The following is a 55,524-nucleotide window of genomic DNA, read 5'->3' on the forward strand; positions in this document are numbered from 1 at the left end:
CCCACTGTGGATCCCCCTCGTCCTCGCCACGCTGCACTTCCAATGGTTCTACTTTTACCTGCAGTACCGCACCGTTTACGCTCTGCAGCCGGGCTTCTTCCTGGTTCCCGCCCTCGTGGACGGCATCGCCATCGGCTGGGGAGTGTGGGCTTTCTGGCGTTCCTTCAAGCATCGCCCCGCCGCCCTGCCCGCCTCCACTCCCGCGCCTTCCCCGTTGGCAGCCGTCTGAACAATCCCTAGAGTGTGCGGGATGCCACGTGTCGCCGTCATCGCCGGCGCAGGTCCCGCGGGATTGACCGCGGCCTACGAGCTCCTCGCGCGCACGGACATCGTGCCCGTCGTGTGCGAGCAGACCGGACAAATCGGGGGCATTGCGCAGACCTTCAACTACAAGGGCAACCGCATCGACATCGGGGGGCACCGCTTCTTCAGCAAGAACGACCGGGTGATGCGGTGGTGGTTCACGATCCTGCCTTTGCAGGGAAAGCCCGCGGCGGACACGGCGGAGAAAGGCCATCAGATCGATTACGCCCCGGGGGGGCCCGACCCCGAAACCGAGGACAAGGTCATGCTCCAGCGTCCGCGCCTCTCCCGCATTTTCTTCCGGCGGAACTTCTTCCCCTATCCCATCTCCATCACGCTCTCGGTGGCATGGAGGCTCGGTCTCCTCAATACCGTCCTCATCACGCTCAGTTACCTATGGGTGCAGCTCTTCCCCCGCAAGGATGAGCGCTTCCTCGACGCCTTCTACACCAACCGCTTCGGCAAACGTCTCTACGAAACGTTCTTCGAGGCGTACACGGAGAAGGTGTGGGGTGTTCCGTGCAGCCAGATACGGTCGGACTGGGGGGCGCAGCGCGTCAAAGGCCTCTCCCTGCGGCGCGCCGTGTTCCATGCCATCAAGGACCTCTTCTCCAGTGACTTCGCCAAGGCGCAGAAGGAGCGCGAGACCAGCCTCATCACGCGCTTCTACTACCCCAAGTTCGGCCCCGGCCAAATGTGGGAGACGGTGGCGGATTCGGTGAAGGAACGGGGGGGCGAGGTCCGCATGAAGACGCGGGTGACGGGTGTGCGGCTGGAGGGCGGCAGGGTGGCGGGCGTTACGCTCGAGCACGTGGAAACGGGCGCGACGGAGGATGTAGCCTGCGACTTCCTCTTCTCCACCATGCCCATCAAGCAACTCATCGGCATGATCCATCCCCAGGCGCCGGCTACCGTCACGGAGGTGGCGGAAGGGCTGCAGTACCGCGACTTCCTCACGGTCGGCCTCCTCCTCAACAAGCTCGCCGTGCGCGAGGGGAGGAAGACGGTGCGGGAGAGGGTCCCCGACAACTGGATCTACATCCAGGAGGGCGATGTGCGCGTTGGACGCGTGCAGGTGTTCAACAACTGGAGCCCGTACTTGGTCGCGGACCGCAAGAACCACGTGTGGATCGGGCTGGAGTACTTCGTCAACGAGGGGGGCGACCTGTGGGTGAAGCCGGACCGGGACATGATCGATTTGGGGATCGCGGAACTGGAGAAGATCGGTTTCGTGAAGAAGGAAGACGTTGTGGATGCGTGCGTGCTGCGCGTCCCCAAGGCGTACCCGGCGTACTTCGGCAGCTATGACCAGCTCGGCACCGTGCGCGCGTTCACGGACGCCATCCCCAACCTGTTCCTTGTCGGCCGCAACGGCATGCACCGCTACAACAATCAGGACCATTCCATGCTCACGGCGATGATCGCCGTGGACAACATCGTCGCCGGCCGGTCAGACAAGGCGAACGTGTGGGATGTGAATGCGGAGGAGGAGTACCACGAAGAGAAGAAGTGATTTCGAAGTGGTTCGTATACCGTAGTACGTATTTCGTATTACGTATACCAAAGAATAGACTCAGTCATACGTCATACGTGATACGAAATACTTTGTATAGACAATGTCTATACACCGTCTATACACCGTGCTCCTCGTACCACCGCACCGTCTTCACGATTCCTTCCTCGAACGGCACTTTGGGGTCGTATCCCAAGGCGGCCTTCGCGCGGGAGACATCCGCCACGTAGCGGACCACTTCCCCGGTGCGGGACGCCCCCACTTCCAACGCCGATGAGCTCCCGAGGAGCTCCTTGATCCGTTCCGCGAGATGCACGAGCGTGGTCCCTTCGCCGTGGGCGATGTTGTAGGTGCCGTTCTTCGCCGTGTCGAAGCGGTCGAGGGCCCGCACGATGCCGTCGATGGTGTCGTCGATGTACGTGAAGTCCAGGCACTTGTCCTTCCCGAACACCGTGAGGGGCTCGTTGGCGCGGGCACGACGGATGAAGAGGGGGACGACGCGCACGGAATCGTCGTACATGCCGTAGACGTTGGAGAAGCGGAAGATCACATGGTCGATCCCATAGCAGCGCGTGTATGCCTGGACGAGCGCCTCCCCTCCCACCTTGCTCGCGGTGTAGGGGCTCTCGCAGTGCTCCACGCGCACCAGGTCCTCCGTGTAGCGTTCCGCGCGGATGTTCCCGTACCCCTCGCGGGAGGAAGCGAAGAGGAACCTCTTGATGCCCCTTTTGCGGGCGAGCTCCAGCGCGTTGAAGAGCGTCACGAAATTATCCCGCGCGCGGTCCGGGTGCTCCACCAGCTCGTATACGCGGGCGTTGGCGGCCAGGTGGACCACGGCGTCAATATCCTCCGGCAAACGGATCTCTTCCACGGCGGCCTCATCCCTCAAATCCACGTGCTGGGTCACGGCCTCCACGTCCTCCTGCCACTTGTTCGCCACCCAGTCCACGCCGATCACGTTGTCCCCCCGCTTGAGCAGTACTTCGCACAACCGCGTGCCGATGGTGCCGGATGAGCCTGTTACGAGTATGTTCATGTAGGGAGATTGTGCCCGCAATCGTAGACCGGAGTAAATGGAAAATGGGAAATGCAAAATGCAAAATGTGCGGCATATTACCGTGCATTGTGCATTTTCAATTTTGCATTTCCTACCCTCACTAACAATTACCTCCATTTCCCGTTACACTATCACCTCGATGCTCTCCCTCATTCTTCCCACCTACAACGAGGCGGAGAATATTCCGCGCGTCGTGCCGGAATTGCAGGGGATCCTGAAAGATATCCCGCATGAGATCATCATCGTGGATGACGATTCGCCGGACGGCACCTGGCGGGTGGCGGAGGAATTGGCCGCGGGGAACGACCGCGTGCGCGTGATCCGCCGCGTGGGGAGGCGGGGGCTTTCCTCGGCCGTCATCGAGGGTTTTTTGGCGGCGAAGGGAGAGGTGTTGGGAGTGACCGATGCGGATGGTCAGCACGATTACACGCTGCTTCCCTCGCTCTGCCGGGCGGTGGAAGGGAAGGGAGGGCTGGCCATCGGCTCGCGGTACGTGGAGGGGGGGAGCGTGGGCAAGTGGGATGAGCGGCGGCAGTGGATGAGCAGGCTGGCGACGGACATGGCCAAGAGGCTCTGCCGCGTCCGCGTGACGGACCCCATGAGCGGCTTCTTCGCGGTGTCGCGGGAGATCGCGCTGCGCGTGGCGCCGCGGCTCCATCCGCACGGCTTCAAGATCCTCTTCGACATCCTCGTCCGCATTCCGCGCTCCACACCCGTCACGGAGCTGCCATACACGTTCCGCACGCGCACACACGGGGAGAGTAAGATGTCGTTGCGCGTGCAACTGCAGTTCCTCCTCACCGTCCTTGAGGCCGTCCCCGCGCGGCTCTTCCCATGAAACGCAGGAACCACCTTCTTCCGGCACTCCTCTTCCTCACCCTCCTCCTCGGCCTGGCCATGCCGTTTGCGCGGCGCGCATGGGCGATCGCGCCGCTCTACCTGGATGCCACGCTCCGCCACCGCACGGAGCTGGCGCTCACGCAGCTCACCTCGCGGCAGGGCTGGCTCCTCTCCGACTTGCAGATCAAAGAGGTGGCGCCTTCCCACGTGCGGCTCGTGTACCGCGAACACCGGCGCAATCCCCGGTCGTCCGCGTGCCTCATCCTCTCCCTCTCCACCTTCGAAACGCGGCCATGCGAAAAGTGATGTTCGCCATCGTGCTCCAGGGGTACGCCTTCCTCCTCGCGGGAATGCAGGCGCTGGGCGGCGTACGCACGGACGAGGCGAAGTACCTGCTCAACATCCCCTATCCCCATCCCCCGCTCGCCCGGTACCTCCTCTCCCTCACGTCCTCCTTCCCGTTCCAGGAGGCGCTGTGGCGCATCGTCTTCGCCACGCTTCTCGTGCAGGCGGCGTGGCTCGTGTTGCGCATGGCGCGCGGGATGTCCAACGAGCAGCGCGTGGCGGCGATGGGTGCGTGGCTCCTCTCCGCCGCCGTGCTCCTGCAGGCGGGCACCATCATGATGGCGCCGCTCACGGCGCTCCAGGGGTTCCTCCTCCTCGTCCTCCTCTCGGACGCGCGCCGCGCTCCCCAACGCTGGACCGCCTGGCACGCGTTCGGCGCGGCGCTCCTGTGGCTCGCTTCCCTCTTCACCTCGTACCTGGCGCTGCTCTACATTCCCATAGCAGCCCTCCTGTTCCGTATGGGGAAGCTGCCGCTCTGGGCGCGCGTTCTCTTCCTGCTTGGCCCCGTGGTCCTCGTGGTGCTCTACACCGCTTCCGACCCCCTCCTTGCGGCGAGTTGGCTGCGCGCGGGGAGCAAGAACGCCGGTCTCCCGTTGCTCACGTGGGCGACGAGCCTCTTCCAAACATGGAGCGTGGGGGGCAGCATCATCCTGGGGCTCACGGGCATGGGAGGCCTGCTCCTCAAGAAGGATTGGGGTGTGCTCCTGAGCATGGCGCTCGTGGCGGCCTTCATCTTCATCTCATTCCGCCTGTACTACGCCATCCTCTTCACCCCGCTCTTCCTCTACGGCACCCTCACCTTCTTCCGCAAGGCATGGAAGAGGCCGCTCGCCATCCTTGTCCCCGTCACGCTCATCACGCTCTTGTGCGCCTTGCTCTTCCCCCCGCAGCTCACCCCTTCTCCCGCCCGCTCCGTGCTCACGGCCATCGCCGCGCGCGGGAAAGACGGCATGGTCCTCGTTGCGGGGCCCTTTGGCCACGAGTGGCAGTACGAAGCCGCCTTCACGCTTCGCCGTTACCACCAGTCGCTCCTGGAAGGGGCGCAGGCGGCGGTGTGTCTGGAGGCGTGCGAGGATATCGAGCGGGTGCCCGGATGGTCCCGCGCGGCGGACGCTCCGGTGGAAGTGTGGCTGAAGGAGTAGGAGGCGGTGCCTCTCCCGCGGAGAGGACTTGCCGGAGCATGTCCATGGTCGTGGTGATGGTGGAAGGTGTGGAGGCGGGGAGTTTTCCGTTCACCGATTCCTGGCACGCCCTTACATTCCGGCGGAGCATCTTCGTGTGCCGGCTCTTGGGGAAGTAGTGGAAGACGGCATCGAGGGCGAACAGCACCTTGGCGACGAGCGCACGGTGTTGTTCCCGCAACATATCGTGGATTTTCCTCTCGCTCCTCTCTTCGTGGAGATCGGCGACGTGGGCCATGTTGTGCAACAGCGCCTTCTTCTGCGTATCGTCGAACAGCTCCGGAGCGATGGCGTGCCGCATGCATTTGCGGAGCAAGCGGCGGTACAGCGTCTGATCCCGATGGATGCCATCGAAAAGATCCGCGGCTTGCGATGCAAGTTCTTCCCTCTCCGCCGCCGCCAAAAGAGCCGCGCGCTTGTTCTGCACGCGGACTGTATAGCACGTCACGAACGTCCCGCGCGAATGTTTTATCCCTTCCTGGGGGCTTCTCGTGACACGGTTGATGCTACTTGACACAAATACTCAGTAATTGTACAGTCTATAAAGTGGTTCGTTGATCCTTCCATTACTGCGGAGAGAATGCCATGGCTACACTATTACACAGGCATTGGATTGTGCGGTCGTACAATGGAGAGGGCATGCAAGAGCAGAGCCTCTCAAACCCTGCTAGTGAACACCTCGCAATATCGGAAGGTGTCATAGCGGTAGAGATCTGGGAGCTTGTTTCCCTGCTGACCGGCACCAGCCAGTGTGCTGAGCCGGAAGCACGTCGGCTCCTCGTCCGGTATGTGTTTGGTGGGGAAGTGAAGTCTTACAGGGAACTGCATGCTCTGGGACTCAACGACTTTCCCTTCAATCGATTCATGTATTCTTCCGAGGAGCCTCATCTCGGAACGCCGAAGGGGTGGCTGCCCCTCTCTCCAGGGGACGTGGTGGTACCGTGCTATCAAGGAGATGTGCCACCAGTCAGACTGAAGGCATGCGGAAGCTTGTAGCGATACCACTTGGCGCGACATGGTGAAAACCGTGTCGCGCCGCCTTCGTATTATCGGCATGGGTGAACTTCCGATGAATGTGTGAGGATCAGATCTTGTTATATTCGCGGTACCAGCTCACGAACCGCGGCACGCCATCCTTGATCTGCGTCTTGGGGTCAAAGCCCAGCATCCTCTTCGCTTTCGCGATGTCCGCCTCCGTGCGTACCACGTCGCCCGGCTGCATGGGGAGGAATTCCTTCTTCCCTTCCTTGCCGCAGGCCTTCTCGATCGCGGCCACGTAGTCCATCAGCTCCTCCGTGCGGCCGCAACCCAGGTTGAACACCTCCTCCGGATAGTTCTTGTCTATGGAGGCCACGATCCCCGCCACGATGTCGTCCACGTAGGTGAAGTCGCGCTGCATCTTCCCCCGTCCGTAGATGGGGAGGGTGCGGTCGTGGAGGATGGCGTCCGTAAAGAGGAAGAGCGCCATGTCCGGCCTGCCCCACGGTCCGTAGACGGTGAAGAACCGCAGCCCCGTGACGGCGGTGCCGTAGAGGGAGTGGTAGACGTGCGCCATGAGCTCGTTGTCCTTCTTGTTCATCCCGTAGAGGGAGAGCTGATTGTCCGTACGATCCTCTTCCGCGAGCGGCATCTTGGTGTTGCCCCCGTACACGGAGCTGGAGGAGGCGTAGATGAGGCCGGGGATCTTCTGCAGCCGCACCTCCTCGATCACATTGAAGAAACCGCGGATGTTGGTGTCGACGTACTCATCCGGATGGTCGAAGGCGTAGCGTACGCCGGCGAGCGCGGCCAGATGGCACACGCGGTCGCATCCTTTCATTGCCTCTCTCAATTTCTCGCGTTCCAAAATGTCCGCTCGCACCATGGTGAATCCCTTCTTTCCCGCGAGTTGCGCGGCGCGCGCTTCCTTCAGCTTGGGGTCGTAGTAGGGATTGAAGTTGTCGTAGCCCACCACTTCGTCGCCGCGCGCGAGGAGCACTTGTGCGGCGTGGAAGCCGATGAAGCCGGCGGCTCCGGTGAGGAGAATCTTCATACAACAGAGATTGTGCCTGTGAGAGGAGTATTTTGGAATGCAAAATTGGAAATGTAAAATGCAAAATTCAAGGAGTACTGTCAGCCGCATGGCTCATTTTGCATTTCAAATTTTTCATTTCTCATTTCCAATCCCAATCCCCCAGTACTTCAACCCCGCCTCCGCCACTTCCTTCGGCTCGTACACGTTCCGTCCGTCGAAGACGTCCGCTCCCCGCATGGCTTTCTTCACCTCCTTCAGGTCCTGCCCGCGGAACAGGTCCCATTCGGTGAGAATGACCAGGGCGTCCGCGCCCGCCACGGCTTCCATGGGTGAAGAGGCGTAGCGGATCTCCGTGGGGAAGGACTTCTTGGTGTTTTCCGCGGCTGCCGGGTCGTACGCCGTGACGGTATGGCCGGCTTTGAGGAGGAGAGGGATGAAATCCAGGCTCGGCGCCTCCCGCATGTCGTCCGTCCGCGGTTTGAAACTCAATCCCCACAGCGCCACGGCTGCCTGCGGGGGAAGCGCCGCCAGCACCTTGTCGAAGAAGCGGAAGCGCTGGGCGGTGTTCACGCGGTCCGTCGCTTCCACGATGTCGAAGGAGACGCCGTATTCTTTGGCGGTCTGGAGCAGCGCCTTCACATCCTTGGGGAAGCAGCTCCCCCCGTAGCCGATGCCCGCGTGCAGGAACTTGGGGCCGATGCGGTTATCCAGCCCCATCCCCGCTGCGATGTCCCGGATGTTCGCGCCGGTCTTCTCCGTGAAGGCGGTGAGCATGTTGATGAAGCTGATCTTGGTGGCGAGGAAGGAATTGCTCGCGTACTTCACGATCTCCGCGCTCTCGCGGTTCATGAAGAGGAGAGGGCGCCCCACGCGCGTGAGCGGCCGGTAGAGCTCCTCCATCATTTCGCGCGCCCTCTGACAATCCACCTGCCCTGCCTGCCCTGAGCTTGTCGAATGGGAGCTTGTCGAAGGGTTGATCCCCACCACGATGCGGTCGGGCATGAGGGTGTCCGGTACGGCCAGCCCCTCGCGGAGGAATTCCGGATTGGAGACGACGGGGATGGAGAACGTCTTGCCGCGCTCCCGGAGGATGGCGGCGATCCTCTCCTCGCACTTCTCCCCCGTCCCCACGGGCACGGTGGACTTGTTCACGAAGATGAGGTCCTTCTCCGCGTTCCTCGCCACCGTTTCCGCCACCGTGAACACCGCGCGGAGGTCCGCCTTGTATCCTTCCCCCGGCGGCGTGGCCACGGCGGAGAAGACGATTTCCACCTGCGGGAGGACGCTCATGAGGTCCGTGGTAAAGCTCAAGAGGCCGCTTGCCAGCCCCCGCTGGATGAGCTCTTCCAACTCCGGTTCATAGATGGTGCTCTTGCCGCCTTGGAGGATGGCGATTTTCTTCTCATCGATGTCCACGCCCACCACGCTGTGCCCCAGCTCCGCGAAGCATGCGGCGGAGACGAGGCCCACGTAGCCGGTGCCAACTACAGCTATTTTCACGGGACGGAGTGTAGAGGTTATGCGGGAATCGGAGAAGAGGACTTAGGACTTAGGGATTAGGACTTAGGAATGGAATTCCCTTTCCATTTTCGTTTTTACTTCGTCTTCCTCTGTCCTAAGTCCTCTGTCCTAAGTCCTTTGCATGACGCTTCCTGAACAGGCACAATCCCCATTGCATGAAGATCCTCGTCTCCGGCTCCATCGCCTACGACCTTCTCCTCCAGTACGACGGGTCCTTCCCCGAGGCCATCGATCCCGCCCATCTGGACGAGCTCTCCATGGCGTTCGTCACCACGCGCTTCGCGCGCCACCACGGCGGCACGGGGGCGAACATCGCGTGGAACCTCAAGCTCATCAACCAGGAGCCCCTCCTCGTGGGGACGGTGGGGCATGACGCGGGCTCCTACACGGCGCTGCTCGAGGAGCGGGGCATCTCCACCAAGCGCGTGGAAGTGCAGCGCGGCTACGCCACGTCCACGGCCATCGTGGCCACGGATTCCCAGGAGCACCAGATCACGTTCTTCCATCCCGGCGCGGACGCCGCGGGCTCCTTTCCGGACCTCTCCGAGGAGCGCGACGACCTCCACTACGCCGTCATCAGCCCCCGCGATGCGCGAGTGATGATGCAGACCATGGCCTGGTGCCAGCAGTACGCCGTCCCCTACCTGTTCGACCCCGGCCAGCAGGTGCTGGCGTTCGCCGAGGAGGAACTGGTGCGCGCCATCGAAAAGTCCGCGGGTGTCATCGCCAACGCGTACGAGTGGAGCCTCATCAGCAAGAAGACCTCCTTCGCCATCGAGCAGCTCCTGGAGCACGCGCCGTTCCTGGTGATCACGCAGGCGGAGGAAGGCTGCACGGTGTACACGCCCAAGGGGGAGATCGTGCTGCCCGCCTGCAAGCCCGACAAGACCGTCAATCCCACCGGCGCAGGCGACGCCTTCCGCGCGGGCTTCCTCACCGGCCTCGCCGCCAAGTGGGGCCTCAAGCAGTGCGCCATGCTGGGCGGCTCCCTCGCCTCCTTCGTCGTGGAGCAGGAAGGGACGCTCATCGACGCCATAGACCTGAATGACGTGATGGGAAGGGCGGAGACGACGTATGGCGAATCGTTGCCCGCGTTGCCGTGATCACGTATATCGGTACACGGAGAAATTGAAAATGAAAAATGCAAAATGTTGGAAGTATTTCTCGTCAGAGAGCTGCTTCTTGCATTTTCAATTTCCAATTTTGCATTTTCAATTAGACTAACACTATGTCCTCCATCAAAGACCCCTCTCTCGCGGCACAAGGCCGCCTGAACCTGGAGATCGCCGAAAAACGTATGGGCGCCCTCCTCAAGCTGCGCGATCGCTTCGCCGGGGAGAAGCCTTTCCAGGGCCTCACCATCGGCATGGCGCTCCACGTGACCAAGGAGACCGGCATTCTGGTCCGTACGCTCGTGGCGGGCGGCGCCAAGGTGGCCATCACCGGGTGCAACCCCCTCAGTACGCAGGACGACGTAGCCGCCGCGCTTGCGGAGGAGAAGGACGTGTCGGTTTGGGCGTACAAGGGCGAGACGAAGGAGGATTACTACAAGTACTTGGAAGAGGTGCTGGCCACCAAGCCGCACATCACCATCGATGACGGCTGCGATTTGGTCACGCTGCTCCACACCAAGCATCCGGAACTCCTCCCCAACCTCATCGGCGGGTGCGAGGAAACCACCACGGGGATCATCCGGTTGCACGCCATGGAACGGGACGGTGCGCTCAAAGTCCCCATGATCGCGGTGAACGACAACAAGACCAAGCACCTCTACGACAACTACTACGGCACCGGCCAATCCACCTTCGACGGCATCCTCCGCTCCACCAACATCCTCGTGGCGGGCAGGACGGTGGTGGTCGCCGGGTACGGGAGTTGCGGCAAAGGCGTCGCGATGCGGGCGGAAGGGCTGGGCGCGCGTGTCATCGTCACGGAGGTGGATCCCTTCAAGGCGCTCCAGGCGGCCATGGACGGCCACACGGTGATGAAAATGGAGGATGCGGCTCGGCTCGGCGATCTCTTCATCACGGTGACGGGAGACATCCACGTCATCACCGTCGCCCATATGGAGAAGATGAAGGACGCCGCGGTGCTGGCCAACTCCGGCCACTTCGACTGCGAGATCGACTTGGCGGAGCTGGAGAAGAAAGCCAAGGGCAAGCGGCGCGTCCGCCACTACCTGGATGAGTACCTCATGCCGTCGGGGAAGGTCATCTATGTCGCGGGCGAGGGGCGGTTGGTCAATCTCGCTTCCGCGGAAGGCCACCCCAGCGAGGTCATGAGCCTTTCCTTCTGCGGCCAAGCCCTGGCGTGCGAGTACCTGGTGAAGAACAAGGGAAAGATGAAAGCCACGGTCATCACGCTCCCCCCGGACATCGACGATTTCATTTCCCGCACGCAGCTGGAGGTGATGGGAATCGCGATCGATGAACTGACGGAGGAACAGAAGAAGTACCTGGGCAGCTGGCAGGAGGGGACATAGGATTTTCCGCTGCCCGCAGTCACAAACGATGGGTGGTGCACCCCCTTCCTTGACAAGTTGACAAAAACTAACATAACATTGCGGTTAATCTATAACCGCACGAATGCGGGTATCTCTCAAGTTCCTTGGAATCACCGTTTTCTAGTGATGAGAAACCTGCTTCTCAGACAGATATGGACAAAAAGGAGCTACGAGGACGTGGCTCGCTGTATTGGGAAGAGGATCGGAGGTTACGTAATGATCATTTTGACCCAGCGTGGGCAAATTGCCCACAAGCAATGTGAAGATTGTCCGGATCGGCACCGGTGCGGCAATCTCGAGGGCTGTCCGCTTCTCGAGCGGGCACATCATCCCCGTCATTTTCGAAGCTTGGGTGAGGAGAGAGAGGCCTCCGACGATAACGAGTCTTGATGTTTCAAGACTCCCCCGCCCAGACGTTCGCCTCGTGCGAGCGCCTGGGCGGAATCTTTGGAACGAAAACAGAAGCAGGTTTCTCGTCATTGATCTTTCACATATTGTGGCAAGTGATCTGTCTCTCGGCTTCATTGTTTGAAGTCATAAATGGTTCGAGACAGATCTGTTGGCAGTTTCAATAAGGATGGTTCGATGAGTGTTGAAATGCTCAGTCGCGAGAGGAAGTTGTCCAGTCAGAAGATGTACGCCAACACCGAAGTTACCTGCCCGCGCTGTCAGAGGAAAATGAAAAGGAAGCGTGTGACGCAGCATTTCTGTGTGCAACAAGGACGGGTCATCTTTGACGGGAAAGACTTGCTCGACAAAGAGTGACACTCAATTCTGCCAATTGCCGGCCCTCGCTCCACTTGGAGTCTGAGGGCCGGCCTCTTCTATGGTGTAGGGGGATAGATCATTTGCCGCACGGATTATCAACACACTTCGCTCACCAAGCGTGGGCGGGTATGCTTGTGGTGTGCGGCAGAATAGGATCATTGCAGGCCTGCTGCGTCAGATCGGCATCCTCCTTCAGGAGCAGGGCGTGCAGTTCAAGCCGGCTGCGTACTTCAAGGCGGCGAAGGTCATTGAAGACCTTCCCCAGGACATCGGCACGGTGAAGAGCGAGAAGGAATTGATGGAACTGCCCGGCATCGGCGAGGCGATTGCGGGGAAGATTTTGGAGTACCGCGAGACGGGGAGGATCAAGGCGTTGGATGACCTCATCGCCCAACAGGGAGGGATTTCCCCCGCTCTCCTCATAGTGGAGGACCTTGGCCCCAAGCGAGCGCGCCTTCTCCAGAAGGAATTGGGCATCCGGACCGTCGCGGACCTCATCAAAGCGGCGGAGGCCGGGAAGATCCGCTCACTCCCCCGCTTTTCGGACGTGATGGAGAAGAAGATCCTGGAGAATGCGCGCAACGTGGAGGAGCGGTCGAAGAGGTTCCCGCGCGCGGACGTGGAGGATGATGTGGAGGAATTACTGAAGACACTCCGCGCCGTTCCGGGCGTGGACCGCGCGGAGGCGGCGGGGTCGTTTAGGCGACGCAAGGAAACCGTGGGCGACGTGGACATCGTGGCGGTGGGCAAAGACCCCGGGAAAGCCGCGGACGCCGTGGCGGCGCTGCCCATCGTCTCACACATCGTGGCGCACGGCGGCACCAAAGTGTCGTTCGACTTGAAATCCGGCTTGCGCGTGGACATCCGCTTCGTCCAACCGGACCAGTGGGGAGCGGCGCTCCTCTACTTTACGGGCGACAAGGAACACAACATCGCGCTCCGCAAGCGCGCCATCCAGCGCGGTTGGAAGCTCAACGAGTACGGGCTGTTCGAAGGCGAGAAGGTGGTGGCGAGCAAGGAAGAAGAGGATATTTACCGGGCGTTAGGCGTGCGGATGCCGGAGCCGGGGGAGAGGAGGGGAATGTAAATGAAAAATGAAGAATGTAGAATGAAGAATGTAAATGCAAAATGCGAAATGCAAAATGAAAATTGATTGTATAGACAATGTCTATACGTTAGGTCTCTCCTATTCCGAGGCGGCGGATGATTCCCCGGAGAGGGCGGAGCACTGCACGCCGGCTTCCTCCCCGAACCCGTCCTCCTTCCCCAGCAATGTCGTGGAACAGGATTTCCCCTCCTCTTCCCAGGAAACCGTTAGCCGCAGGGAGGGAGAGAGGGAAAGACGCACGCCGCCTTCTGCCGGGAGCGCCCTTCCGATGGGTCCTTGAGCGTTGCGCAGGATGCGCTTGCCTTCTTCCTCCGTGCAGCGGAGGAGGGCACTCCCTTCCCCGTCCAGCACCACGAAGCGCCGAACCGTGGCATGGACCAGGACGTTGGGGGAACGGGGCTGCGCAAAAGGAGGCTGGCCGCGTGTATCCAGGAACAGGTACTCGCCGTCACCGTCACCCGTAAGGTCCCCCCGGAAGGCAAGGAGCGGCGCTTCCGTGGAGAGTTCGCGCGCGGCCGCGTCCCGCAGCCGCCCCTCCTCTTCCCCTTCCGGTGCGAGCTGTTCCGTCCGCTCCAGCGCGCGCCATTGCGCGTCGTTCTGCGCGTCCCAGTATGCCCGGATTTCCGCATCCGACATGCCGATGAAGAAGGGGAAGCTGGCGGAGGAGAGCGGATGAAGGCTGTTCCCCTCCGTCACTTGGACGGTGAGGAGGTAGGGGGAAGCTTCCCAGTCTTGGGGGTTGGCGAAGGAGAGGCGTGTCTGCGAGCCGCCCGCCGGCAGCTCCACCGAGGTCTCGCCCAGCATGGGCGCGGACGCATCCGGCATGTACCACTGCGCGTGGACGGTGCGGGGCTCGCCGCCGGCCTGCACTTCCACCACGGCCACCAACTCGCGCTCGCCCACCTCGAAGCGGTCGCGCAGCAACAACCGGTCCTGCGGTTGGAGCATGGTTCCCGCGCTGATTCCTATCTTCCTGATGATCCATTGCTCTTCCTGCGTCGCCGCTTCCTCCCGCGCGCATGCGGCAAAGAAGAGGGGGAGGCAGCAGAAGAGGGCAAGGGTGCTCTTGCGCATCGGAAGACAGTCTACACGCGGGGGTTGTACGCGGATACTCTGTCGTGTCTCCTCCCTTCGTATGTTGTAGACTATCCCGTGGTGGGATGGCCGAGTGGTCGAAGGCGCGCGACTCGAAATCGCGTAACCCTCACAAGGGGTTCGAGGGTTCGAATCCCTCTCCCACCGCCACGTCGCTCGCGAGCGACGTGGCACCGCCACTTCCTCACTCCAGAGCGACGTGGCACCGCCACTTCCTCACTCCAGAGCGACGTGGCACCGCCATTCATTTTATGTGGTACTTCTATGTTCTCCAAAGCCTGAAAGATCCTCAGTATTTCTACAAGGGATCGACAAATAATTTGCCCAAAAGAATTGAACAGCATAATAAGGGTACGGTGACTTCAACAAAGCCTTATGGTCCGTTTCGTTTGGTCTATTATGAGGCATATCTCCGTGAACACGGAGCTCGAATGCGCGAGTCTTCCGTGAAAAAGAGCGGTTCCGTATCCGTTCCACTGATGCGAAGGATACGTGAAAGTCTCTGATAATTTGGTGAGGATTCGAGAACTTGTTTACCAAGGAAGATAGGCAGATCTGTCCGCCAAGACATTGACTTTTATCCGCATATCTTCCCTGATGATGTTCAAAAACACTTACTTTATGGCTTCATATAGCTCAAAAGTCATAGTATGCGAATTCTTCACCCATTCACCTAACCGATCAAGAGTTGAGCAAATTTCACTTGCAGAAGGCCTTATGCACCCTACAATCCTCTCGATTTATCTCTTTTCCCCATCTTTATGAGCTACGTCGTCGCATCTGCGATCAAGGATTTACTCAAGAAGCAAGGAATGATGACAGCCGGTGACTTCCCGGAGGCCGCATCCGCCTACCTGGAGAAGGCTCTGGCCATGGCCGGCAAGCGCGCCAAGGACAACGGCCGCGTCACGGTCCGCCCGTACGATCTCTAATCGTCCGGTTCATTCAGATAACGAGAATGGTGCCTCCATGAGGCGCCATTTTTGTTACCTCACCCCCGTTTCAACTCCGCATCAATGAAGCGTTGGATATCGCCGTCGAGCACGCCCTCGGTATCGCTCGTTTCGGTGTCCGTGCGCAGGTCCTTCACCATCTGGTACGGGTGGAGCACGTAGGAGCGGATCTGCTGCCCGAAGTCCGCGCTCTTCGTGGCGCCCTTGAGTTCCGATTTCTGCTCTTGCTCCTCGCGGCGCTGCTTCTCCAGGAGTTTCGCGCGCAGCATGTTCATGGCCTGCTGCCGGTTCTGGAGCTGGCTGCGTTCCGTTTGGCAGGCCACCACGATCCCCGTGGGGATGTGGGTGACGCGCACGGCCGTCTCCACCTTGTTCACGTTCTGTCCGCCCGCCCCCCCGCTGCGGTAGGTATCCACGCGCAAGTCGTTGGGGCCGATCTCCACTTCCCCCGTCTCCTCGATCTCCGGCAGCACTTCCACCAGCGCGAAGCTGGTCTGCCGCAGGTTCTTGGCGTTGAAGGGGGAGAGGCGGACCAGGCGGTGCGTGCCGCGCTCGCACTTCAAGTTCCCGTACGCCATCTCGCCGGACACGTGGAACGTGGCGGTCTTGATGCCCGCCTCCTGTCCGTCGGTCTTCTCCAGCAGCTTGGTTTCCCATCCCTGACGCTCACAGTACCGCAGGTACATGCGCACCAGCATCTGCGCCCAGTCCTGCGCCTCCGTGCCGCCCGCGCCGCTGCTCACCGTCAGGTAGCAGTTGCCCAGGTCGAACTCGCCGCCCAGGTAGAGCTGTACTTCCGTTTTCTTCCACTGCCCTTCCAGCGCGGCATACTCCGCTTCCAGGGCGGGGGCGTCGCCCGGCTCCGCTTGCTGCGTGAGTTCCCGGAGATCATGGAGGCCCTGCGCGATGGAGGACACCGGTTCCCACAGCTTCTTCAATCCCTTCAGTTTCGCGAACACCCCCTGCGCATTCTTCTGGTCATTCCAGAAAGAAGGCTCCAGCGTCTGGCGCTCCAGTTCGGCGATCTGTGCTGGGACGTTCCTTCCCTCAAAGAGAGTCCTTCCCCGTGTTCACGGCGGACTGCAGGTCGTTGATTTTCTGCAGGAGCTCTTCCACGGTTCAGGGAGTAGAGATGTTTCCATGGTACAGAGCGGGTGGGGGAAAAGATAGGAGGGAAGAGAGGATACAGAGGAAGCAGAAGATGCAGAGGAAACAGAAGATTGCTGCTCCACGTTTCTCGATTGATAGCTCCTCTGTATCCTCTGCATCTTCTGCTTCTTCTGCATCTTCTCTCTGTCAAGTATTCCCTCCTTCTCCAAATCCTCCTTTTCCGCTATACTATCAAGAAAACCAATGCCAAACACCTCACCCGCCATCCCTTCCGACGAACCCGCGTTCGCCAACCTCCTCCCGGGGCTGGCGATGCCCATCTTCGTCTTCGCAGCCGTGCTCGTTTCGCTCCTCTCCCTCTCGCTTTCCATCGTGCTGCCCGCGCTCGCGCAGGTGGAGGTGAACGGCGAACTTCGCGACGTGCACAGCCTGCGCCTGACGCAAGAGCGGATGAATGCGGAGCTGCTCCACCGCGAACAGGAGAGGGACAGGGGTCTCCTCTCCGTCACCGACCCTGCATACGACGCGCTCAAGCTCTGCCGCGGGGACCTCCTTCCGCTGGCCGCCCTGCGGGAACAACTGCGGAACCTGGCGGCATCCCTCGTTTCCGAACAGGATACAATTGCCATCGGGCAGTACATTTTCACTCCGGGCGTTGAAGACACGCTCACCCTTACGGGCGACGTGCGCAACGTGGGGCCGCGCAGCATGACCGTGCTCGCGCAGTTCACGGAGGAGCTGCGGCGCCTCCCCTCCGTCACCGCGGTCAAACCTCCCCTCTTTCAGCGCGTGGAGGAGAGTGACGGGAGCATGCACTCCCCCTTCCGTATCGTCCTCACCCTCCGATGATCTCTGAGTTTCCCCCAACGGCCGCGGACCCGATCCCCCCTTCCGCCCCCGGCCCACAACCGGCGCGAACGCGAACGGCCCTTCTGTGGACGGCGACCGTAGGACTGTTGGTCCTTGCCGGCCTTCTCGTGCAGGAGCATGTGGAGACGCTGCGCACGGTGCAACAGCAGGGGCTGCCCCTGGCGGCGGAAGTGGCGACGCTGGAGCGCCGCCTCGCCATCCTCACGAAGCAAACCCAAGCGCTGCGCCTCACCGGTGATATCGCCGGCGGCACCATGGAAGAGGATTTGCGCCTGTTCGTGCTCCCCGATGGGGGGGACGGCGCGCGCGCCATCGCCCTCCTCAATGCCGTCCTCGACGCGTGGAGGGCGGACGGCAGGGTGAAGGACGTGACGCCCATTGTTCTGGGGGAGCCGGAACCGGCGGCAGTGGAAGGCGTTTCCGATCCGCTCGTCCGGCGCACGCTCCGCTTCACCATGCAGTTGCGCGACGAAGACTTGGGGGACTTCACCACCCTGCTGCGTCTTGCCGGCCTGCTCACGGTGGAAGACGCCCTCACATCCGAGAACCGTGCGGAGTTGCTCGCGCTCTCGGAAGCGGGCAATCCGGAACAGATCACCTCCCTCTCGCGCTTCCTCTCCACCAACCTGCTGGCGTATCTCCGCGACCCGCTCGTCGCGGAAGAGCGCCTGCTCGCCGCCTTCCCCACCGACGCACTCACGGCATTCCTCCGCACATTCGAGCGCACGTCCCTCATCCGGGACGGCATGGCCCTTGCCCGCGGCCCCGTAGGTACGGTCCTCCTCAAAGAGAAACTGTGGCCGCTGCCGTTCCTCTCCGTTTCCTCGCTGGAGGTGGAGGAGAAGGGGGGAGGCTGGGTGCGCGTCGAGGTACAAGCACTGGCCTACGGCAGAGGAAAGTGATACAGTATTGCCGTCTTTCCCTTCCCTCTCTCTGCGCCAGCGCCAGCGCTTCACCCCGCCCCCACGCCATCAGGAACGCCGTCCGCGCGTGAATGAACAGATCCGCGTGCCGGAGGTGATGCTGGTCACGGACGATGGCGGGACGGAAGTGGTCGCCACGCCCGTGGCTCTTGCCCGTGCCCGTGAGCAGGAATTGGACCTCATCGAAGTGTCCCCCAAGGCCGTCCCCCCCGTGGTGAAGATCGGGGAGTTCGGGCACTACCTGTACCAGCTCCAGAAGAAAGAGAAGAAGCAGCGGTCCCACAGCAAGCAGGTGGAGGTGAAGATGCTCCGCTTCGGATTCCGCACCGACAAGCACGACCTCGAGCGCCTCGCGGATCGCGCACGCGAATTCTTCGTGGAGCGGCACCTGGTCAAGTTCTCCGTGCGGTTGCGCGGGCGGGAACTGGCGAACAAGGATTACGCCGTGCAGAAGCTCAAGGGACTTCTCCAGACACTGTTGGATGTTGCCGAAATCGAGCAGGACGTGAAGCGCCAAGGGGACCAGTTCATGGCGATCCTGAGGCCGAAGCGGTAGGTGTTTGTTTCCTCCACCCCTACCCCTCCTCCGAAGGAGGAGGGGTATTTTCCCTGTTGTGGAGTACTTCTTGTCTTCGCTTCAGGAGCCGCTCAAGCACAGGAAGTACGCCCCTTTCTCCGGAGGAGAAAGGGGTTGGGGGGATAGAGGAGTGAACCGGAGAAGAGGGAAAAAAGAGTTTGCATGCAACCACAAAATGGCTATACTTCGCCGTCCATGCCCAAGCTCAAGTCCCACAGCGGCGCAAAGAAGCGTGTTTGGAAAACAGGCAGCGGCAAGCTTGCCTTCAAGCGCAACAGCCGCAACCACCTGCTTTTACAGAAGAATAAGCGCCAGAAGCGCCTCTCACGCACCGTAATGGTGCATCCGACCAATGAAAAGACGCTGCGGTCGCTCCTCCCCTCCCTCTGAACCTTCCCTGGGAGCGGTAGCTCCTCTGTTCTCGTCTCTCTCCCCACCATTTCACACGCGTTCGAAAACGCGTACACCCCCCGCCCATGAGAGTAAAACGTGGCATTGTCCGGCACAGGAGACACAAGAAGATCCGCAAGCTCGCCAAGGGTTACCGCGGCATGCGCAGCAAGACGTTCGTGAAGGCGAATGAGGCCGTGATCCGCGCCGGTGTGAACTCCTACCGCGACCGCAGGCTCAAGAAGCGCAATTTTCGCGGCCTGTGGATCATCCGCCTCAATGCCGCGTTGCGGGCGCAGGGCGTCACCTACTCCGTATTCATCAAGGGGCTTAAGGCCAAGAACATTCTCCTCAACCGCAAGACGTTGAGCGAACTCGCCATCCACGATCCCCAGGCGTTCGACAAGGTGTTGGCGGCAGTGAAGTAAGGAAGAAGCCGAGGAATCCGAAGAAACCGAGGAAACCGAATGGCTGCTTGCTTACCCCCTCGGATTCCTTTCGCTATTTGATGGAGCTGTCTCAACGATCTGCGTATTCTACGGAGACTTTCCCCCATCCCCATGAGCGACAGCGAGCTGGAGATCCAGAAGAAGTGTGAGGCGTTCCTGCGCGAACTGGGCACGCCGGGATTCATCGTATTCGGGTGGCCGAAGAGCGAAGAGGAATTCGGCGTCACGTACTCCGCCCACGACATGCCGCCGCAGATCGTCATCAAAGGTTTAACGTCGGTGCTGAATGATTATACGTCGAAGACTTTGTGATCATGCTTCCACATGCTTCAGCTTCGGTGCGAGCTCCTTCAGCTTCCCATACAGTCCGATCATGGAGAGGAGGAAGACCAGGATGGCGGTGGAGGAGAGCGAGGCGTCCACGATGTCCCCGATGTAGTACATCTGCACCGAGCCCTCGGGGATGAGCGTCCACAGGAGCAGGGAGAGGAGGGAGGCGGGCAGGACCGTGGCAGCCAGGAGGGCAAGGAGCGAGCCGATGATGTGCGGCAAGCGTTTGCGCGTCAGGTCCCGGCTCCGCTTGAGGGCGGCACGGAAGGCCTTCCCCTCACATACGAGGACGATCGGCGCGAAGGATGTGCGGAGGAGGAAGAGGATCGCGGGGATGAGCAGGGGGGTGAGGATGAGCAGCGTGAAGTCCGTCATGCCCTTCACCGGCGCATCCACCGCGGGGTTCCCGCGGATGAGCAACATGGCCAAGAAAGCGGGGACCATGAAGAGGAGGGCGCGGTAGAACGTGAGGCATTGCTGGAGCAGCGATGTGAGGAAGAGGGGGAACACCAGGGGGAGGGCGTCCGAGCGCACGCGGCGGAAGGAGGAGCGGGTCCTGCCCGCGCGGTTGATGACCATGCGCTTCCCCACGAACAGCACGCAGCTCAAGCCCCACAGGTACACGAACGCCACCGCGAGCACGGCGAACGTGGAGATGACGTCGAGTGGACGGAGGGCCGCGGCCGTCTCCGGCAGTCCCTGCCCTTCCCACCAGCGTCCGATCCAGGCGTCCGCAACGGAGGGGAGGATGAGGAACCACACGAGCGTCGTGCTCAGCACGGGCTGCTTGCGGAGGAATGCCCAGGTTTGGCGGAGGAGCGGGCCGGGGGACAGAGGGTTCTTTGCCATGGCGATGAGTATACCTTTTGGGAAGGACAGGTCTATTGTCAACGTACGTGGGTTCCGAGCTTACAGAAGATGCCGACGACTCCGAGGATTCCGAGGAGTGTCCGGAAGAAGCTCTATGGTATTCTCATCGGTTCGTCGGAATCCTCGGAATCCTCGGACTCCTCAATATCACTCGTCCTACCCTTCCCTACTTACCGCTTTCCTCCTCTCTTCACCCGGATGAACCCCGCGATCTCCAGCACATCCAGCTTCCTCTCCGTCTTCTGCAGGCCGTCGAGGAGGAGGTTCACGCCCACCGCGTCGGAGGCCATGTGGCTGCACTGGATCATGTTCACGTGGTGCTTCTTCGCCTCCTCCAGCGTCTTCTCCGTCACGTGCATGGAGAGGATGGTCCCCACGCCCGCGCGGGATTGCTCCGCCAGGAATTCCTCCGGGCCGTTGGTCCCCCCCGTGAATTCCGACGCCACGATTTTCCCGGGGCGGTTCCCCCCGGAGCCGCTCACGATGATGGGCGGGTTGCCCTTCTTGGCGTAGTGCTTGTATTCGGGGATCTCCCGCAGGGCTTCCAGAATTTCCTCCAGCGTGTCGTATTCCTTCTTGCAGATGGTGTCCTCCATGAACTTCCACACCAAGTTGTCGGCCACGGTGTGGCACACCATGGCGGGGAAGCCCAGCAGTTCCGCCGCGCGTTCCGTGCGGAACAGGTTATCCGCGTGGATGGCGCGCCAAATGCGGTCCATGCGCGGGCGCAGTTGCCCCTCCGCGTGGTTCACGGGAACGCCGGAGCGCAGGAGGACGTCCACCTGCACGGGCATCACCTTCTCCAGGTCCGCCAGCGCGCGCCCCTCCGGATGGTGGATGAGGAGGGCGTCGATCTTCTCCCCCTTCTCGCGCAGCCGGTCGGCGAGGAGCACTTCCTGCGTCTCGATGTCGATGCCCACCAGGAGCCGCTGCACGTCCTCCTCCCCGGTACCGGCGATCACGCGGGAATCCCCGTAGGGGTTCCACAAGCGCTCCTCGTCGAAAAATTCCTTCTCCTTGTCGCTCAATTTCTCAAATTTCTCCTTCTGCTTCCGGAGCATTTTATCCAGTGCTTTCTTCCCGCGGGGGTCGGCATCCATTGCCAGACCGACGGCGACGGCGAAGAGTTTCTTCAGTTTCATGGCGTGTGGGGGTAATGGCAAATGTTCCTTTGCAGTAAAGCACTCCTTCTGGCCAATGCAAAGCATTCTTACGCCGGGAGCGTTTCTGCGGCCCCCTTCCTCAGCATCCGCGCCATGGCGCGGAGGAAGAGCCAGGGGTGGCGGAGGACGAAGGGGAGGAGACGGAGGATGGCCGATCCCCCGGTTTTCCTGCCGCCCCGCACGCGGCTGCGGTACTTGCCTCCCATGAGGGAGAGCTGTTCCACGAGGGCGGCACGCACGTCCTCCTTCAGGTCGGCGGGGGAGAGGCGCAGGAGGGTTTCGAAGCAGTGCAGGCGGTCGAACAAGCCCGCACCCGCCGCATCGTTGCTCATGCTGGCGGCTTGGGGATGGACGCGGAAGAAGCCGGCGGATTGCGCGACGGCGTGCAGGTTGGTGACGAGCAGTGCGCGCACCCAGTACTCCAGGTCGAGGCCTTGGGGCAGGTCCTCCCGGAACTTCCCCAAGCGGTCCGTCACCGTACGGTGCAGCATCACAAAGCTCGGCTCCCCCACCAGGTTGGGGCGCAGCCCCAGCTTCAGCCAGCGCCGCAGGAAGGACTTCCCCTCCTCCGTCCCGTCGGGAAGGTGTTGCACACGCGCTTCGCGGATCCCCTCGAACCCCGCCTCGCGCAGGAAGCGTTCCGCCTCAGGGCTGTCGTCGCTGCGGTAGATGTGCGCCATCGCCACCATGCCCGTTTCGCTCTCCCGCGTGAGCACGCCCACGCCCTCGGCCAGGTAGTGCGGGTCCCACACGTCATCCTGGAAGAGGTACTGGATGATCTCCCCCTGCGCGGTGGCGAGGCAGGCGTTCCAGTTCCCCCCGATCCCCAGGCGCGCCGCATTCCGTCCGTACCGGATGCGCGGGTCGCCGAGGTACGGTTGAATGATCGATTTGGTGTCCACATCCGTCGGCTCGTCGTTGACCAAGAGCGTCCAGTGCGGGTACGTCTGCGCCAGCACGCTCTCCACGGCTTCGCGCAGGAAGCGCGCGTCGGGCTTGTACGTGGGCATGAGGATGCTGACGAGGGGGTTCTGCATTGTGCGTAGCTTAGAGGGAATTGAGAGAGGATTAAAGGGAGGGAGTAGGGGGTAGGTAGTAGGTGGTACAAGTGTTGAGCAATTGCTCTGTTCTTCTTTGCATGGAGGTACTACAACCTACCACCTACAACCTACTCCCTTTTTCACGTTCTCTCTTCCACCTCCACCCGTTTTCCTTCATGATAGGAACCTGTGAACCGCGTTTCGCTGAAGATCGTCGGCGCTTCCGGCCAGGGCATCAATTCCATCGGGGAAGTCCTCGCCAAAGGGCTCAAGCGGGCCGGGTACTGCATTTTCGGGTACCGCGAGTATCCCTCCCTCATCAAGGGCGGGCATGCCAGCTATCAGCTCGACGTTTCCGACACGCTCCTGGGAAGCAGCGAGCGGCGCGTGGACGTTCTTGTCTCCCTCAACCACCACGGGCTGCAGGTGAACCTCCCGGATCTGAAGGAGGGGGGCATCCTCATCCATTCCACGCAGGGGTGGAAGTTCGGCACGGAAGAGGAAGCGCTTCTGCAACAGCGGAAGATACGGGTCGTCTACCTTCCGGTGGAGACGATCCTGCAGAAGCTGAAGGCGAAGGCCATCCTGGGCAACGTGCTCATCGCCGCGTTCGTGTGGAAGGTGCTGGGGTGCGACCGCGAGGCGCTCAAGACGTTCGTCGGTCGGCGCTTCGCGAAGAAGAAGGACCTGTTGGAACTCAACATGCGCTGCATCGAGGAGGGGTACGGCTTTTCGGACGCTTCGGCGGGAGCCGTCTCGGTCACGCTTCCGGCGGCGCAGGAAAAGTGGAAGGACCACCTGCTCCTCACCGGCAACCATGCCGTGGGTCTGGGCGCCATCCATGCCGGCGTACGCGTGTACGCGGGGTATCCCATGACGCCGAGCAGTCCCATCCTTACGTACATCGCGGAGCAGCAGAACAAGACCGGGATGGTCATCAAGCAGGCGGAGGACGAGATCACGGCGGCGCAGATGGTCTCCGGCGCCATGCTCATGGGCGCGCGCGCCCTCACGGCCACGTCCGGCGGCGGCTTCGACCTTATGGCCGAGACGCTTTCCCTCAACGGACTCCTCGAGAACCCCACGGTATTCATCCTCGCACAGCGGCCGGGCCCCGCCACGGGGCTGCCCACGTGGACGGCGCAGGCCGACCTGCTCATGGCGGTCCATGGCGCGCACGGCGAATTCCCGCGCTGCGTGATGGCGGTGAGCGGAAGCCAGGACGCGTTCCTCATCATGGCGGAGGCGTTCAATATCGCGGAGGAGCACCAGATCTCCGTCATCGTCCTCACGGACAAGCAGTTGGGCGAGGCGCTCTACACGCAGCAGCCGTACGACCAAACACAGACGCAACTCCGCCGCGGGAAGCTGGTGACGGATCCGGCGGAGCTCGCGTCGCTCAAGCCTTCCGACCGCTACGACCCCTCCGTTCCCGACGGCATTTCCAAGCGATGGCTCCCCGGAGCAAAGGCGGCGACGTTCTGCGCGCAGGGCGATGAGCACACGCCGGAGGGGGCTTCCAGCGAGACTGCGGAGAACGCGCGCGCGCAGATGGAGAAGCGGATGCGCAAGATGGAAGGGCTCCGGCAGGCGCTGCCCGATCCCCAGATCATCACCGCGGAGGGCGAGAAGGAGGGCGCATGGGAACCTACGGGGGACCTGGACCTCCTCCTCGTCAGTTGGGGGAGCAACGCCTCCCTCATCTTCGATGTGCTGCGCAGCCCCGAGCTCCGGGGCAAGAACGTCGCGTACCTGCACTACGCCTGCCTGTGGCCGCTCAAGACGGAGACGCTGGAGCGTCTTGCGAAGAAGGCGAAGCGCACCGCGCTCGTGGAGTGCAACGCGCAGGGGCAGCTGGGCCAACTCATCCGGATGGAGTGCGGCCTCGCCATCCCGGACAAGATCCTCAAGTACGACGGCCGACCGTTCTTCTACGACGAGCTCCTCGATCGCCTTTCCCTCCTCCTAAGTCCTCAGTCCTAAGTCCTTCGTTCCCATGTCCATCCCCTTGGAAAGCAACGGCATCCCCACCATGCAGGACTACGCCTCCCCCGTACCCTGCACGTGGTGCGACGGGTGCGGCGACTACGGCATCTGGACCGCCCTCAAGCGCGCGCTGGTGGAGAGCAAGATCGAGCCGTGGCAGGCGCTCCTCTGCTTTGACGTGGGCTGCCACGGGAACATGGCGGATAAGATCGGCGGGTACCGCTTCCACGGCCTCCACGGCCGCGTGATCCCCTTCGCCGCGGGCGCCAAGCTGGCCAATCCCCGGGTCCACGTGATCGCGGTGGGCGGCGACGGCGCCAGCTTCTCCGAGGGCGTGGGCCACCTGGTGCACGCCGTCCGCAGCAACTACCCCATCACCTTCATCCTCCACAACAACGCCAACTACGGCCTCACCACCGGCCAGGCGAGCGCCCTCACGCCCAAGGGGCAGAAGATGAACAGCAGCCCCAACGGCATCCCGGAGCGCACCATCCCCTCCATGGATTTCATCTTCTCGCTCCAACCCACCTTCGTGGCGCGCGCGTTCTCCGGGAACATCCCGCAGATGGTTCAGGTCTTCCAGGCCGCCCTCCGGCACCGCGGCTTCGCGTTCGTGGATGTCCTCCAAGCCTGCCCCACGTACAACGCCTTCGCCACGCACGAGTACCTGCTGGAGAAGTGCTACGACGTCGCCACGGTTAACCACGATCCTTCGGATTTCCAGAAGGCGCGGGCGCTGGCCGTGGACACGTCGCAGAAGATCGCCACGGGCATCCTCTACCGCAACGAAGACGTCCCGAGTTTCTACGAGGAGTTGGAGCCGCGGAAAGACAGGCAGACCACGGCGGTGGAGGAAGTGGCGTTGCAGGACGTGACGGAGCTGATGAAGGAGTTTGTGTGATGTGTGTGATGTCACGGTGCGATCATGGTCGTGGTCATGGTCGTAGTCGTGGTCATGGTAGGGACGTTCCGCCGGGACGTCCTTACGACGAACGGCCCCACACCCGCGGATTATGACGGATATACGCACGGATGCGGACCATCGCGTCGGCATCCCGGATGATGCGGTCATGGTACCGCGGTTGCCATGCGAAACCGCCGTACCCCGCCGCCCATATGCGTTTTGTGCATTTCGATTTGAATTGGTTGATGATTGCACCCAGCGTATGCGGTTTGAACCGCGCCATGGGTGACTCGTGATGTCGCGATGCATCGATGATCCGTTCCCCGTCGGGTCGTCGGTGTAAGACGATGATCCCATGGATGTGGTCCGGCATCACGACCCATTCATCCAGGATGACGTAGGGACGTATGGTGGGCGTTTTCATCCATTCCTCGGAGACGATGGATCCGACATCCGATAAACCCATGATCCCGTTCCGCACCGTTCCGAACCACGGGATGCGATCCTTGGTATTGATGGTCACGAAGTACGCGCCGGTCGAGGAGTAATCCCACGGCGCGCAGCGCGCCGAGTCATTCCTATACCGTCCCGCGAACAGCGGCGATGTCCCATCCAGTGCCATGGCATGAATCTACGGGTGACGGATTCGCGGCACGATCCCCTCCTACACATCTCCTTCGCATGATGATCGTTTATCCTTTTGGGGAAGGGACAAAAGACGTTCCACGGACCCATGGAACGCCCTATGCCAAACCTTTCTTCTCGGATAGGAGGATTGATACCCTCCGTCCGTTTTATGACGTTCATCGAAGAACGTAAAACACGTTGACTTCCGCAGTGCTGTCTTTAGAATCGCAGCCCTTTTCTATGACGGAGAACTCCGAGAACAACGGCCACTGGCAGAAGAGTGTTGAATCCATTGCCCATGACGCACAGAAGCTCGTTACGCGCGGTGCGCGGGAAGTGCGGAAGGGCGGGTTAAAAACCGAGACGGAAAGTCTCCTCTACGATATTCGAGACAGATTGAACGAGTTGCTCGCCGAGTGGGAGGAAGAAGCGGAGGAGGATGAGGAAAGAACTGTGGTGGAAGATTCTTTGATGGGATTATACGGCCGTTTTCGTGTCCTACTGGAAGGACCTCGGAAGCCACCGGTGAAAGCGAGGCCTCCTCGCCGCAATACGCATCGGGTTGGAGAGACCACCTTGGGACGCATGGCCAATGTTTGGGAGTCCCATTGACCGGACGGAGAAGCGGTAGGCAGGGGTTTTCGCTACACTGTTCGCATGCGCATCGATGTCCTCACGCTGTTCCCGGCCATGTTCCAGGGGCCTCTCACTGAGAGCATCCTTGCGCGCGCGCAGGGGGAGAAGCTGCTGGGTATCCGCTTCCACGACCTGCGCCAGTACGGCTTGGGGAACTACAAGCAGGTGGATGATTCTCCCTACGGCGGTGGCGCGGGAATGGTGATGCGGCCGGATGTGCTGGTGAACGCCATCGAGAAAGTGACCGAAGAGGGGCGCAAGGAGTTTCCACGCCGCAAGCCGCACCGCATCTATTTCTCTCCCCGAGGGAAGAAGCTCACGCAAGCGAAGGCGGAACGCCTGGCCACCAAGCCTTGGCTCCTCCTCCTGTGCGGCCGCTACGAAGGCATAGACCAGCGCGTGATCGACGGGTGGATCGACGAGGAGGTCTCCATCGGTGATTACGTGCTCACCGGCGGCGAGCTTCCCGCCATGGTCCTCATCGACGCCGTGGCGCGGCAGATCCCCGGCGTGCTGGGGAAGGAAGAATCTGCGCAGGAGGAAAGCTTCTCCCCCTCCCTCGGGCGCAAGAAGGAGTACCCCCACTACACCCGCCCGGAGGAGTTCCGCGGCAGCAAGGTCCCCCCCGTCCTCCTCTCCGGTAACCATAAGGAGATCGAAAAGTGGAGGAAAGGACAGCTGCGTTGACGTATTGATCAATCATCACATAGTGATACCATTCTTTCATCGGCCGTTCTTTTCTCACGTCGTTCGGAGGATATCTTATGGAAGGCCTGCTGTTGTCCATGGTTCTTTCGTTGGTGTTGTTGCCGGTGGCCCTCGCCTTCGATAAAAGGGAGAGGAGGACAGAGCAGCAATCCGCTCCTTCTTCCCTACCCCCCCAGCCGAAGCAGCGCCGTGCGCCGGTCCAATTGCCGAAGTACTACCGCCGCAGCTGAAGAAGTCCGTGCCGTCCGCTCCTGTGCTTCGTGCACAGGAGCTTCTTTTGTATACTGTTACTATGATTGAAGATCTGCAGGAGACGTTGCAACGGGAAGGTTCGGTCACCCTTTCCCTCCGCGTGCGCCCCAACGCGCCGGAATCGCGGCTGCGGGGGAAGATGGAGGATGGGAGCATCAAAGTAGATGTCGCCGCGCCGGCGGAGGAAGGGAAGGCGAACGCGGCACTCGTGAAGTTCCTGGCGGGGAAGTTCGACGTGCACGCTTCCCAAGTGGAAGTCCTTGCGGGAGGCGGGAATAGGAGGAAGCTTGTGAGGATTACACGATGATGTCTATACGATGTATATACATCCTCAATCATCCAACCCGCTCTCGATCCATCCCCGCAAGTCCGCGTAGCGCGGCAGGCCGGTCTGCTTCTCTTCCCCGAAGAAGAGCGTGGGGACGAGTGTCACGTTGCGCTCTGCGGCCAGGTCCGCCTGCGTCTGCACGAGTGCGGCCGTTTGCGGCGAGGAGAGGCAGGCGGTGAACTCCTCCATCTTCATCGCCAGCGCTTGGACGGCGGCCAAGAGTTCCGCTTCCGTGTGGTCCCGCAGCGCGAAGAGCGCGGCGTGCATCTGCTCCCCTTTCCCCTGGGCTTGGGCGCAGGCGAGCGCGGCGGTCTCCCTCCCGCTCAGCGGGTACTTGTTGATGGGGAGGATGGCGGTTTGCAACCGCAGTTTCCCCTTGTCGATGAAGTCCGCCTTAAGGCGGGGGAGAATCTGTTCCTGGAACTGCCGACAGTACGCGCAGGCGTGGTTGGTGAAGAGGAGGAGGGCGGGGGCGTCCTCGGGACCGATGTCGAACGTGGCGCCGTTGCGTCCCGGGTCCCGCGCGGCCACGGGCGTGCCGGAGGAGACGCTGGAGGAGCCGGAGGCCGTGAGGAGCGAGAGGAAGGGCGGGTTTTCATCCTGCCTGCTCGTCTGTTGCACGGTGCAAGCCGTGAGGAGGGAGAGGATGATGAAGGCCGGAGTGAGTCGAAGCCTTTGGAGAAATTTGAAATGCAAAATGGAATAAATGGGAAATGATAAATGCAAAATGAGAAATGATGAGGGAGAAAATGTATCCGTGCGCATAGTACACTGTTCATTTTGCATTTCACATGTATGCATTTTGCATTTCTCCGTTCATCGATCAACATCACAAACTCTTCTCGTTGTGATACCCTCTCCCCGTGGATCGGGTCACCCTCCTCGGCGTCCCCATCGATGCCATCACCATGGACCGGGCGGTGGGGAAGATTTTAGCGTTCCTCGAGAGCCAGCGTCAGCACCACGTGGCCACGCCTAACGCGGAGATGCTTGTGGAGGCGGCGAAGAACGGCACGTTCCGGCAGATCCTGCAGCGCACGAGCCTCAACCTGCCGGACGGCACCGGCTTGCTCTGGATGGCGCGCATGACCCGCCAAGTTCTCCCCAGCCGCGTGACGGGCGTGGACACCATGCAGGAACTGTGCGCCGCGCTCACGGCGGAGTATCCCGTCTTCCTGCTCGGCGCGCGCCCCGGCGTGGCGGAGAAGGCGGCGGCGAAGCTCAAGGAACGGAATCCCCGCCTGAAGATCGCAGGAACCTTTGCCGGGTCGCCGCGGGAGGAGGAGGCGCGGGAGATCGTGGCGCGCATCAACGCCGTGAATCCTTCCCTCCTCTTCGTCGCCTACGGTTCACCGGCGCAGGAGCTGTGGATCGCGCGGCACCTCAATGCCATGACGGGCGTGCGGGTGGCGATGGGCGTGGGCGGCTCCTTCGACTTCATCGCGGGGGAGCAGAAGAGGGCGCCGCGTTTCCTGCGGAAACTGGGGCTGGAGTGGGTGTGGCGGCTCATACGGGAACCGCGGAGGATCGGGAGAATATGGAACGCGGTGGTCGTCTTCCCTTCTCTCGTCGTGAGGTTTGGGAGAGAGTGCCCCTAACACGGAATCCGAAGAAGCCGAAGAAACCGAGGAAACCGAAGAGTAGTTATCTACAAACGATTCCTCGGATGCCTTGGTTTCATCGGTTTCCTTATAGTGCACTGATTCCGCTTCCGCTCTCCTCATGCAAGTCTTCCTCAATCTCCACATACCACTGCCGGAAGCCCTTCTTCAGCCGCACGAACTTGGGGCCCTCCTTGGTTTCCGCCAGGTAATCCCGCGTGTCGTACGTTTCGCGCAGCAGTTCCGTCTTCCCCACTTCCTTCTCCTCCAATAACAGGTAGAGGGCGATATCCGGCTTGTTCGTGAGGGCGGCGCTCAGCGTCAACGTGGCGCGCGCGAGCGTTGCGGCAATGGACACCACCAATGCGCAGAGCAGCACCGACCAGAACATGGTGTGGTGGAAGCGCTTGGGGTCGAAGAGGTTGATGTGCATGTTTGTGGTCTTATTATATCACAATTAGGCGATTGAGGCCATCTCTGCTATACTGGCTTCCATATGGGAACTCTCGTCCTTATCCGTCACGGACAATCCCAATGGAACTTGGAGAACCGCTTCACGGGCTGGACGGACCAGCCCCTTACTGAACGCGGGCGCAAGGATGCGGAGGCGGCGGGGAAGGCGTTGAAGAAGTTCCGCTTCCACCGGGCGTTCACCTCGCGGCTCATCCGGGCGAATGAGACGCTGGACCTCATCCTCAACACGCTCGGCCAGGCGGATATCCCCGTCCTCATGGATTCGGCGCTCAACGAACGCCACTACGGTGACTTGCAGGGGCTCAACAAGGCGGAAACGGTGAAGAAGTACGGGGAGGAGCAGGTGCAACAGTGGCGCCGGAGTTATGCAACCCGGCCGCCGAACGGTGAGAGCCACGAGGATTGCGAGCGGCGTACGAAGCCGTTCTTCCTCCAGTACGTGCTTCCCCATCTTCGCGACGGCGAAACGGTCCTCATTGCGGCGCACGGCAACAGCCTCCGTCCCATCATCAAGCACCTGGAAAATATGGATCCCGAGGAGGCGGCCAAGATGGAAATCGGCCTGTGTACTCCCTACGTTTATACCCTGGAGGGGGAGAAGATGACGGGGAAGGAAGTGATGGAAGTGCCCGGGATCGTGACGAAGGGGGCATCGCTGACGGAGGCGAACGTTTCCGAAGGGCGCCTATGACCTCCGTCGCCGATCATGAGCATCAATCGGTCGCCGCCTTCCTCGCGGAGCATCACGTCGATCCCTCGGAACCGGATATCGCACTCATCGAACTGGCGCACGCGGTTGCGGCGATCCCCTGGGGGGAGGCGCGGACGATCGCGGACGTGATGGCCAAGGGCGTGGGGACGTGCCGTGGCAAGCACCGCGTATTCCTGGAAGGGTGCCGGCAACTCGGCATCGAGGCGCGCCCCGTCGTCTGCACGTTCCATTGGCAGGAGCAGGAGATCCTGTATCCGCCGCAACTCAAGGCGTTCCTGGAAGACCACCACTGGCCGCAGAACCACACGTTCGCGCAGGTGCAGGTCGATGGCCAGTGGATTGATGTGGACCTCACGTGGGATCCGGCGCTCAAGCCCCACGGCTTCTGGACGTTCCCGGAGGATTGGGAGGGTGAGAATTCCTTCCATGCCGTCAAGATACTGGAACGCTGGGACGGGGCGGATATCCAGGCGAAAGTTGATGAGCTTCAGAACCTCCTCACGCCGGAGCAGCGGGGGGCGCAGGAGCACTTTCTGCGCGAGTTCATCGCGTGGGTGGCATCGTTGCGGTAAGGGATGATTCTCCCTCCCGATTCCGCTACTCTTTCCCCATGCAGGAGGTCAGTTTCCGCTCACCGTCGTTCTTCGATGACATCGGTTCCCGAAAGGAGAAACGCGTGCATTTGGTGATGATCGCCACGAAGCCGGATATCATCAAACAGGTTCCCCTCTATCGGAAGTTGCGCGAACGAGGCCACCTGGTCCTCCTCGGCCACACCGGCCAGCATTATTCGGATAACCTGAGCGGCGGCATGCTCAAGGAGTTCGGCGTGGAGCCGGATTTCAACTTGAACGTCCGCGGATCCATGTACGAAGTGGTGAGCCAGATCATCGGGCGGCTGGGGTGGGTGATGGAGGAACTGAAGAAGCGCGGGAAGACCGTGGTCCCGTACGTCCATGGGGATACCACCACGGCCATGGCTGCATCGAATGCCGGGTACTGCCATGGGTTCGCGTCGGTGCACGTGGAAGCGGGGATACGGACTCTATCACCTGCATATCAGAAATGGTTCTCGGTTCAGGAGGAATCTGAGAAAGGACTTAGGACCCCACTTCGCCCCGCGGAGCGGGGCTACGAGGGGCAGGCTCCGGACTTAGGACGAAGGAGATGGGAATTTTCGGATATTCAGGGCTGGAGGCAATTCTTGATGGAGCGGAAGAACTGGGAGCGCGGGAGCTTGGAACCGTACCCCGAGCAGTTCAACACGCGTTGCAGCGAGGCGGGCACGGGCATCCACCTCGCCCCCGTGGAACTGGACCGCGAGTTCCTCATCGGAGAAGGTTTCCCGGAGGACCGCATCGCGGTGGTGGGCAATTCCGTCGCGGATGCCACGCTGGAGGCGGTGGAGCGTGCGAAGGGGAGCGAAATCTTCAACAAGTATCCGCGCCTCAAGGAGGGGAACTTCGTCCGCTTCTGCATCCATCGGAGGGAGAACTGCGCTTCGGACAGGCGCTTCCTGGCCATCTATGGCGCCATGAAGTCCCTCATCGAAGAAGGCCGGGGCGTGCTCCTCATTTCCCTCTTCCAAACCGAATCGGCGCTGCTGCGTCTGGACCTCAAAGCGGAAGTGGAAGCCTTGGCGGAAAAGCATGCGAACTTCATCTACTCCCCCGTCTGGCCGCAGTACGGCGACGTGATCGCCGCCATGATGAAGGCCTCCGTGTGCGCCACCGATTCCGGTTCCATGCAGGAGGAGATGAACATTCTCGGCGTGCCGTGCGTCACGCTGCGGTTCGGCTCGGACCGGAGCGAATCCGCCATGGGGGGAGGCAACCTCATCGCGCCGCCGGTGGATTCCGTGGGCATCAAGCGCATCATCGAGTACGCGTGGGACAATGAGGAGATGCGGAAGGCGCCCAAGCTCTACGGGGAGAACGTGAGCAAGAGGTGCATTGATGTGGTGGATAAGATTCTTAAGAAGGAGGAGGTGTTTCGGGATGAGGAGGGAAGGCTGGGGGTGAATGCAAAATGGGAAATGTAAAATGCAAAATGATCGGAGTACTATGATCCCAACTGCAGTAGATTCCTCATCATTTTTCATTTTCAATTTTGCATTTCTCATTTCTTCGATGCTTCGGAAGCTCCGCGAATCCCTGACGCTCGTCTTATTGGCACTCCTCCCCTTCCACGCGCTCCTCGTCACCATGGGGACGCGGATCATCCGGGGGCAAGGCCATGCGCCGATGACCGTCCTGGCGCTGTGGAAAGACGGGTTACTCGGAGTGATTCTTGTGATGGCGGTTTTGGAGATGATGATGAGGGAGAGAAAATTGAAAGTGCAAAATGCAAAATGGGAAATGGATGCCATTGATGGGCTGATCGCGGGGCTGTTCATCCTTGGGATCGTCGTGAGTGCGCTCAATGGGGTGCCCCGCGGCGAGTTTCTCCTTGGTGCGAAGTATGACCTTGTGCCGCTCGTGGCGTTCCTCATCCTGCGACGCGTGGAATGGTCCGCGTGGTTCCGGTCCCTTCTTCTCAAAGTGATCATCGCCGTCGGCGCCGTCGTGTCGGTGCTCGGTCTCGTGAGCTTCTTCTTGCCCATCAAGTTCTTCGTGTGGTTGGGCTACGCCGACCTCCATTCCCTCTACGATCCCTCCGGTCCCCTGGCGCCGTTTCACCAGATCGGCGAGAGTTGGGTGCGGCGCGTGCAAGCGACGATGAGCGGGCCGAACCAGTTGGGGGTGTGGTTGTTACTTCCCTTGGGCGTGTTCCTTGTCTCTGTTCTATCGGATGCAAGAATCCGAGGAATCCAAGGAAACCAAAGAAACCGAGGGGATGTTGGCTACCTTTCCCTTCGGTTTCTTCGGATGCATCGGTTTCTTTGGTTTCTTTTCTTTGCCATCGCCCTCTTCCTCACCTTCTCCCGCGCCGCGTGGATTGCGGCGTTCGTGATGGTGATGGTCACGCTCGCGCGGATCCTCCCGAAGTGGACCTTCAAGAAGGCGTTCGTCGGAATCCTCGGCATCATCGGAATCCTCGGCCTTACGGTCACGCTTCTCTTCCCCTCCGTCTTCTTCCGTCTCTCCTCCTCCCGCGGGCACCTTACGCGGCCGCTGCAGGCGATGGGCGTTATGGTCCGGCATCCGCTGGGGCAGGGGTTAGGGTCCGCGGGGCCCGCCACCAACCGCAACCGTGAGCCATGCATCTTCCTCCGCCCGCAGGACGATCCTTCCTGGGCCAAAGCCCAGCCGCAGTTGTGCGTGTTCCGGGGAGAGACCCAGGTGCAGCCGTTGGATCACCAGTGCAACTGTCCCTTTCTCCCCGAGAATTGGTACCTCCAAGTCGGCGTGGAACTAGGGGTGGTGGGTTTCACTCTCTTTGCCGCTCTGATTGTGCTGGTGCTCCGACAATTAGAAATGCAAAATGCAAAATGCAAAATGCAGGAATTCAGTGCAAGTGACCGTCATTTCCCATTTTGCATTTCAAATGTTGCATTTCTCTTTTTCCTCGGAGTCTCCATAGCCGCCCTCTTTCTCCATGCATGGGAAGACGCTGCGGTGGCGTATGCGGCATGGGTGTTGGCGGCGGTGGCGCTGGGAGTCGGAGAAACGGGAGAAACGCATCGGTGAAATTTGCTACACTCTCCCCATGGACGCATCCGTCAAACCCGGCTCCATCGTCATCCTTGATTGCGGCGGGCAATACGCCCACCTCATCGGCAACCGCGTGCGCAGGCTGGGGGCGTTCTCGGAGATTCGCCTTGCGGAGACGTCTGCGAAGGAGCTCAAAGGCGTCGCCGGCATCATCCTTTCGGGCGGGCCGCAGAGCGTGTATGAAAAGGGAAGCCCTCAGATCGATCCCGCCATCTTCGACCTTGGTGTTCCCGTGCTGGGCATCTGCTACGGTCACCAACTCATTGCGCACACCCTCGGCGGCACGGTAAAACCCGGGAAGGCCAAGGAGTACGGCCATGCGGATATCCAAGTGATGGAGCCCGAGTCCCCCCTCTTCCGCGGCTTGCCCACGCATTTCGGCGTGTGGATGTCCCATGGGGACGAAGTGAAGGAAGTGCCCGACGGCTTCATTACGACCGCCCAATCCGCCACCTGCGCCACGGCGGCCATGGCGGATGAGGCGCGGAAGTTCTTCGGCGTCCAATTCCACTTGGAGGTCACCCACACGCAGCACGGCATGGAGATGCTCGGGCGGTTCGTTGCGCTATGCAAGCCTGCGCCGTGGTCCATCGCGAGTTATGCAAAGGAGATCGGGGAGCAGATACGCAAGGAGGTGCAGGACCGCAAGGTCTTCATGCTCGTCTCCGGCGGCGTGGATTCCACGGTGGCGTTCACCTTGCTGAATGACGTCCTGGGCAAGGATCGGGTGCAGGGATTGCTGGTGGATACGGGGCTGATGCGGAAGGGGGAAGTGGAAGGCATCCGCGAAGCGTTTGCGCCGCTGGGGATCACGAACCTGCGGATCGAGGATGCGTCGGGGGAATTCTTCACCGCGCTGAAGAATGTGTACGATCCCGAAGAGAAGCGGAAGCGGATCGGCGAGACGTTCTTGAAGGTCCAGAAGAGGGTGAGTGAAGAGATGGGATTGATGCCTCCATCCCCCCGTCCCCCTTCCTCCGGGGGAGGAAGGGGGGGCGTAGCCGAGGGTGCAGGCCAGCGTTCGGTCGTTACGGATGCTCCTGCACGTGGAGAGTGGCTCTTGGGCCAGGGGACGATCTATCCCGATACCATCGAAACGGGCGGTACGAAGCACGCCGACCACATCAAGACGCACCACAACCGCGTGAAGGCAGTGCAGGACATGATCGACGCCGGCCTGGTTCTGGAGCCGCTCAAGGACCTCTACAAGGATGAAGTGCGCAAGTTGGGCGAGGAGCTGGGGCTTCCCCATGAACTTGTATGGCGGCATCCCTTCCCCGGGCCGGGGTTGGGTGTACGGATCCTTTGCTCGGAGAGGGAAGACGTGGGGGAATGGAAAATTGGAAATGCAAAATTAGAAATGCCGGAAGATATTCCGGAGGGCATCCCGCACCTTGTACTGCCAGTGAAGTCCGTTGGCGTGCAAGGGGATGGGAGGACGTACCGCCATGCGGTGGCGCTGTTCTCCGGTTCCGACGATACCTCCATGGTCCCGCCCGCGTTCCGCACGATGGCGACCACCATTCCCAATACCGTCCCCGCTTTCAACCGCGTGGTGTTCTGCACGTCGCATTCCAAACCTCCTGCACTCGTCTTCACGCCCGGTGCCATCACGCGGGAACGGGCGGATCTCCTCCGTGAGGCGGATGCGGTTGTCAACGAAGAGCTTAAGAGAGCGGATCTCTACGAAACCGTGTGGCAGTTCCCCGTGGTTTTGCTTCCCTTCGGCACCGCGAAGGGCGGGCAATCCATCGTCCTCCGCCCGGTGGAATCCCAAGAAGCCATGACGGCAAACGCCGCGGCGCTCCCCCCCAAAATCATCCAACGCATCACGGAGCGGATCCTCGACATCCCGGGGATAGACATGGTGTTCCTGGATTTGACCTCGAAGCCGCCGGGGACGATTGAGTGGGAGTGAGAGGGCCCCCGCCTTCTCTGCTACCATGCGCCCATGGCAGCTTCCCCCAAGATCCTCTACGGCAAGCAGACAAACCTGGCCGTGCAGAACTTCCCCATTTCGGGGGAGACGATGCCGGAGGAATTCCTGCGCGCACTCGCGCTCATCAAGGAGAAGGCGGCCTTGGTGAACGGGGCGTTGGGTCTTATCCCCCGCGCACATGCGCAGGCAATCGCGCGGGCGGCGCGGCGGATCATCAACGGAGCGCATGGTGATCAGTTTCCGGTGGATGTGTTCCAGACCGGCTCGGGCACTTCCACGAACATGAATATGAATGAAGTGCTCGCCGCGCTCGCGTCTACGCCGACACGTCCTGTCCATCCCAACGATCACGTCAATCAATGCCAATCGAGCAACGACGTCATCCCCTCCGCCATCCAACTCGCCTGCGCGCTGCACATGCGCGATGCGCTCATCCCGTCCCTGCTCTTCCTGGAGAAGGAACTGCGGCGCAAGGCGCGCGCGTTCCGTCCCATCATCAAGACGGCGCGCACGCACCTGATGGACGCCGTCCCCGTGCGGTTGGGGGACGAGTTCGCCGCCTACGCGGCGCTGCTCTCCCACTCAAGGCAGTCCCTGGAGCATGCCCTGCGCGCCCTCTGCATTCTCCCCCTCGGCGGCACAGCGGCGGGAACGGGCCTCAACGCGCATCCCGCCTTCGCACCGCGCACCATCGGTCTCCTGCGGAAGGAGACGGGCTTGAAGCTGCGGGAAGCCGGGGACCACATCGCGGCGCAGTCGTGCCCCCTCGCGCTCCTCGCGTGCAGCGCGGCGCTGCGCCAGGTGGCCGCGGCGCTCACCAAGATGGCGGGCGATATTCGCCTCATGGGATCCGGCCCCGTGTGCGGCCTTGCGGAGCTGCAGCTCCCTCCCCTGCAGGCGGGTTCCTCCATCATGCCGGGCAAGGTGAATCCCGTCCTCTGCGAGAGCGTGCTGCAGGTGGCGATGGAAGTGACGGGGGCGGATGCCACCGTCCATGCCGCCTTGGTGATCGGCAGCCAGTTCGAGCTCAACACCGCCATGCCCGTGGCGGCGCACACGCTCCTCAGGAGCATACGGCTCCTCGCCAATGTCTCCCGCGTCTTTGCGGCAAAGTGCGTGCGGGGCATTGCGGCCGACAAGGAATCCCTCCGCGCGCGCTCGCTGCGTAATCCCATCCTCGTCACCGCCCTCGCTCCCCGCATCGGCTACGACCGCGCCGCGGCCATCGCCAAGGAAGCGCTGGAGACGGGGGAATCACTTCTTGCCGTGGCTCAGCGTAGGACGGAGATCCCCGAGAGCGAGCTACGGAGGATCCTTGCCCCGGAGCGGATGTTGTAGGGGGGCGGGACAGTCCTCGAAGGCCGCTTTCTCTGTTCTGTGGGTAGGAATACCCAGGGCCGCGGGTAAGAAGACCCGCTCTTGTTGTTGGGAAAAGGTGCTATACTCTGCGCTCCATGGCTCAGAACCTCCGTCCGCTTGGGGAAGAGGAAATCCGCGCACTCGTGGCGCAGGCCCAGGAAGGGGATACGGAGGCGTTCGGCCAGGTGTACGACCACTTCTTCCTCCCCATCTACCGCTACACGGCGTTCCGCGCGCCCGAGGAGCTTACGGAAGATCTCGTGAGCGAAGTCTTCGTGAAGGCGTGGGAGAAGCTCTACAGTTACAAGCTCCGCAAGGACGTGCCCTTCGGCGCGTGGCTCTTCCGCATCGCGCGCCACACGATCGTGGATGCGTACCGCACGCAGCGGTCCTTCGACGAGGTATCGGAGGAATTGATGGATACCGACCACATGAACGCGGCCGATGCGCTCACCAAGCAGAAGGATCTTCTCCGCACGGTGCGGCATGCGCTCGGGAAACTCCCCCGCCGTTACCGGGAAGTACTCCTCCTTTCCTATATGGCAAACCTCTCCCACGAGGAGGTGGCCAAGATCCTCCGCCTCACGGCGGGGGCGGTGCGGATCCTCAAGTTTAGGGCGCTGCGAAAGCTGCAGGAATCCCTCCCCCCCGAGTACAAAGAAGCGTAACAGGAAGCCGTTTTTTCCGTTTCTACATGCGCACAGTGCCTCTTCTCTTCCCCCGCCACCACCGTTCTACAGCAGGGATCGAACGCCTCCTCCGGGAAGCGGCGGCAGGCGTAACCGTGCCATCGGAAGCTCGGCAAGAGCTCAAGCGGGCGATTGTCCGCAGGATCGGCATTCCGGCCGCACTCCAGCAAGCGGTGGAAGCCCGCCCCACGGACGAGATGCAAGCCAGGGTGAAGGCCGCCGTGCTCACCCGCATCTCTGCGCCCCTCAGTCTTTGGGATCGCGTCCGCGTGTCCTTTTCCCCTTCCGCCGATATCCAGGGCGCCCTCCGCGGCCGCCTGCTCTCCCGGCTGGAGCCCGTCGCCGTCCCCTCGCTCTTCCCGCGCATCCTCCGCTGGACGGCGGCTTTCGTGCTGGTGGCGCTCGCGGTGCGCATCAGTCCCTCCTTCTTCATCGCTTCCACCATCCGTGCGGAATCCCCTGTCCTCCTCCTCCCCACCCAAGGCCGAGTGTCCGTGCTCATTGCCGGCCTGTGGCAACCGGTTACGGGCGAGGTGAAGCTGCAGGAGGGCGCGCAAGTGCGTACGGAAGAAGGGTTTGCCACGCTCATCCTCCACGATGACGGCGTACTGCGGCTTGCGCCCCAAACCACCGTCATCCTCCACGATCTTGCCGACCGCCCCGAGCTTCCCCGGCACGCATCCACGCTCACGCTGGAGCGCGGGACGCTGTGGGCGCAGGCGCTCATCCCCGCGGCCGTGGGCCCGGGATGGACGTTGCGTACGACGTTCGGCGACGTGCTGGTCAACGAAGGCAGTGTATCCGTGGATGCGGGGGCCGCTGTGCTGGATGTGACGGCATGGGACCGGCTCGTGAGCGTGGAAGCCGCGGGAAAGACTCTCACGCTCGCCGCGGGGGAGAAGGCATCCGCCACCGCCGACGGCGCCTCGCGCGTCCGGCGCGTTACGGCTTCGGAAGAGGAGGACGCGTGGGTGGAGGAGAACCTCAAGCGTGACGCGGTGCACCGCCGGGAAATCGCGCTGTTGCAGCAGGAACGCCGCGCCCGGAACGCAGGCATTCTGCCCACGTCCACGCTCTATCCCGTCAAGCGCGTCGCCGAGGCCATGGATATGCTCTTCACCTTCGGGGAGGAAGCCCGCACGCAGAAGCGCCTGCAACAGGCTTCCACGCGCCTCAACGAGGCCGCCGCCCTCCTCATTACCGGCAGCGGTACGCAAGTGGCGGAAAAGCCTCTGGAAGAATACCGCGAGACACTCCTCTCCGTGGCCACGGGCTCCGGGCAGGACGCCATGGTCAAGTCCATGGTGCAGCAGCAGCTCCTCGCCGAAGTGGCGGATACTTCCGCCGCCCTTCCGGATGACGAGAGCTACCTCCTCAAGAAGACGGTGCTGGAGACGAGCGCCTCCGTGCCGGACAGCGTGGTGAATTCCCAGGAAGTCCGGGAAGGCGTGGTGGTGGACATGCTGGCCTCCCTCACGCGGCGCGTGCAGGAAGGCAATTTCGTCGGGGTCACGGATGCGTTCCAAGAGCTCCTCCCTTCCCTCTCCAATCCCTCAGCCCCCCGCGAGATGCGCAAGGAAGCGCAGTCCGCACTCGGATATTTTGCGGATACCGTCCGCGGGAAGATGGCGGATACGCAAACGGGGGCGCTGGTGGCGCAAGCGCTGGAGCCTTACCTGCCCCAGGATGAGTCCGCCCCCCCGGTGGTACGCCATCTGACGGAGGAGGAGGTGGAGGCGGCGGCTTCCGCCATGTACAACCGCATCTTCAGCTACAAGATGCCACGCTCGCGCTACAACCAGCTGCTCGTAGAGTGCCGTTCCGTGGAGGGGCATCCCGACGAGAGGCGCATCCTCAACATGCTGCAGGAGAAGCTTCCCCCCAACGGTCTGGCGAAGAACATCCGTACGGAGATCCAGAAGGCGAGGGAACGGGTGGAGAGTGAATCGAAGTAAATAGGTAGTAGGTAGTAGGTGGTAGAAGCTCCTATTTTCCTTTGAGTTATTCCTGTTCTACAACCTATCACCTACAACCTTGTCTCCCCTATCTTGACTTCCTCTAAATTCCTACGCACACTCTGCTAGCTATGTACACGATCACCGATCTCAAACCCGGCCGGGCTATTACGTTGGACGGCCAACCGTACCTCATCATTGCGTCGCAGTTCGGGCGCAAGAGCCAGAGCAAGGCGAACATGCAGTGCAAGCTGAAGAACTTGAAGACCGGCGCCGTGGTGGCCAAGAACTTCCAGGGGAGCGATAAGATCGAAGAAGCGGACGTGGGTTTCCGTAAGGTGCAGTTCCTCTACGGCGATGACGAGCAGGGCTACACCTTCATGAACCTTTCCGATTACGACCAATTCGTCCTGCAGCCGGAAACGGTGGAGGGGGTCAAGGACTACCTTACGGAGGGGCTCGAGATGGATGCCATGATCTTCGGGGAGCTCCCCATCGGCATCCAAATGCCTTCCACGGTGGTGATGACGATCAAGGAGACCATCCCCGGCGTCCGCGGCGATACCGCAACGGGAGGCGGCAAGCCCGCCACCACCGAGACCGGCTTGCAAGTCACGGTCCCCCTCTTCATCAACGAGGGGGAGAAAATCCGCGTGAACACGGAGACGGGGGAGTATATGGAGAGGGTCAACGAATAGTTTCTCGTTTCTGGTTGCTGGTTGATGTTGTGGATTGGAGCAGCGGAAAATCGAGAGTGAGGCTGTGCATGATTGACGGCAGGCAATCGGATGCTAGCATCCCCTCATGCCAGAGAACATAGAACCGCCGTTGGAGAATGAAGAGCCACAAGAATCAGAGGCGGAGGTTGTACAACGCCTTGATAACATCCATGGAGATCTTCGGTGGATATCAGAGCAAATTACTACCAGGAATCAGGCGATGGAAAGAGGCCTCGATCAGCTGGAACAAGGGATTGAACTCCTCAGGAAAGCGCACGAGGCGACAATGCAGCATATTGACTCCACAGCTCGGACAGTGCAGACAGTCGTAGAAGCCGTGAATACAATCGCCGAGAAATTTCGCGAGATGGAAAAAGGCTTACCCTCACAGCGAGAGGATACACAGCAGTATCCGTTTGCCCCGTATTGAGTTGAGTATTGGGCTGTATAGGGAAAATGGAAGTGATGCCCTGTATGCATCACGATGAGGGCACACCCAAAGTCCCGTCCGAAGGTTACTCCCTCTCGTTTTTCATGAGAAAAGGGCTGTACATGCCCTATGAGGGTGATATACTTGGAGTATCACGATGAGAGGCTGTCCGAAGGGTCCCGTCCCTAGGAAATGCCTCTCGTTTTGTATACTCCTTTTTGCGTTCCTCGGTTTGCTCCGCTTCGTCGGGCTCCTCGGAATCTTCGGACTCCTCAAACGATCTTCTTCATCAATATCTCATTCACCATCTTGGGGTTCGCCTGTCCCTTCGTCTGCTTCATCACCCAGCCGACGATGGCGCCCAGCGCGGCGGTCTTGCCCGCCCTGTAGGATTCGATGGCTTGGGGATTCGCTGCGATCGCCTCATCCACCAGCTTCTCCAGCGCGCCCGTGTCCGAAATCTGCTTCATGCCCGCGGCTTCGATGATCTCCTTGGGCCCCTTTCCCGTCTCCACCATCTTCTCCAGCACGTCCTTCCCCGCGTTGCCGGAGATCGTCCCCTCCTTGATGGCGGCGGCAAGGTCCCCCATATCCTGCGTCTTCGGCCCTTCCGCAGGCAACTTCCCCGCCGCGTTGAGGAAGCCGACGAGTTGCGTGAGGACCAAGCTGGCGGCGCGCTTGGCGTCTCCCATCGCCGCCTGCACGGCGTCGAAGTGGGCGCGGAGGACGGGCTGGTCCACGAGCACGGCGGCATCGGCTTCCGAGAGGCCCAGGGCGAGATACTCTTCCTTCAATTGCGCGGGCATCTTGGGCAAGGTCTTCCGGATCCCTTCGATCTCCTCCTTGGAAAAACGCATGGGGGGGATATCCGGTTCCGGGAAGTAGCGGTAGTCCATGGAAGTCTCCTTGTCGCGCAGCAGGCGCGTGCACCCCTCGTCGTCCAGCCAGCCCACGGTGATGTCGTTCTTCAGCGGCCCCTTCCGCTCCGCCCACAGTTCCCGGAGCCTCTTCTCCTCGTACGAGAGCGCGCGTTCCAGCGCCTTGAAGGAGTTGAGGTTCTTGATCTCGCTGCGGGGGTTCAGTTTCTCCGTCCCCTTCTCCCGCAGGGAAATGGACGCATCGAACCGCATCATCCCCTTGAACATGTCCGCGTCGCTGGAGCCCACGGCGATCAAGACCCTCCGCAGCTCCTCCGCGAACGCCACGGCTTCCGCGGCGCTCCGCAAATCCGGTTCCGTGACGATCTCCATGAGCGGCGTCCCCGCGCGGTTGTAATCGCACAGCGTCGCTTCCCCGCGGTGCGTCAGTTTCCCCGCATCGTTCTCCACGTGGAGGCGCAGGAGGCGGCAGTGACATACGGAAGGACTGAGGACGGAGGACTTAGGACTTAGGGAAGTTATTGGAAGGGTGAAGTCCACGAATCCGTTGGAAGCCAGTGGGAAATCGTACTGGGAAATCTGGAAGCCCGCGGGAAGGTCCGGATAGAAGTAGTGCTTGCGGTCGAAGTGGCTCGCGGGGTTCACGGTGAGGTTGAGCGCGAGGCTCGCCCGCACGGCCTTCTCCATCGCTTGCGCGTTGGGCACGGGGAGCGTCCCCGGATGTCCCATACAAATGGGGCACACGGTGGTGTTGGGCGGCTTGCCGAACGCGTCGTTATCGCATCCGCAGAACATCTTCGTCTTCGTGTTCATTTGGGCGTGCACTTCCAGGCCGATGATGATTTCCAGATCCACCATTATCGTGACAAAAGATACAAGAAAGAGGCCGTAAGATACAGGCGGGAAGCCCTTTCTCCCCTTCCGGGGAACATTGCGAAAATGGCCGATTTCGTGTAATATATACTCAAAACTCAAGATACAAACCATGTCCCGCTCCCCTTCCTCTTCCGCCGCTTCCCTGCGTTCCCTGAGGAAAGCAGTCCTCATGATGCAGCAGGTTCCGCGCATGGATAGCGTGACGCCTTTTTCCGCCTGCACCACTCCCCGGTGCCGGAAACTGCGCCGCCGCGCGCGCATCAACGTGCTCCTCCTCTTCCTGGCGACGACGGTGGTGTTGGGATTCATGGCGATGGTCTTCCTCCTCAACGGGGGAACGCAGTTCATCAGCTACGCCACGCCGGTGTTTGTCCGCATGGCGCTCCTCCTCTCGCCCCAGGCGCTCACGGCGTCGTTGCTGCCCTGAGGGGAGAGGGTGCCTACTCAATGACCGTCTCCGAACGCGGGAGGAGCTCTTTGGGAACGGCGACGGCTTTGCCCTCCGTCACGTAATCCACGATCAGCCTGCCGTCCAGGTGGTCCACTTCGTGCTGCACCACGCGCGCGTCGAAGCCGGAGAGCTTCTTCTCCTTGGGCGTGCCCCGCGCGTCCCGGTACCGCACCACGATGTCCACGGACCGCGGCACCAGCACCCAGGTATCCGGCAGGCTGAGGCACCCCTCCTGGTCCATGGCCTTCTCCTCGCTGCGCACGGTGATCTGCGGGTTGAGGAGCGGCGTCACTTTTCCGCCCAGCGTGGCGATGCAGAGGCGCAGGCTCACGCCCACTTGCGGTGCGGCGAGGCCCACCCCCTTCCCTTCCATCGTCTCCTGCATGTCTTTGATGAGCTGCTTGATCTCCTTCGTCACGCGTTCCACCTTCGGCGTCTTCTTGCGGAGGATGGGGTTGTTCTCGCCGGTGAGGATGGGGAGGATGGCCACGAGAGAGCAGTATAGAGCTATGGGGTGCAGTTGGTAAGGACACGGCATGCCGTGTCCTTACGACAGCTTCTATCCCACCAGCTGCCTGATCGACGCCAACTTCCTCAGCTTCTCCAGGGACTGGATGTTCCCCGCTTCCAACATCTTCTGCAGGGCTTGGGCGGCGAGGAGCGCATCGGCAAGGGCGCGGTGGCGCTGCTCGGCGGGAGGGAGGCTGAACTTGCGCGCCAGCACGTCCAAGTTATGGCGGAACTCCGTGGGGAAGAGGCTCTGGCTGAGGCGCATGGTGCAGAGGATCTCGGGGAGTTCCACGAACCCCCAGCAGTACTCCTTCTCCACTTCCAGGAATCCCGCGTCGAAGGCGGCGTTGTGGGCGATGAGCACGGATCCCTTTGCGAACTCCAGGAACCGCGGCAGCACGGCGTCTATGGTGGGTGCATCCTTCACGTCCTCGTCGCTGATGTTGTTCACCCGTTTCGCTTCCCAGGGGATCTCCCGCTCCGGGTTCACGAAGGCAGCGAAGGAGACCTCCTCCAAAATCTTCCCGCCTTCCATGCGCACCCCCGCGATCTCAATGATCCGGTGCCCCTTCCGGGGTTCCAGGCCGGTCGTTTCCAAATCGAAGACGGTGATGGGGGGGAGAGACATGGGGGGTGATGATAGCGGAGGATGTTCGGGGATCGAGTGACTTTGCTTCACATTGTAAAGGTATAGCGTATTGAGTATTTCGTATAGCGTATGTGACAAAAAGAACCGCTTCCAGAACATACGCAATACGCTATACGTCATACTCTATACTTTTCCTGTGTATCAAATCCCTATCACCCGCGTCCTCGCAACCCTGGAAGGGCTCTACCACCCCCCCGAGAGCTTCCTCACTTACAGCTCCCCCTTCGAGCTGCTCGTGGCCACCATCCTCAGCGCGCAGTGCACGGACGTGCGGGTGAACATCATCACGGAGACGCTGTTCAAGAAGTACCGGACGCCGGAGGAGTACCTGCGCGTCCCCGCGGCGGAACTCCGGGACGACATACGCACGTGCAGTTACTTCAACGCCAAGGCGCGGTACCTCCGCGGCGTGGCACGGGACATCATCAAGAAGCACGGCGGAAAAGTCCCGAGCACCATGGAGGGGCTCCTCGCGCTCCCCGGCGTGGGCCGCAAGACTGCGGCGATCATCCTGCACGTCGCCTTCGGCAAGAGCGAGGGGATCGCCGTGGATACGCACGTGTTCCGCGTCGTGCGGCGGCTGGGGCTCTCCCGCGGGAGAACGCCGGAGAAGGTGGAGCTGGATTTGATGAAGGCCGCGCCGCCGGAGAAGTGGGGGGAGCTCAACCCGCTCCTCATCAGTTTCGGGAGGGACACCTGCACGGCGAGGGACCGCCGCTGCGGACGCTGCCCGTTTGTGGAAGGGTGCCCGTCGTCGAAGGTGAAGGGAAGGGAGGATTTGGCGAAGAACGGCGCTTGATGCGTGCCACCCTGTCAATGCATTTCGATAAGGGGAGGAGAATATACTGGCTGTTAAGTTCTTTCTTCTTCCCCTCCCTTTCCCATGTCCAAACGCGCTTGGGGCATTCTGCTCCTCATCGTCCTCCTTGTCGTCGCAGCGGTGTGGTGGGTCACCCAAAATTCCACAGCCGCCGTCGTTCGCCTCTCTTCGCGGGAACAGCCCGCATGCACCAACATCAATACGGCGCAGGAAGGCTGGACCATAGAGGATAAGACCGTTTACAGGCCGTGCGCGGGCTGCACCGTACAGTGCCGGAACTCCGGCACCCGCCAGGCTGCCTGGTACCAAACCTGCGAGGACGGTTCCCAGGCGATCATCGCCTATGCGGATTGCGTGGAACAGCCACCGCTCCCCTCCAATACCGCCCCCTACTGCCGTACGGATGGTTCGGGGGAGATAGGGTGGTTCATGGGCTCACGGCTGATCAAGAACGCCGACTGTGCCAACTGCAACGTGGAATGCCGCAATGCGGGGACGCCCCAAGAGGGCTGGTACGACGCCTGTGACGGCGAACTCCTCACGCAGGCGGACTGCGGCTGAAGGCGTCTTTCTCCGCGGATATCTTTGTGCGGCGGCGGGGATCCCATAGAATGGAACGTTCTATGGCAATCTCCTCCCTCCCACGGCTCGCGCGCGCGCCGGAATTCCGGGATCTCGGCCCGTGGCATAACGGCTTGCCGGTAACGCTCAAGGAATTGCGCGGCAAAGTGGTGTTGGTGGATTTCTGGACCTACACCTGCGTCAACTGTCTACGTACGCTGCCGTTCCTGCGGCGGTACTGGAGCGCCTACGGAGGGACATCGTTCGTGATGATCGGCATCCATGCGCCGGAGTTCCAGTTCGAGCGGGATGAACGCGCCGTGGCGGAAGCGCTCCGGCGTCTCCGCGTCACGTGGCCGGTGGCGCAGGACAATGCCTACGGCACGTGGCAGGCGTTTGCCAACCACTACTGGCCGGCCAAGTACCTCATCGATGCGGAAGGCTACATCCGTTCCCTCCACACGGGGGAAGGGGGGTACCAACAGACGGAGAATGAAATTTGTTCCCTGCTGGAGGAGGCGGGCGTGCCCCTGCGCGACCGTCCCCCTGCGGTCCACCATGAGCCCATGCGGTCCCTGCACAACCAGACGCCGGAAACGTACTTGAACAGCCGCAGCTGGCACGCGTTCGCCGGGGCCCCTCCCCTTCCCCCCGGGGGACCCTTTGCCTACGCCCCTCCTTCCCTCCCGTCCCTCCACCGGTACGCGCTGGGCGGCACGTGGGAGTTGGTGGATGATGAGCGGCAGGTCCTGCGGTCAACGGAAGGGGAGATGCGTCTGTGCTTTCTGGGCAGCGAAGCGAACGTGGTGTTGCAGAGGGAAGAAGGGAGCGGGCCGGCGGAAGCGACGGTGAGCGTGGACGGGACGGACGTGAGCGTGTGCCGGGTGGACCATGGGGACATGTACCCCCTGTTCTCGGGGGCGTACGGTGAACATGCCCTCCGCATCCGGTTCCGGGGAGAAGGGGTGGCAGCGTACGCGTTCACGTTCGGATGAGGGGATTGAAGTGTTGTAGGAAATGACTACACTACCACCATGTCCCGCGACCTCCCCTCCCTCCTCCGCTCCGTCGGGTTCGACGAGAAGGAGGCTTCCCTGTACCTCCACGGGTTGGAAGTGGGGTCCGCCCCCGCTTCGGATTACGCGCAGGGTACCGGCCTCAACCGCATCACCGCGTACAACACCCTCGAGGGGCTGGTCCGGCGCGGCTCCTTCACCATGGAGAAGAAGGTGCGGGGGAAGTGGTACGCCCCCATCGCCCCCGATGCCCTTGCCCAGGAAGCCCGCCAGAACGTGGATCTTCTGGAGCGCGCCCTCCCCGAACTCGCGTCGCTGCGGGGGGCGGCGTTCCTCAAACCCGCCGTGCGCTTTTTCGAGGGGTGGGAAGGCATCCGCCACGTGTACGACGACACGCTCACCGCCAAGACCGAGCTCCTCAACTTCGCCAACTCCGCGGAGGTGCGCCGGTTCTGGCCGGGGTATGACGAGGAGTATGTGGGGCAGAGGGTGAAGCGCCGCATCCATCTGCGGGGGATCGCCCCCGATGACGCGGCGGGCCGCAAGGTGCACGGGGAAGACCGCGGCAGGCTGCGCGAAATACGGCTGGTGCCCGCCAAGGACTTCGATTTCACGAATGAGATCAACATCTACGACCACAAGGTGGCCATCTGCTCCTTCGGTCCCCCGCGGGAGATGTTCGGGGTGATCATCGAGAGCAGGGAGGTGGCGGAGACGCAGCGGCAGGTGTTCGAGATGGCGTGGAGGTATGCGGCGAAGATGAAACGTTGATGTATCCACCCTTCATCTTTTGTCTCCCGCAACAACAAATCTTCCAGCTCACATTCACAGTCCCCTGATATCCTCTACAGTGAGCCCGCTTCGCCATGGCCGACCCTTCCCCCGCACAATCGGCCCCCGCCACGACGGCCGCCTCTTCGGAGAGGCGCTCCTCCCGCTCGTCGGTCCGTTTCCTCCTGGGGACCTTCACGCTCCTCCTGGTGATGACGGTTTTTTCCCGCGGGGATCCGGTGGAAGCATTCTCCTCGCCCCTTCTTGCCCTCCGCGCCTCCCTCTTCTCCGTCTCTTCCGCGGGTACGGCAACAGCCTCCTCTTCCTCCGTCGTCCCCGCCCTTCCCGCGGGAACCCACGGACCGCTCACGCCGGCGCAGTACCGCGCGGCGGTGCGCGGCATGAGGGGGAAAGGGTTCCTCAAGCTCATGCCCTTCCTGCGCCGTCCTTCCTCATCCTCTTCTTCCGTCTCCTCCGTCCGCGCGGACAACAAGTTCGGCATGTACCTGACGGTGGGGAGCATCAAGCGGAACGATTTCCTTCTGCAGACCATGGACCGCGTGGCGGCAGAAGGAGGGAACGCCCTGGTCCTGGACGTGAAGGGCAGTTACGTCTACTTCCACACCGATGCTCCCATGGCCAACGAGATCGGCACGGCCATCTCCTCCTACGACCTCTCCACGGTCATCGCGGAGGCGAAGGCGCGCGGGCTCTACACCATCGGGCGGTTCATCGCCCTCAAGGACGGCGTGTTCGTGCAGCAGGTCCCGAAGGCCAGGGTGAAGAACCTCAAGACGGGGTGGGATTTGGGGCTGGGTTGGTCGGATCCCGCCGCGCCGGAAACGCTCACGTACAACGGGGAAATACTGGAAGACCTGCTCGTGAGCGGCATCGACGAGGTGAACTTCGATTACATCCGCTACTCCACGGCCGTGCGTCCCCAGGACACGGGCCTCACGGGCAAGGAGAAGGCGGACCGCATCGAAACCTTCCTCGTCATGGCCAAGCAGCTGCGTGACCGCGTGAACCCGCAGGCGAAACTGGGCATGAGCAGCTACGCCATCATGGGGTGGGACTACGCGGTCAATATGGAGCCGCTGGGGCAGGATTTTGTCCGTTTCGCGCCGCTCCTGGACATCATTTCTCCCATGGCCTACCCCGATACGTTCGCCCAGAACTCGTACTACATCCCCGGCAAGCATCCCCGCAGCCGCCCCTACTATCTCGTCTGGCGCACGCTCAAAGGCTATGCGGACCTGCTGGGTCCGGAGCATGCGCAGAAAATCCGCCCCTGGATCCAGGCGTACTCCATGGATGCCACGGAGATCCGCGACGAGATCGACGCCGTATACGACATGGGCTTGTGCGGCTTCACCTTCTGGAACGCGAACAACAACTACGCGCCGGCATACGGAGCCTTGAAGCTGACGGCGGCGTCGCGGCCAGAGGAGTGTAAGGAGTGAGGAAACCGAAGAATCCGAAGAAGCCAAAGAAACCAATGGGGTGCGCAATGGCTTACAAGGCATTCCTCGGATTCCTTGGTTTCCTCGGTTTCCTTTGTGGCGGTCTCCTATAGCCTCTCGCTTCCCCGCCTGCTACGATCCATTCCCATGCTCCAATACCTCGACCTCCTCAAGCACGTCCTGGAGAAAGGCGTGAAGAAAGACGACAGGACCGGAACGGGGACACTCAGTGTTTTTGGCTACCAGATGCGGTTTGACCTGCAGAAAGGCTTCCCGCTCCTCACCACCAAAAAACTCCACACGCGCTCCATCTTCCATGAGCTCCTGTGGTTCCTCATGGGCGAGACGAACATCAAGTACCTGCACGAGAACAAGGTGACGATCTGGGACGAATGGGCGGACAAGGACGGCAACCTCGGCCCCGTGTACGGCAAGCAGTGGCGCCGGTGGGAGGGGGGGGACGGGAAAGTGTACGACCAAGTCACGAGCCTCCTGGAGCAGATCAAGAGCAACCCCAACTCCCGGCGCCTCATCGTCAATGCATGGAACGTCGCCGATCTCTCCAAGATGGCGCTTCCGCCCTGTCACCTCCTCTTTCAGTTCTATGTTGCGCAGGGCAAGCTTTCCTGCCAGCTCTACCAGCGGAGCGCCGATGTGTTCCTCGGCGTCCCCTTCAATATCGCTTCCTACGCGCTGTTCACGCACATGGTGGCGCAGGCCACGGGGTTGGAGGCGGGTGAGTTCGTCCACACGCTGGGGGACGCGCACCTCTACATCAACCATCTGGAACAGGCGCATGAGCAGCTCAAGCGCGAGCCCAAGCCCCTCCCTACGCTCAAGCTCCATCCCGACGTGAAGGATCTGTTTGCCTTCCGGTACGAGGATATCGAAGTGATAGGGTACGAAGCGCATCCTTCCATCAAAGCGCCGATTGCCGTGTAGTGGGCGGCGCGCGTTCCCCCGCTCCACACAAGTATGTGCAGAGGGTTTTCCTGTTTAATAGCGGAAAAGGAATGGTGAAGGCATACTGTCATCATGAGAGTGTCATTGATAGCAGCCGCATCGGAAAACAACGTCATTGGCATCAAGAACGCCCTTCCGTGGGATCTCCCCAACGACCTGCAGCACTTTCGGCGGATCACGGAGGGCAAGCCGGTGATCATGGGTTGGATGACGTACCGTTCCATCGGACGCCCGCTCCCCAACCGCGAGAATATCGTCATCAGCGACGATCCCCATGCCAAGCTCCCGGGCAGCACCGTGGTCCCCTCGCTCGCCGAAGCCATCGCGTACGCGGAGGGCAAGCTGGGGGCCAAGGAGGTCTTCGTCATCGGCGGGGCGCTCACGTACAAGAACGCCCTTCCCCTTGCGGACCGGGTGTACCTGACGCGCGTCCATGCCGTCATCGAGGGCGATGCATTCTTCCCGGAGCTCCCTTCGGAGGATTGGCAGGAGGTGTCGCGGGAGGAGCATCAGTCCGATCCCCATCATCTCCACGCCTACACGTTCCTCACCTACGAGAGGAGAACATAGCGGCCGGCTTTCAGCGGTCAGCGATGAGTGGTCAGCGGTCAGTGCGTTGGAAGACCAGAGGTCAGGTTCGTGAGACTGTAATTTTGGCTAATGGAAGCCATAAAATAGGTATGGAGGAAGATCGCAGTCTTTCTGATTGAGATCTCCCGCCGTGTCCGCGACACTGCGCGCATGGAACCACTCGCACTCGCCAAAAGTCTCTATCGCAAGGAAGCCGAGGAAGCCCGGGGCGTATCGGCAGCGGAGTTCGCGCAGCGGCTGGAAGAACGCTCACGCCGATTACGGGAGATGCAGCGGGAAACCGCGGATCACCTGAAGCAGGCAGCGGAAGACATTCGGGCGAGCGTGGGGAAGTCCGGCGCCATTCACGAGGAACTCCCGGAGGGGGTGGCGGGGCAGGCGATGCTGGGTCGGGAGGGTTCCGCCACGTTCGATGCGCGGTCGCTGGAGGGCGAGGGGAAGGTGGTGGACCGCGACATGTCGGAGGGCGTGGCGGCTCACGAGGACTTCCACACCAAGCAGAGGGCACCCGACGCCGCGGAGGTGACGCTCACGGACGGTACCACGATCACGGACCATGAGTTCATCGAAGCGGGGGCGATTGCGGCGCAGGAACGGCAGAGCGCGCGGAGCGTGGACAGGCTTTCGGCGGAGTACAAAGCCATCCGGGAGAAGGTGGGCGCGCTCCTCTCCCCCGACTGGCTTGTGGCACTCTCGCGCGAGGGCAAACTGAGGCAGTTCGCGGCGGAAGCGTCCCTTGCGAACGCCGCTTAATCCTTGAGAAGCGGGCTTTCTTGCTTTACGCAGCCACATCGGCGCCTACTGCGTCTTCCCTCTTCAGCTTGGGTCCGCAGAACAGCTCCGGACGCTCCCCGAGCGGCGTCCGCGCAAGGTGGCGCAGGAGCCAGCGGGTGACCACGACGGCTGTGAGCATGGAGAGCATCACACCCATGGCGAGGGTGACGGCGAACCCGCGGACGATGGAGGTGCCGATGATGAAGAGGATGCCGCAGGTGATGAGCGTGGAGACGTTGCTGTCGCGGATGGCGGGCCAGGCGTGCCGGAAGCTGGCTTCCACGGCTGTCCGCACGAGCTTCCCCTTGCGCAGCTCTTCCTTGACGCGCTCGAACACGAGCACGTTGGCGTCCACCGCCATGCCGATGGAGAGGATGATGCCCGCCATGCCGGCGAGCGTGAGCACGATGTAGCTGGAGGAGAACAGCAGGAGCGGGAGCTTGAGGATGGCGAAGAGCATGGTGGCGTACATGGCCAGGGCGACGTCGGCCATGAGGCCGAGGAAGCGGTACATGATGATCATGTAGACCATGAGGATGATGATGCCGATGAAGGCCGCCTGCAGGGACGTGCGCAGGGCGGCGGCGCCCAGCGTGGCTTCCACGGTGTACTGCCCCACGAGGTGGATGGGGGCGGGGATGGCGCCCGTATTGAGGTCCTGTGCCAGCGTGCGGGCTTCATCGAAGTTCTTGCTGCCGGTGATCACGGCGCTCCCCCCCGCGATTTCCTGCTGCACGGTGGGGGCGGAGACGAGCTCCCCTCCCACGAAGATGGCGATGCGCTTGTTCACGTTCCTCTTCGTAAGTTCCTGGAAGAGCTTTCCCCCTTCATCATCGAAGAGGATCTGCACCACGGGGATGTTGGTTACGGGGTCCACGGAGACATTGGCGGAGCGGAAGTGCTTGCCGTCCAGGGTGGTGTCCTTCCAGCCCGAAGGGATGAGGGAGAAGAACAGTAAGCGCAGTGTGAGGGCTTCTTCGCGCGAATGCACCTCCCCCCGCTTCAACTTGCCGATGATCAGTTCCGCCCGCGTGAGGGAACCGGCGCCCGTGATGGACAAATCATCGTAGGTGGCCGCATCCGGCGTGCTCTGCGCGGGGCCATTCGTCCTGATGAGGTGGTACCCGTAGACGGTCTCCACCGGCTCGCTCACCTCGCCCGCCGTGATGCCGAAGGCCACGTCCTCAAACGCAGCCGGCCAGCTTCCCCGCGCGATCTTCCCCAGCTTGCCGCCCTCTGTCCTGGTGGAAGCCCCGTCGGAATCCGCCTTGGCCACGTCCTCAAACGCCGTGCCCGTCGCGATCTTCGCCTTGAGTTCCTGCGCGCGCGCCAACGCCTCCTCCTTGGTCCGCGTCACGGTCCCCGCGGCTTCCTGCGCGCCCTTGTAGGCGACGAGGATATGGCTCACGTCCACCTCCTCCTTCCCCTGCGTGACACCGCGAAGGAAGAGAATGTGGGCGGTCCCGGAACCCGTGTCCACCGCCTTCAGGTCCCCTCCACGCATCCCGCGCAGGGCGCCCAAGAGGCGCGCGTCCAGCGTGTTATCCAACAGGATATCCTCCTTCACAGCGTACGTGGCGCCGGTCTCCGTTTCGGCCAGGATGGAGAACGCGCGCGGCGCTTCCATGACCGTCCGTCCCGTTTCCGTGAGGGGCTGCACCACCTCGCCAAGGAAAATGCCCGGTACATCCTCCTCCTCCACGCCGCCGTCCTGCGTCTGCGACGCGACGCGGATGCTGCCTTCCCGGCGGTACATTTGGCCCGGTTTCCTATTCCACAAGTCCTCCAGGCCCTGCGGGAGCGTGTCTTTGTAGAAGGCGTGGCTGTCCTGGTACACCAGGCCCAGCGCGGTACCCACATTCTCCCCTTCCTTTTGCAGCGTGGAGCCGCTCTCGGTGATGCGGCGCTCCACCAGGTCGGCTTTCGCCACCACTTCCTCCTTGAATTCCTCCGTGGGTTCCGTGAATTCCTCCTTGAATTCCAGTTGGATGGTCTTGCCCACGATTTTGATGCACTCCTGTGTGTCCACCACGCCGGGGCATTCCACGAGCAGGTGCTTCTCATCTCCGATGTAGGAGGGGGTGATCACCGCTTCACTCACGCCCAAGGCGTTGATGCGCCTCTCGATGACCGTGCGGATGGCCTCCACCAGGCTGCGTTTCTGCTCCTGGATGCTGTACTGTTGCGCCTGCAGCTTGTTGATGTCGGCGGCGGGGGCGTTCTTCTCCTCCAGCGTGGCGATATCCTTTTCCAGCTGCGCCATCTGCCGGTTGATCTCCTCCTCGGAAATGCGGAAATCCAGCTGTGTTCCTCCCACCAGGTCCAGTCCCAAGTGCAGGGTGGGGGTGCGGATGATGCCCGGTGCCCACGTCTTCCATTCCTGCGGGAGGGCGATGAGGACGATGAGGACACCGACAATGACGGTGACGATAGGCCAGAAGGAAGCGCGGGAGCGTGACATAGGAAAGGGGACGAAGGGGGGACGGAGGATTCCGAGGATTCCGAAGAGTCCGAAGAAGGCGAGAGATTGTTACGGGGAAGGAGGTAGGGAAGATTGAACGGAAGACGAAGGGTTGTTCGTTGCAGAAGCGAGGGGGCGGAAGGCCACGTGGAGGCCGACGTTCACGTCATCGGCGAAGATGGACGCCACCTGGGGACTGGGGATGTTGTCGATCTGGATCGATCCCTTCTTATCCTCCAAGCCGATACGCTTGCGGGACATGAGGACGTCGCGCACGAAGATGGCCATTTGCTTCCCCTGGTTCCGCTCGAACGCCTGCGCGAGCAGGGTCTGTCCCTCCGGAGTGAGGAGGATGAGCGCCATCCCGCGGGTGCGGTCCTGCGTGGCGGTGGCGGTGATCCAGCTGATGTGCTGTTCGGTGACGCCGGTTTCCTTGTAGCCGCTCTCGCTCTTCTCGTGCCAGATGTCGGCCTCTTCCTTCGATGCCTCCACCATCACGCGGAAGGAGAAGGGCGCCGTGAGTTCCTGCGTGAGCACCTCACCGACGGCTGTGTTCTGCAGGGCGAAGCGCAAGACGGCGTCGTCCCCCGCCGTGGTCACATGCGTCGCCTGCAGCTTCTGGCCCAGCCGTTCCGCCCGGCGTTCCACCACGCGCACGGCGGCGTCCCGTAATTCCTGCGCATGCGCCGTCCCGGTCTCTTGGATGGTGATGGTATAGCCGGTGTTGGGTTGCGTGCATCCGGCGAGGAGCAGGAGCACGCCGACGGAAAAGAGGCGTTTCATAGCGAGTGGAGTCTAGGGAACTTCCGTACACCGTGCAACGGAGCGACCGGTCGTTCAAGTAG

The 55,524-nt window shown here is 61.7% G+C and carries 59 protein-coding genes and 1 tRNA gene (1 of these 60 running past the window's edge); 44 read left to right on the top strand and 16 right to left on the bottom strand.

The genetic code is table 11. The features are described from left to right. On the top strand, window positions 1-229 hold the final stretch of the coding sequence (locus WC698_06045; GenBank protein MFA6039793.1) for a hypothetical protein. It extends 1,001 nt beyond the left edge of the window; the window shows 229 of its 1,230 coding nt (coding positions 1,002-1,230); its start codon lies off the left edge, out of view; it ends in the stop codon at window positions 227-229. Window positions 230-250: 21 nt separating this feature from the next. Continuing rightward, window positions 251-1,816: an NAD(P)/FAD-dependent oxidoreductase gene (locus WC698_06050; GenBank protein MFA6039794.1), complete on the top strand. Its 1,566-nt coding sequence runs from the start codon at window positions 251-253 to the stop codon at window positions 1,814-1,816. Window positions 1,817-1,934: 118 nt separating this feature from the next. Here WC698_06050 and WC698_06055 read toward each other — a convergent pair whose 3' ends face one another. Further along, the gene (locus WC698_06055) at window positions 1,935-2,852 is read right to left on the bottom strand and encodes an NAD-dependent epimerase/dehydratase family protein (GenBank protein MFA6039795.1); all 918 of its coding nucleotides are present in this window, start codon (window positions 2,850-2,852) and stop codon (window positions 1,935-1,937) included. A gap of 160 nt (window positions 2,853-3,012) precedes the next feature. Here WC698_06055 and WC698_06060 point away from each other — a divergent pair, with 160 nt between their 5' ends. From WC698_06060 to WC698_06085, 6 genes are all read left to right on the top strand, one after another. Continuing rightward, complete coding sequence (locus WC698_06060) at window positions 3,013-3,711, top strand: polyprenol monophosphomannose synthase (protein ID MFA6039796.1); 699 nt, start codon at window positions 3,013-3,015, stop codon at window positions 3,709-3,711. Next, window positions 3,708-4,019: a hypothetical protein gene (locus WC698_06065; protein ID MFA6039797.1), complete on the top strand. Its 312-nt coding sequence runs from the start codon at window positions 3,708-3,710 to the stop codon at window positions 4,017-4,019. The genes WC698_06060 and WC698_06065 overlap by 4 nt, the downstream gene beginning before the upstream one ends. After that, on the top strand, window positions 4,007-5,200 hold the full coding sequence (locus WC698_06070; protein ID MFA6039798.1) for a hypothetical protein: 1,194 nt from the start codon (window positions 4,007-4,009) through the stop codon (window positions 5,198-5,200). Before WC698_06065 ends, WC698_06070 begins: the two co-directional genes overlap by 13 nt. Beyond that, window positions 5,185-5,358, top strand: coding sequence for a hypothetical protein (locus tag WC698_06075; GenBank protein MFA6039799.1), 174 nt, complete (start codon window positions 5,185-5,187; stop codon window positions 5,356-5,358). The genes WC698_06070 and WC698_06075 overlap by 16 nt, the downstream gene beginning before the upstream one ends. Beyond that, window positions 5,337-5,753 carry a hypothetical protein gene (locus tag WC698_06080; protein MFA6039800.1) on the top strand — a complete coding sequence of 139 codons (417 nt, stop codon included), beginning with the start codon at window positions 5,337-5,339 and terminating at the stop codon, window positions 5,751-5,753. The genes WC698_06075 and WC698_06080 overlap by 22 nt, the downstream gene beginning before the upstream one ends. A gap of 125 nt (window positions 5,754-5,878) precedes the next feature. After that, window positions 5,879-6,235: a hypothetical protein gene (locus WC698_06085; GenBank protein ID MFA6039801.1), complete on the top strand. Its 357-nt coding sequence runs from the start codon at window positions 5,879-5,881 to the stop codon at window positions 6,233-6,235. Between the two features lie 88 nt (window positions 6,236-6,323). On the opposite strand, the gene WC698_06090 is transcribed toward WC698_06085, so the two are convergent. Both WC698_06090 and WC698_06095 read right to left on the bottom strand, forming a co-directional pair. Further along, a complete protein-coding gene (locus WC698_06090; protein MFA6039802.1) occupies window positions 6,324-7,271 on the bottom strand; it encodes an NAD-dependent epimerase/dehydratase family protein in 948 nt (315 codons plus the stop codon). Window positions 7,272-7,385: 114 nt separating this feature from the next. After that, entirely contained in the window at window positions 7,386-8,753 is a 1,368-nt protein-coding gene (locus WC698_06095) for a UDP-glucose/GDP-mannose dehydrogenase family protein (protein ID MFA6039803.1), read from the bottom strand. A 176-nt stretch (window positions 8,754-8,929) separates the two neighbouring features. On the opposite strand from WC698_06095, the gene WC698_06100 reads away from it, so the two are divergent. From WC698_06100 to WC698_06110, 3 genes are all read left to right on the top strand, one after another. Beyond that, window positions 8,930-9,877: a PfkB family carbohydrate kinase gene (locus WC698_06100; GenBank protein ID MFA6039804.1), complete on the top strand. Its 948-nt coding sequence runs from the start codon at window positions 8,930-8,932 to the stop codon at window positions 9,875-9,877. Between the two features lie 125 nt (window positions 9,878-10,002). Further along, window positions 10,003-11,256, top strand: coding sequence for an adenosylhomocysteinase (gene ahcY / locus WC698_06105; protein MFA6039805.1), 1,254 nt, complete (start codon window positions 10,003-10,005; stop codon window positions 11,254-11,256). 928 nt (window positions 11,257-12,184) lie between these two features. Next, entirely contained in the window at window positions 12,185-13,132 is a 948-nt protein-coding gene (locus WC698_06110) for a nucleotidyltransferase domain-containing protein (protein ID MFA6039806.1), read from the top strand. Window positions 13,133-13,231: 99 nt separating this feature from the next. Here WC698_06110 and WC698_06115 read toward each other — a convergent pair whose 3' ends face one another. Then, window positions 13,232-14,227, bottom strand: coding sequence for a hypothetical protein (locus WC698_06115; protein ID MFA6039807.1), 996 nt, complete (start codon window positions 14,225-14,227; stop codon window positions 13,232-13,234). A gap of 80 nt (window positions 14,228-14,307) precedes the next feature. Here WC698_06115 and WC698_06120 point away from each other — a divergent pair. Both WC698_06120 and WC698_06125 read left to right on the top strand, forming a co-directional pair. Further along, a tRNA-Ser gene (locus tag WC698_06120) sits at window positions 14,308-14,398 on the top strand. A gap of 611 nt (window positions 14,399-15,009) precedes the next feature. Beyond that, window positions 15,010-15,180, top strand: coding sequence for a hypothetical protein (locus WC698_06125; protein ID MFA6039808.1), 171 nt, complete (start codon window positions 15,010-15,012; stop codon window positions 15,178-15,180). Between the two features lie 59 nt (window positions 15,181-15,239). Here WC698_06125 and prfB read toward each other — a convergent pair. Next, window positions 15,240-16,317, bottom strand: a protein-coding gene (gene prfB / locus WC698_06130) for a peptide chain release factor 2 (protein ID MFA6039809.1) whose coding sequence is annotated in 2 segments (ribosomal slippage) — window positions 15,240-16,250 and window positions 16,252-16,317 — 1,077 coding nt in all. Because the reading frame shifts where the segments join, the coding sequence is not laid out codon by codon here. Window positions 16,318-16,554: 237 nt separating this feature from the next. Here prfB and WC698_06135 point away from each other — a divergent pair. The 6 genes from WC698_06135 to WC698_06160 all read left to right on the top strand — a co-directional run bounded on the left by WC698_06135 (window position 16,555) and on the right by WC698_06160 (window position 19,832). Continuing rightward, entirely contained in the window at window positions 16,555-17,160 is a 606-nt protein-coding gene (locus WC698_06135; GenBank protein MFA6039810.1) for a hypothetical protein, read from the top strand. Beyond that, entirely contained in the window at window positions 17,157-18,083 is a 927-nt protein-coding gene (locus tag WC698_06140) for a hypothetical protein (protein ID MFA6039811.1), read from the top strand. The genes WC698_06135 and WC698_06140 overlap by 4 nt, the downstream gene beginning before the upstream one ends. A 7-nt stretch (window positions 18,084-18,090) precedes the next feature. Continuing rightward, window positions 18,091-18,660: a translation initiation factor IF-3 gene (infC, locus tag WC698_06145; GenBank protein ID MFA6039812.1), complete on the top strand. Its 570-nt coding sequence runs from the start codon at window positions 18,091-18,093 to the stop codon at window positions 18,658-18,660. A 216-nt stretch (window positions 18,661-18,876) separates the two neighbouring features. Beyond that, window positions 18,877-19,071: a 50S ribosomal protein L35 gene (gene rpmI, locus WC698_06150; protein ID MFA6039813.1), complete on the top strand. Its 195-nt coding sequence runs from the start codon at window positions 18,877-18,879 to the stop codon at window positions 19,069-19,071. Window positions 19,072-19,157: 86 nt separating this feature from the next. After that, window positions 19,158-19,499: a 50S ribosomal protein L20 gene (gene rplT / locus WC698_06155; protein MFA6039814.1), complete on the top strand. Its 342-nt coding sequence runs from the start codon at window positions 19,158-19,160 to the stop codon at window positions 19,497-19,499. A 132-nt stretch (window positions 19,500-19,631) separates the two neighbouring features. Then, window positions 19,632-19,832, top strand: a complete 201-nt coding sequence (locus WC698_06160; protein MFA6039815.1) for a hypothetical protein — start codon at window positions 19,632-19,634, stop codon at window positions 19,830-19,832. Here the strand turns inward: WC698_06160 and WC698_06165 are convergent, their stop codons facing one another. The 3 genes from WC698_06165 to WC698_06175 form a co-directional block, all read right to left on the bottom strand. Continuing rightward, a complete protein-coding gene (locus WC698_06165; GenBank protein ID MFA6039816.1) occupies window positions 19,833-20,699 on the bottom strand; it encodes a hypothetical protein in 867 nt (288 codons plus the stop codon). It lies immediately after the preceding gene. Window positions 20,700-20,890: 191 nt separating this feature from the next. Continuing rightward, window positions 20,891-21,862 carry a hypothetical protein gene (locus tag WC698_06170; protein ID MFA6039817.1) on the bottom strand — a complete coding sequence of 324 codons (972 nt, stop codon included), beginning with the start codon at window positions 21,860-21,862 and terminating at the stop codon, window positions 20,891-20,893. A gap of 68 nt (window positions 21,863-21,930) precedes the next feature. Then, window positions 21,931-22,920, bottom strand: a complete 990-nt coding sequence (locus WC698_06175; protein MFA6039818.1) for a glycosyltransferase — start codon at window positions 22,918-22,920, stop codon at window positions 21,931-21,933. A gap of 192 nt (window positions 22,921-23,112) precedes the next feature. Between WC698_06175 and WC698_06180 the strand changes: the two genes are divergently transcribed. Together WC698_06180 and WC698_06185 are read left to right on the top strand one after the other, a co-directional pair. Further along, complete coding sequence (locus WC698_06180; protein ID MFA6039819.1) at window positions 23,113-24,906, top strand: 2-oxoacid:acceptor oxidoreductase subunit alpha; 1,794 nt, start codon at window positions 23,113-23,115, stop codon at window positions 24,904-24,906. Between the two features lie 13 nt (window positions 24,907-24,919). Next, window positions 24,920-25,810 carry a thiamine pyrophosphate-dependent enzyme gene (locus WC698_06185; protein MFA6039820.1) on the top strand — a complete coding sequence of 297 codons (891 nt, stop codon included), beginning with the start codon at window positions 24,920-24,922 and terminating at the stop codon, window positions 25,808-25,810. A gap of 82 nt (window positions 25,811-25,892) precedes the next feature. Here WC698_06185 and WC698_06190 read toward each other — a convergent pair whose 3' ends face one another. Next, window positions 25,893-26,435 (bottom strand): transposase, encoded by a 543-nt coding sequence (locus tag WC698_06190; protein MFA6039821.1) that lies wholly within the window; start codon window positions 26,433-26,435, stop codon window positions 25,893-25,895. A gap of 245 nt (window positions 26,436-26,680) precedes the next feature. Here WC698_06190 and WC698_06195 point away from each other — a divergent pair, with 245 nt between their 5' ends. From WC698_06195 to WC698_06205, 3 genes are all read left to right on the top strand, one after another. After that, entirely contained in the window at window positions 26,681-27,052 is a 372-nt protein-coding gene (locus WC698_06195) for a hypothetical protein (GenBank protein MFA6039822.1), read from the top strand. 45 nt (window positions 27,053-27,097) lie between these two features. Further along, complete coding sequence (trmD, locus tag WC698_06200) at window positions 27,098-27,763, top strand: tRNA (guanosine(37)-N1)-methyltransferase TrmD (protein MFA6039823.1); 666 nt, start codon at window positions 27,098-27,100, stop codon at window positions 27,761-27,763. 313 nt (window positions 27,764-28,076) lie between these two features. Further along, on the top strand, window positions 28,077-28,343 hold the full coding sequence (locus WC698_06205; protein ID MFA6039824.1) for a DUF167 domain-containing protein: 267 nt from the start codon (window positions 28,077-28,079) through the stop codon (window positions 28,341-28,343). 24 nt (window positions 28,344-28,367) lie between these two features. On the opposite strand, the gene WC698_06210 is transcribed toward WC698_06205, so the two are convergent. Beyond that, entirely contained in the window at window positions 28,368-29,060 is a 693-nt protein-coding gene (locus WC698_06210) for a thioredoxin domain-containing protein (GenBank protein ID MFA6039825.1), read from the bottom strand. A 167-nt stretch (window positions 29,061-29,227) separates the two neighbouring features. Between WC698_06210 and WC698_06215 the strand changes: the two genes are divergently transcribed. Continuing rightward, on the top strand, window positions 29,228-29,962 hold the full coding sequence (locus tag WC698_06215) for a WecB/TagA/CpsF family glycosyltransferase (protein ID MFA6039826.1): 735 nt from the start codon (window positions 29,228-29,230) through the stop codon (window positions 29,960-29,962). A gap of 91 nt (window positions 29,963-30,053) precedes the next feature. Here WC698_06215 and WC698_06220 read toward each other — a convergent pair whose 3' ends face one another. Beyond that, window positions 30,054-30,398 (bottom strand): hypothetical protein, encoded by a 345-nt coding sequence (locus WC698_06220; GenBank protein MFA6039827.1) that lies wholly within the window; start codon window positions 30,396-30,398, stop codon window positions 30,054-30,056. A gap of 63 nt (window positions 30,399-30,461) precedes the next feature. Here WC698_06220 and WC698_06225 point away from each other — a divergent pair, with 63 nt between their 5' ends. The 10 genes from WC698_06225 (at window position 30,462) to WC698_06270 (ending at window position 41,895) form a co-directional block, all read left to right on the top strand. After that, window positions 30,462-31,130 carry a 2,3-diphosphoglycerate-dependent phosphoglycerate mutase gene (locus WC698_06225; protein MFA6039828.1) on the top strand — a complete coding sequence of 223 codons (669 nt, stop codon included), beginning with the start codon at window positions 30,462-30,464 and terminating at the stop codon, window positions 31,128-31,130. Continuing rightward, a complete protein-coding gene (locus WC698_06230; GenBank protein ID MFA6039829.1) occupies window positions 31,127-31,723 on the top strand; it encodes a transglutaminase domain-containing protein in 597 nt (198 codons plus the stop codon). The genes WC698_06225 and WC698_06230 overlap by 4 nt, the downstream gene beginning before the upstream one ends. A gap of 38 nt (window positions 31,724-31,761) precedes the next feature. Further along, window positions 31,762-33,192, top strand: a complete 1,431-nt coding sequence (locus tag WC698_06235; protein MFA6039830.1) for a UDP-N-acetylglucosamine 2-epimerase — start codon at window positions 31,762-31,764, stop codon at window positions 33,190-33,192. An 88-nt stretch (window positions 33,193-33,280) separates the two neighbouring features. Further along, complete coding sequence (locus tag WC698_06240; GenBank protein ID MFA6039831.1) at window positions 33,281-34,780, top strand: hypothetical protein; 1,500 nt, start codon at window positions 33,281-33,283, stop codon at window positions 34,778-34,780. 19 nt (window positions 34,781-34,799) lie between these two features. Continuing rightward, complete coding sequence (gene guaA / locus WC698_06245) at window positions 34,800-36,722, top strand: glutamine-hydrolyzing GMP synthase (protein ID MFA6039832.1); 1,923 nt, start codon at window positions 34,800-34,802, stop codon at window positions 36,720-36,722. Window positions 36,723-36,755: 33 nt separating this feature from the next. After that, on the top strand, window positions 36,756-38,081 hold the full coding sequence (locus WC698_06250) for a class II fumarate hydratase (protein ID MFA6039833.1): 1,326 nt from the start codon (window positions 36,756-36,758) through the stop codon (window positions 38,079-38,081). Window positions 38,082-38,197: 116 nt separating this feature from the next. Further along, a complete protein-coding gene (locus WC698_06255) occupies window positions 38,198-38,770 on the top strand; it encodes an RNA polymerase sigma factor (protein ID MFA6039834.1) in 573 nt (190 codons plus the stop codon). A gap of 26 nt (window positions 38,771-38,796) precedes the next feature. Beyond that, on the top strand, window positions 38,797-40,746 hold the full coding sequence (locus WC698_06260; GenBank protein MFA6039835.1) for a DUF5667 domain-containing protein: 1,950 nt from the start codon (window positions 38,797-38,799) through the stop codon (window positions 40,744-40,746). Between the two features lie 131 nt (window positions 40,747-40,877). Further along, window positions 40,878-41,444 carry an elongation factor P gene (efp, locus tag WC698_06265; GenBank protein MFA6039836.1) on the top strand — a complete coding sequence of 189 codons (567 nt, stop codon included), beginning with the start codon at window positions 40,878-40,880 and terminating at the stop codon, window positions 41,442-41,444. A gap of 106 nt (window positions 41,445-41,550) precedes the next feature. Further along, window positions 41,551-41,895 carry a hypothetical protein gene (locus WC698_06270; GenBank protein MFA6039837.1) on the top strand — a complete coding sequence of 115 codons (345 nt, stop codon included), beginning with the start codon at window positions 41,551-41,553 and terminating at the stop codon, window positions 41,893-41,895. A gap of 272 nt (window positions 41,896-42,167) precedes the next feature. Here WC698_06270 and gatB read toward each other — a convergent pair whose 3' ends face one another. Next, entirely contained in the window at window positions 42,168-43,631 is a 1,464-nt protein-coding gene (gene gatB, locus WC698_06275; protein ID MFA6039838.1) for an Asp-tRNA(Asn)/Glu-tRNA(Gln) amidotransferase subunit GatB, read from the bottom strand. Window positions 43,632-43,758: 127 nt separating this feature from the next. Between gatB and WC698_06280 the strand changes: the two genes are divergently transcribed. Continuing rightward, on the top strand, window positions 43,759-44,076 hold the full coding sequence (locus WC698_06280) for a hypothetical protein (protein ID MFA6039839.1): 318 nt from the start codon (window positions 43,759-43,761) through the stop codon (window positions 44,074-44,076). Window positions 44,077-44,089: 13 nt separating this feature from the next. Here WC698_06280 and def read toward each other — a convergent pair whose 3' ends face one another. Then, a complete protein-coding gene (gene def / locus WC698_06285; GenBank protein ID MFA6039840.1) occupies window positions 44,090-44,590 on the bottom strand; it encodes a peptide deformylase in 501 nt (166 codons plus the stop codon). A 69-nt stretch (window positions 44,591-44,659) separates the two neighbouring features. Next, a complete protein-coding gene (locus WC698_06290; GenBank protein ID MFA6039841.1) occupies window positions 44,660-45,238 on the bottom strand; it encodes a 3'-5' exonuclease in 579 nt (192 codons plus the stop codon). Window positions 45,239-45,395: 157 nt separating this feature from the next. Here WC698_06290 and nth point away from each other — a divergent pair, with 157 nt between their 5' ends. From nth to WC698_06330, 8 genes are all read left to right on the top strand, one after another. After that, on the top strand, window positions 45,396-46,058 hold the full coding sequence (gene nth, locus WC698_06295) for an endonuclease III (GenBank protein MFA6039842.1): 663 nt from the start codon (window positions 45,396-45,398) through the stop codon (window positions 46,056-46,058). A gap of 84 nt (window positions 46,059-46,142) precedes the next feature. Next, entirely contained in the window at window positions 46,143-46,640 is a 498-nt protein-coding gene (locus WC698_06300) for a hypothetical protein (protein MFA6039843.1), read from the top strand. A gap of 62 nt (window positions 46,641-46,702) precedes the next feature. Beyond that, window positions 46,703-47,635 (top strand): redoxin family protein, encoded by a 933-nt coding sequence (locus tag WC698_06305; GenBank protein MFA6039844.1) that lies wholly within the window; start codon window positions 46,703-46,705, stop codon window positions 47,633-47,635. Between the two features lie 39 nt (window positions 47,636-47,674). Beyond that, the gene (locus WC698_06310) at window positions 47,675-48,427 is read left to right on the top strand and encodes a helix-turn-helix domain-containing protein (GenBank protein MFA6039845.1); all 753 of its coding nucleotides are present in this window, start codon (window positions 47,675-47,677) and stop codon (window positions 48,425-48,427) included. Window positions 48,428-48,522: 95 nt separating this feature from the next. Beyond that, window positions 48,523-49,890, top strand: coding sequence for a putative glycoside hydrolase (locus WC698_06315; protein ID MFA6039846.1), 1,368 nt, complete (start codon window positions 48,523-48,525; stop codon window positions 49,888-49,890). A 147-nt stretch (window positions 49,891-50,037) separates the two neighbouring features. Further along, a complete protein-coding gene (locus WC698_06320) occupies window positions 50,038-50,832 on the top strand; it encodes a thymidylate synthase (protein MFA6039847.1) in 795 nt (264 codons plus the stop codon). Window positions 50,833-50,925: 93 nt separating this feature from the next. Continuing rightward, on the top strand, window positions 50,926-51,423 hold the full coding sequence (locus WC698_06325) for a dihydrofolate reductase (GenBank protein ID MFA6039848.1): 498 nt from the start codon (window positions 50,926-50,928) through the stop codon (window positions 51,421-51,423). Window positions 51,424-51,594: 171 nt separating this feature from the next. Then, on the top strand, window positions 51,595-52,197 hold the full coding sequence (locus WC698_06330) for a hypothetical protein (GenBank protein ID MFA6039849.1): 603 nt from the start codon (window positions 51,595-51,597) through the stop codon (window positions 52,195-52,197). A gap of 25 nt (window positions 52,198-52,222) precedes the next feature. Here the strand turns inward: WC698_06330 and secD are convergent, their stop codons facing one another. Continuing rightward, entirely contained in the window at window positions 52,223-54,679 is a 2,457-nt protein-coding gene (gene secD / locus WC698_06335) for a protein translocase subunit SecD (GenBank protein MFA6039850.1), read from the bottom strand. Window positions 54,680-54,748: 69 nt separating this feature from the next. Next, window positions 54,749-55,462 carry a hypothetical protein gene (locus WC698_06340; GenBank protein MFA6039851.1) on the bottom strand — a complete coding sequence of 238 codons (714 nt, stop codon included), beginning with the start codon at window positions 55,460-55,462 and terminating at the stop codon, window positions 54,749-54,751. Window positions 55,463-55,524 lie beyond the last annotated feature (62 nt).

The sequence above is a fragment of the Candidatus Peribacteraceae bacterium genome, from assembly GCA_041661065.1.
Classification (GTDB): domain Bacteria; phylum Patescibacteriota; class Gracilibacteria; order Peribacterales; family Peribacteraceae; genus CAIKAD01.

Excerpts from the sequence above, each read along its gene's own strand:
- rpmI (MFA6039813.1), top strand. The coding sequence starts at position 18,877 with ATGCCCAAGCTCAAGTCCCACAGCGGCGCAAAGAAGCGTGTTTGGAAA.
- WC698_06170 (MFA6039817.1), bottom strand. The coding sequence starts at position 21,862 with ATGAAACTGAAGAAACTCTTCGCCGTCGCCGTCGGTCTGGCAATGGAT.
- WC698_06070 (MFA6039798.1), top strand. The coding sequence starts at position 4,007 with ATGCGAAAAGTGATGTTCGCCATCGTGCTCCAGGGGTACGCCTTCCTC.
- WC698_06240 (MFA6039831.1), top strand. The coding sequence starts at position 33,281 with ATGCTTCGGAAGCTCCGCGAATCCCTGACGCTCGTCTTATTGGCACTC.
- trmD (MFA6039823.1), top strand. The coding sequence starts at position 27,098 with ATGCGCATCGATGTCCTCACGCTGTTCCCGGCCATGTTCCAGGGGCCT.
- WC698_06140 (MFA6039811.1), top strand. The coding sequence starts at position 17,157 with ATGATCTCTGAGTTTCCCCCAACGGCCGCGGACCCGATCCCCCCTTCC.
- WC698_06260 (MFA6039835.1), top strand. The coding sequence starts at position 38,797 with ATGCGCACAGTGCCTCTTCTCTTCCCCCGCCACCACCGTTCTACAGCA.
- WC698_06205 (MFA6039824.1), top strand. The coding sequence starts at position 28,077 with ATGATTGAAGATCTGCAGGAGACGTTGCAACGGGAAGGTTCGGTCACC.
- WC698_06085 (MFA6039801.1), top strand. The coding sequence starts at position 5,879 with ATGCAAGAGCAGAGCCTCTCAAACCCTGCTAGTGAACACCTCGCAATA.
- efp (MFA6039836.1), top strand. The coding sequence starts at position 40,878 with ATGTACACGATCACCGATCTCAAACCCGGCCGGGCTATTACGTTGGAC.
- WC698_06195 (MFA6039822.1), top strand. The coding sequence starts at position 26,681 with ATGACGGAGAACTCCGAGAACAACGGCCACTGGCAGAAGAGTGTTGAA.
- WC698_06310 (MFA6039845.1), top strand. The coding sequence starts at position 47,675 with ATGTCCCGCGACCTCCCCTCCCTCCTCCGCTCCGTCGGGTTCGACGAG.
- WC698_06090 (MFA6039802.1), bottom strand. The coding sequence starts at position 7,271 with ATGAAGATTCTCCTCACCGGAGCCGCCGGCTTCATCGGCTTCCACGCC.
- WC698_06125 (MFA6039808.1), top strand. The coding sequence starts at position 15,010 with ATGAGCTACGTCGTCGCATCTGCGATCAAGGATTTACTCAAGAAGCAA.
- WC698_06100 (MFA6039804.1), top strand. The coding sequence starts at position 8,930 with ATGAAGATCCTCGTCTCCGGCTCCATCGCCTACGACCTTCTCCTCCAG.
- secD (MFA6039850.1), bottom strand. The coding sequence starts at position 54,679 with ATGTCACGCTCCCGCGCTTCCTTCTGGCCTATCGTCACCGTCATTGTC.
- WC698_06220 (MFA6039827.1), bottom strand. The coding sequence starts at position 30,398 with ATGCACATCAACCTCTTCGACCCCAAGCGCTTCCACCACACCATGTTC.
- WC698_06305 (MFA6039844.1), top strand. The coding sequence starts at position 46,703 with ATGGCAATCTCCTCCCTCCCACGGCTCGCGCGCGCGCCGGAATTCCGG.
- WC698_06135 (MFA6039810.1), top strand. The coding sequence starts at position 16,555 with ATGCCAAACACCTCACCCGCCATCCCTTCCGACGAACCCGCGTTCGCC.
- WC698_06340 (MFA6039851.1), bottom strand. The coding sequence starts at position 55,462 with ATGAAACGCCTCTTTTCCGTCGGCGTGCTCCTGCTCCTCGCCGGATGC.
- WC698_06290 (MFA6039841.1), bottom strand. The coding sequence starts at position 45,238 with ATGTCTCTCCCCCCCATCACCGTCTTCGATTTGGAAACGACCGGCCTG.
- WC698_06320 (MFA6039847.1), top strand. The coding sequence starts at position 50,038 with ATGCTCCAATACCTCGACCTCCTCAAGCACGTCCTGGAGAAAGGCGTG.
- ahcY (MFA6039805.1), top strand. The coding sequence starts at position 10,003 with ATGTCCTCCATCAAAGACCCCTCTCTCGCGGCACAAGGCCGCCTGAAC.
- WC698_06225 (MFA6039828.1), top strand. The coding sequence starts at position 30,462 with ATGGGAACTCTCGTCCTTATCCGTCACGGACAATCCCAATGGAACTTG.
- WC698_06330 (MFA6039849.1), top strand. The coding sequence starts at position 51,595 with ATGGAACCACTCGCACTCGCCAAAAGTCTCTATCGCAAGGAAGCCGAG.
- WC698_06250 (MFA6039833.1), top strand. The coding sequence starts at position 36,756 with ATGGCAGCTTCCCCCAAGATCCTCTACGGCAAGCAGACAAACCTGGCC.
- WC698_06050 (MFA6039794.1), top strand. The coding sequence starts at position 251 with ATGCCACGTGTCGCCGTCATCGCCGGCGCAGGTCCCGCGGGATTGACC.
- WC698_06055 (MFA6039795.1), bottom strand. The coding sequence starts at position 2,852 with ATGAACATACTCGTAACAGGCTCATCCGGCACCATCGGCACGCGGTTG.
- rplT (MFA6039814.1), top strand. The coding sequence starts at position 19,158 with ATGAGAGTAAAACGTGGCATTGTCCGGCACAGGAGACACAAGAAGATC.
- WC698_06270 (MFA6039837.1), top strand. The coding sequence starts at position 41,551 with ATGCCAGAGAACATAGAACCGCCGTTGGAGAATGAAGAGCCACAAGAA.
- WC698_06255 (MFA6039834.1), top strand. The coding sequence starts at position 38,198 with ATGGCTCAGAACCTCCGTCCGCTTGGGGAAGAGGAAATCCGCGCACTC.
- WC698_06230 (MFA6039829.1), top strand. The coding sequence starts at position 31,127 with ATGACCTCCGTCGCCGATCATGAGCATCAATCGGTCGCCGCCTTCCTC.
- WC698_06325 (MFA6039848.1), top strand. The coding sequence starts at position 50,926 with ATGAGAGTGTCATTGATAGCAGCCGCATCGGAAAACAACGTCATTGGC.
- WC698_06235 (MFA6039830.1), top strand. The coding sequence starts at position 31,762 with ATGCAGGAGGTCAGTTTCCGCTCACCGTCGTTCTTCGATGACATCGGT.
- WC698_06160 (MFA6039815.1), top strand. The coding sequence starts at position 19,632 with ATGAGCGACAGCGAGCTGGAGATCCAGAAGAAGTGTGAGGCGTTCCTG.
- WC698_06185 (MFA6039820.1), top strand. The coding sequence starts at position 24,920 with ATGTCCATCCCCTTGGAAAGCAACGGCATCCCCACCATGCAGGACTAC.
- WC698_06280 (MFA6039839.1), top strand. The coding sequence starts at position 43,759 with ATGTCCCGCTCCCCTTCCTCTTCCGCCGCTTCCCTGCGTTCCCTGAGG.
- gatB (MFA6039838.1), bottom strand. The coding sequence starts at position 43,631 with ATGGTGGATCTGGAAATCATCATCGGCCTGGAAGTGCACGCCCAAATG.
- guaA (MFA6039832.1), top strand. The coding sequence starts at position 34,800 with ATGGACGCATCCGTCAAACCCGGCTCCATCGTCATCCTTGATTGCGGC.
- WC698_06060 (MFA6039796.1), top strand. The coding sequence starts at position 3,013 with ATGCTCTCCCTCATTCTTCCCACCTACAACGAGGCGGAGAATATTCCG.
- WC698_06300 (MFA6039843.1), top strand. The coding sequence starts at position 46,143 with ATGTCCAAACGCGCTTGGGGCATTCTGCTCCTCATCGTCCTCCTTGTC.
- WC698_06115 (MFA6039807.1), bottom strand. The coding sequence starts at position 14,227 with ATGCGCAAGAGCACCCTTGCCCTCTTCTGCTGCCTCCCCCTCTTCTTT.
- WC698_06175 (MFA6039818.1), bottom strand. The coding sequence starts at position 22,920 with ATGCAGAACCCCCTCGTCAGCATCCTCATGCCCACGTACAAGCCCGAC.
- WC698_06065 (MFA6039797.1), top strand. The coding sequence starts at position 3,708 with ATGAAACGCAGGAACCACCTTCTTCCGGCACTCCTCTTCCTCACCCTC.
- WC698_06315 (MFA6039846.1), top strand. The coding sequence starts at position 48,523 with ATGGCCGACCCTTCCCCCGCACAATCGGCCCCCGCCACGACGGCCGCC.
- WC698_06165 (MFA6039816.1), bottom strand. The coding sequence starts at position 20,699 with ATGGCAAAGAACCCTCTGTCCCCCGGCCCGCTCCTCCGCCAAACCTGG.
- WC698_06190 (MFA6039821.1), bottom strand. The coding sequence starts at position 26,435 with ATGGCACTGGATGGGACATCGCCGCTGTTCGCGGGACGGTATAGGAAT.